Below are 57671 nucleotides of genomic sequence, written 5' to 3'. Positions count from 1 at the left end.
CGGTGAGCGGGTTAACTTACCGGTACCCGGGTTCGGAGAGCGGAATATCGGATATCAGCTTCCGGCTTGAGCGCGGCAAGTTCCTGGTGGTTACAGGGCGGATCGGTGCAGGCAAGTCCACGCTTGTGCGGACCCTGCTTGGTTTGCTGCCGAAGCAGGAAGGTACGATTCGTTGGAACGGCACGGAGGTAGACCCGGCCGCATTCCTGGTTCCGCCAAGAGCCGCCTATACGCCGCAGGTCCCTCGTTTGTTCAGCGACACCTTAAAGGAGAACATTGTCCAGGGCAAAAGAGACCGTGCGGACGAGGCGCTGGATCGCGCCATCCGTCTTGCCGTCATGGAGAAGGATATCCAGGACCTTGACCAGGGCCTGGAGACCTTCGTCGGCCCGCGGGGCGTCATGCTGTCGGGAGGTCAGATCCAGCGTGCGGCTACGGCGCGCATGCTGATGACGGGGGCGGATCTGTATATTTTCGACGACCTGTCCAGCGCGCTGGATGTCGAGACGGAGCAGCAGGTATGGGAGGGGCTCTTCAAGGAGAAAGACGTTACCTGCATCGCGGTATCGCACCGGAGGGCGGCGCTCGCCAAAGCGGATCATATCATCGTCATGAAGGACGGCCGAATTGAGGCAGAAGGCACGTTATCGGAGCTGCTCGCGACGAGCGAAGAAATGAGGCTGCTGTGGGCGGGAGAACAAACGGCCGCGGAGCGTGAAGAGCCGCCGGTCACGGTAAGCGAAAAAGTCGTTCTCAGGTAACGAACGCAACACGTATGGTTTTATTGGAATTGGGGATGAGCAAGGAGAAGATGACGCGTACCCGTATAATACGGGGCGCGTCTTTTTTTATGTTGTCGGGGAAGGGATGAAGCGGAAGCAGGATCGATCAGGTTGGGCTTTATCCATGCGCTCTATCCATGGAATGGCTCCATCCGCTTCTTCTCAAAAGCTATGAATATTCCACCTCCTGTCCCGCATACCTTGATAGTAGAGGAGAGAACGTTAAGTACCTCTAAGTAACCAAGCGAAAGCCTTCATTACACATTGGGTGCTCGGCAGCTATGGACGGTTAACAGAGGCGCCAAGACCGCAAGAAATATCTCAGAAATGCACTCAGAAATGCAAAGAATAAACATTGACGGCCAATTAACGGCTTGGTTATCGGGACTGCACAAGGAAGGGGTCCGCAGGGTATGGGTCCAAGCAAATCGATAGATTCCGAGAATAGAATGTAGTAGAAAGTCATCAGAGGAAAGGTGGGGATATGCCATGGAATGGAGCATTATTGCACAGATGATCGACCCGAGGCTTTACTTGGTAGTTATTGCCTGCTGGGTCATCGGCTACGTGCTCAAGCAAACGCCGAAGGTTCCGAATTGGAGCATCATCTATGTCGTCATCGTCGTATCCATTTTGTTCACGGCAGGCCTTATCGGTTGGAGCGTTGAAAATATAATTCAAGGTATTATCGCGGGCGCATTTGCCGTATTCGGTCACCAGGCCGTAAAGCAGACGGCGGAGGCGATTTCCGGAAAGAAGAAGTAAATGCTCGCCGCATCTTCGAATATTCCAAGCGATTAGAGGCGGATATACGCCTTGGAGGCATAGGGACTAATATATATCAGATGCAGGACTTCTTTCTGAGCAGCATGGTGAGCAGCATGGTGAGCAGCATGGGACAAGCAAACGAGGGAAGAGGTGTGATAGACGGGTCTAACGCGATCCGGGTAATCGCGTGAATCCCGGGAAGCAGCGCTTCGTTCACCAAAGCATCTATCTACGCAAAAAAAGAAGGTGTCTCGTAAGATCACGATCTTAGAGGCACCTTCTTGTCTATTCTCGGAACTTGGAACTGTAATAAACATGAGAATTTCTCGACTGCTCATTAAAAAATCCTTACATGCGCTGAAACATTGCGGTATCCCGGCTGTAGTGGCTGACCAGACCGGTTTCTTCATTCCGGACACGGACGACATCCGGCGTATAGCATTCGATGTATCCACGCTCAACCTCCACATACACGCTGGCGGGATCCTCTTCCCATACGGATACGAGCGTTTCCGACAGCGCAGCTGCAAAGAAATGAACGTCTTGCGACAAGTACCGACTATTTCGTTCTATATTCATTGTTTATCCCCTTGATTGTTATTTTTCGGACAAAATCCGGCCGACCAATTCGTTCATGCCCTTCCAGGAATCCTTCAGGATGAATTCATGCTGAATATGCGCATTCCATGGACGCGGGATGAGGATCGTCTGCTTCCCCGCTTCCCTTGCCGCAATCGCATTATGCGGACCGTCGTCGATCAATAGATCGAATTCTACTAAATATTTGCGCTTGGCCACGAAGAAATTATCGAACGGTATAAACGGCATATGCGTCTGCAGCCATTTCCATTTCTCGGGCACGGAGGACGGGCGGGCAGCCGTAATGATAATGACGTCATAATCGTGCGTCATCCGCTCGACTTCGTCAATGGTATATTCATCAAAAATGTCGAGCTCCTCATATAAACCCGGCTTACCGAAGAAAAAATCCTCCGAGCATTCCGGATGCCAGATTTCGCTCAGGTTGTAGTCGGTAATCTGATCCAGCGTTAGCTGCGGGTCCTTATATTGCAAATTATGATAGTGAATGGCTTTAGGAATGAGGTGGCAGATCGTGTCATCCATATCAATCGCTACAATTTTTTTACTCATATCTCTATTATTCTCCCATAATCCGGAACCGGAATAAATATGATTTTCCCGTAATTGTAACGGACTGGATGAGCAATGGCAAACCATTCATTATTTTTTGGTCTTTTCCTTCAATTAAGACAGTACATGTCATAATTCATTCTTATAATGGAAGCACATTACAGCCATAGGAGGATATTGGGATGTCACATTCGTTTATCGACATTCAGGGAGCAAGGGAGAATAACCTGAAGAACGTGTCACTGCAAATTCCGAAGCGGAAAATTACGGTGTTTACCGGCGTATCCGGTTCCGGCAAATCATCGATCGTATTCGATACAATCAGCGCGGAGGCCCAGCGCCAGCTGAACGAGACCTTTACCGCGTTCGCCCGCAATCGCCTTCCGCGGCATAAGCAGCCGGATGTCGATTCGATTGATCATCTGTCCACGGCCATCGTCATCGATCAAAAGCGGCTGGGCGGCAATTCCCGGTCGACGCTAGGAACGATTACGGATCTCTATTCGATTCTGCGGCTGCTGTTTTCCAGAGTAGGGCAGCCGTTCATCGGCTATTCCAACGCGTTCTCCTTTAATGACCCGCAAGGGATGTGCCCGGAATGCCAGGGGATCGGCAAGAAGGTCGAGCTGGATCTTAAGAAGCTTCTGGATCCGTCGAAATCGCTGAATGAGGGAGCGGTGCTGTTCCCGATCTTTTCGGTAGACAGCTGGTATTTAAAAAACTACACGTTCTCCGGTTTCTTCGATAATGACAAGAAGCTCTCGGACTATACCGACGAGGAGTGGGAGCTGCTGCTGTACGGCAAGGATCGCAAGGTGTCGTTTCCGTCCAAGGGCGGGCCGATCGAAGCCGAATTTGAAGGGCTCGTTCATAAATTTAACCGGCTCTACATTCAGCGGGACAGCAGCGAACTGTCCGAACGGACGATGAACCATGTCAAAAATTTCATCACGCATGCCCCTTGCCCGTTATGCCAAGGAACGCGGCTCAGCCAAGCGGCTCTAAGCTGCCGGATTAACGGCTACAATATTGCCGAGTGCACGGCGATGGAGATCTCGGAATTGAAGAAGGTCATTGAAGGCATTCGGGAGCCGATCGCGCAGACGATGGTGAACAGCTTAACCGAACGGCTGCAGCATTTGATCGATATGGGATTGGATTATCTGACCTTGAACCGGGAGACGACCACCTTGTCCGGCGGCGAGTCCCAGCGGGTAAAGATGGTCCGTCATCTGGGCAGCAGCTTAACCGATATGATGTACGTCTTCGATGAGCCGAGCGTCGGGCTCCATCCGCGGGATGTGCAGCGTCTGAACGGGATGCTGCGCAAGCTGCGCGATAAAGGGAATACGGTGCTGGTCGTGGAGCATGACCGGGATGTGATCGAAATCGCCGATCATGTGGTGGATGTCGGGCCTTACGCCGGAACCCGCGGGGGTGAGATTGTTTTTCAGGGTACGGTAGAGGAGCTGTACAGCCAGGAAAACACATTAACCGGGCGCTTTATGAGGCAGAGCCTGCCGATTAAGCACAGCTTCCGCAAGCCCTCCGGACATATGAGGATCTCCGGTGCAAACGTGCATAATTTAAAAAACGTGACGGTCGACATCCCGGAAGGCGTGCTGACGGTTGTCACAGGCGTGGCAGGGTCGGGCAAAAGCTCGCTCATTCATCATGCCTTTCTGCCGGAGCATCCCGAAGCGATTGTCATTGACCAGTCTGCCGTAAGCACCTCGATCCGCTCCAATCCGGCCACCTACACCGGAATCATGGACGATCTTCGGAAACGGTTTGCCAAGGCGAATGGACAGAGCCCGTCCCTGTTCAGCTTCAATTCGAAGGGAGCTTGCCCGGAGTGTCAGGGATTGGGCTTTATCTATACGGACCTGGCGTTCATGGAAGGCGTTGTGTCGCCATGCGAAACATGCGAGGGACGACGATTCAGAGACGAGGTGCTCCAATACAAGCTGAACGGAAAAAGGATCACCGAGGTGCTGGACATGACGGTGCTGCAGGCGCTGGACTTTTTCGAAAACAAGGAGATCCGCCTTCGCCTTCAGGCGCTGCACGATGTCGGGCTGCATTATTTGACGCTTGGTCAGCCGCTAAGCACCCTCTCCGGAGGAGAGAATCAGCGCATCAAACTGGCGAGCGAGCTGCACAAGCAGGGTAAGGTGTATGTGATGGACGAGCCGACGACCGGGCTGCATATGTCTGATGTCGGGCATTTGATCGAAATCATGAACCGGCTGGTGGATAACGGAAGCTCGGTGATCGTCATCGAGCATAATCTGGACGTCATCCGGCAGGCGGACTGGATTATCGATATGGGACCGGAAGGCGGCAGCCGGGGCGGAACGGTTGTGTTCGAGGGGACGCCTGGGCAGCTGGTGAAGGCGGAGCATTCGCTCACCGCCAAGTATGTGGTGTGATAGATCATCCTCAAGGCGTTTCATGCTGGAGCTGTCCCCATCAGCGGTGTTTACTGCTGCGGGTCAGCTCTTTTTCAGTAAGTCACTCAGCAGCTTTCGATTCAGGAAGCTTCCCCAACGCCTCCGATTCAGGAAGTCCTCTAACAGCTCCAATGAAGAAGTCATTTTAACAGCTCGTTTCAGGAAGCAACTCCGACCAACTCAGGATGTCCTCCCACATGGTGGGCTTATAAGCAGGGCAATCCGGCAATACTGGATGCAGCGGCAGGTACAGGAGAAGCACGGGGACCCATAGCCATCTCGAAACGGCGAGCGGCCGCTCTTACGTCCGCTGCAGTTACGCCAGCCCTCTCCTGCCTGCACCATTCAATCATTGCAGCGTCCTGTCAGCTACCGCACGGGCCGCATACATAACGGGGGACACTAACAATGCGAACAGTATGGTGGAAAGAAGCTGTCGCTTACGAGATATATCCGCGCAGCTTTATGGATACGAACGAGGACGGCATCGGCGATTTGCCTGGCGTCATATCCCGCTTGGATTATTTGAAGGAGCTCGGCATCGACGTCATCTGGATTTGCCCGATCTATAAATCGGCCAATGATGACAACGGCTATGACATCAGCGATTATCATGCCATCATGGAGGAGTTCGGCTCGATGGAGGATTTTGACCGTCTCCTGGCCGAAATTCACGACCGGGGCATGCGGGTCATCATGGACCTGGTTCTGAACCACACGTCCGACGAGCATCCGTGGTTCATTGAATCCCGCTCTTCCCGGGACAACCCCAAACGGGACTATTACATATGGCGCGACTCCAAGGAAGGGGCCGAGCCCAACAATTGGGCCTCGATGTTCAACGGCTCCGCCTGGGAGTACGATGAGCAAACCGGCCAATATTACCTGCATCTCTACTCGAGAAAGCAGCCGGATCTTAATATGGAGAATCCGGAGGTGAGGCAGGAGCTGGTCCGCATGATCCGCTGGTGGCTCGACAAGGGCATTGACGGCTTCCGCGTGGACGCCATAACGCATATCAAAAAAGCGCCGGGTCTCCCGGACATGCCGAATCCGGGCAATTTCCGTTATGTCGATGCGAATCCGGGCCACCGCAATATTGAAGGCATTCATGACTTTTTGCAGCAGTTCAAGCGCGAAGCCTTTGCGGAGTATGACATTATGACGGTGGGCGAGGCCAGCGGAACCGATGTCTCCGAGGCTGATCTGTGGATCGGGGAGGAGAACGGGGCCTTCAATATGATTTTTCAATTCGAGCATGTCAGCATGGATTTCGGAGCGGAGGGCCGCTGGGATTTTGCCCCGTGGGACTTGGCGGAGTTGAAGCGTATTACGCGCAAATGGCAGAAGGGATTGGAGGGCGTCGGCTGGAATGCGCTGTTTATGGAGAATCACGATCAGCCGCGCTCCGTCTCGCGTTTTGGCGATCCCGTGAATTTCCATAAGGAATCGGCCAAGATGCTGGCCACCTTCTTCATGCTCCAGCAAGGGACGCCGTTCATTTATCAAGGACAGGAGATCGGCATGACCAATGCGGATTTCAGCGAGCTGAGCCAATACCGGGATGTGGAGATCTACAACTATTACCGGGAGCGGCTGCTGGACGGGAAGGACGTAGAGGAGACGATGCGGAGAATTGCATATCGGGCCCGCGATAACGCGAGGACTCCAATGCAGTGGGATGACTCGTTGTACGGAGGCTTCTCGACCGTTGTGCCGTGGATCCGCCCGAATCCCAATTACCATGAGATCAATGTACGGCAGCAGGAGAAGGATGAGGACTCGATCCTGAACTATTACAAGGCATTGATTCGCCTGCGCAAGTCCAGTCAAACCCTCATTTACGGCACCTATGACGATTGGCTGGAGGAGCATCCGGAAATTTTCATGTACTCCCGGAGCTTAGGGGATGAAGCCTATTTGATCGTCTTGAACTTTTTCGGAAACACCCCGGAGCTTCGCCTGCCCTCCCCGTGGCGGGAGCGCAAGCTTGAAGTCGTTCTCTCCAATTATACGCCGGCCGAATTTTTACAGGAGCGATTCACGCTGCGCCCTTATGAAGCGGTTGTATATCATGTTACACTACAGGAGAAAGCGATTACTTGAGATTCGAGGTGTTGTCAGTATGTCACAATCGAAAATGATGGCAGCGGCCGTTCTGGACAAGCCGATGTCGATCGGCGTGAAGCAGGTTCCCGTTCCCGAGCCGAAGCCGGATGAAGCGCTCATTCAGGTTTACTGCATCGGCATTTGCGGTTCGGATGTCCATTACTATGAGCATGGACGCATCGGCAGATATGAGGTCAAGGAGCCGCTCATTCTGGGGCACGAGCTAGCAGGCATTGTGGTTCAGACGGGGGATCAAGTGACGAATGTATCGGTAGGAGACCGGGTCGCCGTCGAGCCGGGCGTAACCTGCGGTCGCTGCGCGTATTGCAAGAGCGGCCGGTACAACCTCTGCCCGGATGTCGTATTCATGGCCACCCCTCCGGTGGACGGGGCGTGGGCGGAATACGTGGCGGTTCGCAGCGATTTTCTGTTCAAGCTGCCGGACGAAATGTCCTTTGAGGAAGGCGCGCTGCTGGAGCCGCTGTCCGTTGGCCTCCATGCGGTTCGCCGGGGCGGGATCCGCCCGGAGGACCGGGTGCTGGTGCTCGGCCTCGGACCGATCGGTCTCTTAGCCATCGAAGCGGCCAAGCTGTCCGGGGCATCGCAGGTGTACGGCAGCGATGTAGTGGAATTCCGACGCGATTTGGCCACGCGGATCGGCGCTGCCGGCGTAATCAATCCGCTGTCGGATGACGTGCCTGAGCGGCTCAGGGAGCTGACCGGGGGAGAAGGCGTCGACCTGATCATCGAGACGTCCGGCAATGCGGGAGCGATTGAAGGCTCCATCGACTACGTGAACCGTGGCGGACGGATCGTGTTTGTCGGCCTGCCGACGAAGGACGCCATTCCTGTCGATATCGGCGCACTGGTGGATGCCGAGCTGGACGTGTACGGCGTGTTCCGCTATGCCAATACGTACCCGGCCGCGATTCGGCTGCTGCAGAACAACGGCAGCCGGATCCGGGACATCATTACCCATGAATTCCCGCTGGACCGGATTCAAGAGGCCGTGGAGCTGGCTCGCACGCAGAAGGACACCAGTGTGAAGGTGATGATATATCCGGGTCGGCCGTCATAATTGCGAACCATTCGCCAGTTTCTCGGCATGGCAGGGAAATTTGGATGATTGATAAGGTTATCCTGATCTCATTAACGGCCTTTTCTTAAAAATCACTTCCCAGCAGAAGCAGCCCGGCTCCGATAGATGGAGCCGGGCTGCGGTATATTTAAGGCTCGTTAAATTGCAGGTCTTCCCCTGAGTATTGAACTCCTCGTGCCTCTTAATCCGGACGGGCATTACTCATCCAGCTGTCAATCCGAAGATCACCGCCATAGCCTTCACGGGATGAGATTTCGCCGAGCTTCTTTTCTGCTTCCTCCCGGGTAGTGAACCCCCCGATCACGGCAATGAAATCTCCGCCGGCTGTCTTAATAAACGTTACGTCGTCTTCGTAGTAAATCTCCTCGAGCATTGCAAGGGACTCTCCCTGCGGCATAGCTTCACTACGGATATAAAACACTTCGCGGGGCTTTATCTGTTTGCCGGTGGAGGCAAGTCTCAGCTCGATATAACCCGGGTTCCGGTACTCCGACACGGAATGGGTCACGCCATCCTTCAGCTCCACCACAAAGCGCATCGCGGAATCATCAAGGATAATATTTTCATAGACGTCCTCCACGAGGGGAAGAGCCAGCAGGTCGTTCTTGACGGCATCATAATCGAAATTTCGAACGCCGCTGATCGTAAAGATGAGCCTGTTCGGGGCTTTCCGATGCTCGACGGCAAAGGCTGGCACGCTGGATACCGTTTCGCCTGCCTGGTCGAAGTTGATGCGAAGCACATCCTCTACCGTCTCGGTGTCGACGCTTACGCCATCGGTCCGCTCACCGCCCCCGCCAAATTGAAGCACCTGCACAATGCTGCCTACGACCGGGACTTTGGACAAGGCATTAGCAACGCCCGGGATGTTAACGACAAACAACAGGACGATGCTGGCGGCAACCGCGCTGGCGTATCGCATCAAGCGGAAGGATCGTTTGCGTGCGGCTGCTTTGTGCCGTGCCGACTCCATCACGCTGGCCAGCTGAGCCGGAATTTTGATCTGTTCATAACGTTCCTTACCCGTCATAATCCCTCGACCTCTCCTTCGACCAAATATTGTTTAAGCTTTCCGATGATGCGGTAAAACCGGGTTTTGACCGTGTTCTCCGGCAGCTCCAGGACATCGGCAATGTCTCTGAAGCGCAGGTCTTCGAAAAATTTCAAAATAATATACGCCTTCTCCTCCGGCGCAAGCCGGTCCATCGCCTCATATAAATCCAGCTTCTCTTCCAGCGGAACCGCGAGTTCGGCAGCCGCGTATTCCTGGGTCTGATCCTCCATAAAGGTGATCCGCTTGTTTCGGTTCAGACGATCGAGCGCACAGTGAATCACGATCCGGGTAATCCAGGATTCGAAATACTGCGGCGTCTTCATCCGCTCATAAGAAAGATAAGCCTTGTATGTCGCTTCTGATACGATATCCAGGGCGTCCTGCTCATTTTTGACATAACAATATGCCACCCGGTACAGCTTCCCGCTGCACCTCGTAATATCTTCGCTGAACTGCTGCTGCGAAAGTGCCTTGGCCAGTTCACTCACTCCTTGCTATTTAAACGTCTTGATGATGCTGTACAGAATCGGCTGCTGCTGCAAAGGATCGATGCTGGCGCGCGCATGGAAGATGCAGCGTTCGCTGGCCTGCTCCATTCTTGTCGGCCATACCGACTATTAGACCGGGTAGAAGCCGAAATAGTTTTAGCACACGACTAAAAAAACATGGAAGTATCTGGAGACAAGCCGAAGCTAAGAATCGAAGGATCGAAGGCGAGTGACACTCAAGAAAATTGCAATGCATTGATTTCGTTGCTTTAGGTTAACAAGCGGCAGGGAATTATGTTACCCTGTGAACATAGAAGACAAGGAAGCGAGGCTGGAACATGTAGGTTACTACCCCACCACCCATACAATTGAATACTGAAAGAAACGGGGTAGAACCATGAAGAGCAAATCTTTCCGCTATCTCTGGATCGGCCAGGCCCTTGCCAATTGCGGTGATTTATTTTACGTTGTCGGGCTAATGGCGATCGTCCATGAGATCACGGGATCTGCCATGCATATGGCGATGATTCCTTTTGTTACCACGCTGGCTCGATTTATTAGCGGGGGCTTTGCGCCCGTACTGATGGACAAATACGCCCTTAAGTCGCTGCTTCTCATCTCACAATGGGGAAAGACGGCGGTACTGCTGCTGCTCGTCATGACCCGATATGCACTGGGTAATCAAGAGATGACGGTGTATGTGATTCTTGTAATGGTGCTCCTTATCTCGTTCCTGGACGGCTGGGCCGCTCCGGCGAGCCATGCGATGCTCCCGAGGGTTGTTCCGCGGGATGAATTAACCCGGGCGAACAGCTTCGTTGCCGTCGTCGACCAGATGGTTCAGTTAGGCGGATGGGCTGCCGGGGGAATGCTGGTGGCCATATTCGGAGGCGGTCAGGTTATCTGGTTGACCGTCGTATTGGCAGCCGCTGCCGCTGTATTGACGAAGAGGATGGAGGATCCGTGGGTTTTAGAAAACTCAAGCGAACGGAAGGCTCGAACTCCTTATTGGAGCTCCATGCGTGAAGGCTGGGTACTCATCTGGAAACAGCCCGCTTTGCGGACGATCCACGTTATCTACGTGCTGGAATCCATTGCCGGTGTCGTGTGGATCGCTGCTATCGTATATGTATACGTGTCCGAGGTGCTGCACAAGGAAGAGGCTTGGTGGGGATATATTAACGCCAGCTTTTTTCTGGGATTGATGGCAGGGGGATGGTGCGGCATGAAGGGCTCGAGGTGGATGGATCGCCATATCGTCGGCTTAACCGTATATGCCTCCTTCGGCATCAGCCTGATGACGTTCGGCTTTGGAATGACCTCGATTCCGTGGCTGGCATTAATGTTTTCGTCAGGGTTTGGCCTGTTTGACCAGCTCAAGGCGATTTCATTGCAAACCATGCTTCAGCGCAGCGCGTCCCTGCAGATGATGCCGAAAGTGTATGCAGCGCAAAGCTCGCTGATCTCACTCGTGTTTGGAGCGTCCACGCTGTTGTTCGGGTATGTCATAGACCGATTTGGCGTCAGGACGACCTTTATGGCTGCGGCAGGGATTTTATTCTTATCCGGATGCTATGCGTTCGGGGCACGGGCCCGATGGGCGCCGGGCTCAAACGGTCACGATGTGAGGGAAGCTTCAAGCATGTAACTTAGGCGCAATGAAAATACGTAGGGGCATTTTTTTCGTAATGCAGCACAGGTCCGTCAAATGTACCGAATAGGGACTTGTATCGGCAATAGAAGGTGATTGTCGCGCCACAGGTACTTAAAAGGGACCTCTTTTCAACCGCTGAAAGCAGTGAGCTGCTCGCTCCGCCCAATTCATCATCAAGCGATTTTCATTCATATTAAAGACGAGCACTATGGCTCGTCTTTTTTGGCATAATATAGACCATTTGAAATAGCTGTCCAGGAGCGGAGGGTGTCAGCGGGCTGCCATGCTTTTCATTGATCGGAACTTGCTGCATCGACTTTGCAAACATGCAAATCCCCGGATGGGCACCTCGAGCTGCGGTCGTGTACATAAAGGACTCCCCGGAGACTGAGGTCGGGGGAGTCCTGTAAAGATTCGTGAACGTTCTACAGGGAAGGACCAATCGCAATCCAGGATATGAAGCCATAGGCCAGATTGCAGCCGGGCTGACGTACGACCTCGAGCACGGCACTGTCCTCTTGCTGGGATTTCAGCGAAATCTGGAAGCCGGGATTGTTGCTCATGCCTACGATGACATAGTTGATGCCGCCAAAGGGCTCCTCGAATTGAACCCCCACTTCGGCTTTGGCTTCAGGACCGTTCAACACGAAAGGCGTCATGCCAAATTGTTGGAGCTTCATCTGTCCGGCCGTTCCGCGCACTGGCGTAAATCCGAGATGCTCGCTCTCAATGGCCCCCTCGGCGATATGCGCTCCGCCCAGAGATCCATCAGCGACATGCGAGCCCGTAATAGCGCCTTGGGCGATTTGCTCTCCGGTGACGGAACCATCGGCGAGCGTGAAGCCGCTGAAGGCGTCCGGTCCGAGATGCCTGCTCTCGATGGCTCCGTCGGCGATGTGCGCTCCGCCCAGAGATCCTTCAGCAACATGCGAGCCTGTAATGGTGCCTTGGGCAATTTGTTCTCCGGTGACGGAACCGTCGACTAGCGTGAAGCCGCTGAAGGCGTCCGGTCCGAGATGCCTGCTCTCGATGGCCCCCTCGGCAATGTGTGTCCCGCCCAGAGACCCTTCAGCAATATGCGAGCCCGTAATAGCGCCTTGAGCGATTTGCTCTCCGGTGACGGAGGCATCGGCCAGTGTGAAGCCGCTGAAGGCGTCTGGACTTAGATGCCTGCTCTCAATGGCCCCCTCGGCGATGTGCGCCCCGCTCAGAGACCCTTCAGCAATATGCGAGCCCGTAACAGTACCTTGGGCAATATGCTCCCCGGTGACGGAAGCATCGGTAAGGGTGAATCCGCTGAAGGCGTCTGGACTTAGATGCCTGCTCTCAATGGCCCCCTCGGCGATGTGCGCCCCGCTCAGAGACCCTTCAGCAATATGCGAGCCCGTAACAGTACCTTGGGCAATATGCTCCCCGGTGACGGAAGCATCGGTAAGCGTGAATCCGCTGAAAGCATCCGGCTTGAGATGTCTGCTCTCGATGGAGCCATCGGCCACATGAGTGCTTGTAATGGCGCCCTGCGCAATGTGGAGTCCTGTGACAGCGGCGTCGTTCAAATGAGCGCTGGTCACTGCCTTTATTCCCAGCTTGGCACTGTCAATGGCTCCATCGGCGAGGGTGAAGCCGCTGAAAGCATCCGGTCCCAGATGCCTGCTCTCGATGGCACCGTCGGAGATGTGCGAGCCTGTAATGGCTCCGTCCGCGATCTTATCTCCAGTCATCGTTCCTTCAGCTATGAGTTCCCCCGTAATCGCCCCGGCTTCGATATGCTCTGTACTGATGCAGTGCTTCTGAAGGTGGTGGGGAAGGACCGCACCTTCGGCTAATTGCCGGGATCTTACCGAACCCGGCTGCAGTTGATCCACGCCGACACTGTCCGGCTGCAGATGCACGTGCCCTACGGATAGATTCCCCAGATGGGCGGCATTAACGGAATAAGGGGCAAGATGGTGGCTCTGAATCGCGAACAGCTCAATGTGTTTGGAACCGACAGAGCCTTCTGCGATATGCTGGCTGTTTACAGAGCCCTCTGTAATATGACCTGAAAGAATGCTTCCTTCCGCTAAATGGGAAGATGCAATGCTTATTTCTTGAATATGGTGCGATCCGACTGAACCCGGAGCAAGATGGCGATCCGTCACGGCGTTGTCCCTGATATGCTCGGATTGGACGATGTCCGCCCCCAGATGGTCGGACAGGATGCTCGCCTGCTGCAGGTGCCCGGCGCTGATGGAGAGCGGCTTGATTTTGTCCCCGCTTACGGAGTTTGGTTTCAGCGCCTGCTCGGATACCGACGCAGGCGAGAGATGGGCTTCCGAGACGGACTGGACGCCCAGCTTGGAACCCGGAATGCTGCCGTCATGAAACAACATCTCTGGCGTGCGAGCTTCGTCCGCTAAGTGATTTAATGTGATGGATTTTTTCTTCAGGTGGTAACCGTATATGGCTTCCTGCACAATATGCTTGCCCGAGATGGATTCCAGGCCGAGATGAGCGCCTTCAATTGCCTGCGGTGCGATTTTGTCTGAAGTAACCGCCTGGTCCTGGATCGCCTCTCCCGATACGGAGCCCGGGGACAGATGGGCCGATTGTACAGCCTTCTGCGCAATCTTGTCTGAGGTGACGCTGCCCTCCGCAAGCTTGGAGGAGGTAACGGCAAGGTCGACAAGCTTGTCGGTCGATACGCTTTCCGGCGACAGCTTCAGCGACGTAACGGCGTGGTCGCCCAGATGGCGGGGGACTATGGCGCCGTCCCCGATGGCGGATTCGGTGACGCTGTCCGGTGCAAAATGCTTCGGTATCAGGCAGCCCTCCGCGATATGGTCCGAATTTACCGCTTGTTCAGCCAGGTGCCGGGCCGAAATCGCCTGAACGGCGATATGGTCCGATTCAATGCTTGAGCTCTGAATATGATGCGCTTTGACGGAATCCGGAGCAAGATGGCGATCCGTTACGGCGCTGTCCCCGATATGCTCGGATTTGACGATGTCCGTCCCCAGATGGTTGGACAGGACGCTCGCCTGCTGCAGGTGCCCGGCGCTGATGGAGAGCGGCTTGATTTTGTCTCCGCTCACGGAGTTTGGTTTCAGCGCCTGCTCGGATACCGATGCAGGGGAGAGATGGGCTTCCGAGACGGACTGGACGCCCAGCTTGGAACCTGGAATGCTGCCGTCATTAAACAACATCTCCGGCGTGCGAGCTTCGTCCGCTAAGAGATTTAATGTGACGGATTTTTTCTTGATGTGGTAACCGTGAATCGCTTCCTGCACAATATGCTTGCCCGAGATGGATTCCAGGCCGAGATGAGTGCTTTCTACTGCCAGCGGTGCAATTTTGTCTGAAGTAACCGCCTGATCCTGAATCGCCTCTCCCGATACGGAACCCGGGGACAGGTGGGCCGATTGTACAGCCTTCTGTGCAATCTTGTCTGCGGTGACGCTGCCCTCCGCAAGCTTGGAGGAAGTAACGGCAAGGTCGACAAGCTTGTCGGTCGATACGCTTTCCGGCGACAGCTTCAGCGATGTGACGGCGTGATCGCCCAGATGGCGAGGGGCAATAGCACCATTCCCGATGGCGGATTCAGTGACGCTGCCCTCCGCAATTTTATCCGCCGTGACCGAGCCGCGCGCAAGCGCCTTGCTTTGCACACTTTCGGCCTTGAGGTGCCTTGCTTCGATTGCTTGGTCGGACAGATGGGCCGAGCGCACCGCTCCTTCCTGAAGAGCGTTGGTTCCGACGCTGCCTTGGGCTAGGTGATGCTGTAATATTGACTGTTTGGCGATATTGACGGAAGTCACGCCATCAAGCGCAATGATCGCTCCGCCGACAGAGCCCAGCGCCAGCTTGCTGCTGGTGACGCTGCCAGGAGCCAGCTGCTTGTCGCCGATGGATTCCGGCTGAATATGCTGCCTGGCTACGGCGCCGTCAGCCAGATGCTGCGGTCCGACCGCTTTAGGCTTTATGGCGGATCCGGTTACGCTTTCCGGTGCAAAATGCTTCGGCGTCAGGCTGCCCTCCGCGATATGTGACGCATTCACCGCTTGATCAGCCAGATGTTGGGTCGAAATTGCTTGATCTACAATATGGGCCGATTCTACCGATCCTTTGCTCAAATGCCGGGTTTGTACCGCTTCATTAGCAATTTTGCTCGGCAGAATGCTTTGGTCCGCGATCTTGGAGGCAGTGACGGCCTGCTCCACCAGCTTCGCTGTATGGACAGACTGGTCGGCCAACTTGAAGCTTGTAATGCTGGAATCGGCAAGATGCCGGGAAGCCACGGCGCCTGAAGCGAGCTGCTCATCTCCAATGGAGCCGTGTCTGATCTGTTCGGTGCCGATCGCACCGTCCGCGATATGGCGGGAGAGGATCGTACCAGCCTGAAGATGTGCTGAACCAACGGCGCCTTCGGCGATTTGATTAGAACCGACGCTACCATAAGCTAAATGCTCGGAAGTGACCGCTCCGGGTGCCAAATGCCCGCTTTCTACGGAGCCTTGCTGGATGTGAGAGCCGGTAACGGCACCATATTCAATCTTTTCGCTGCTGATCGCGCCGTCACGGATTTTGGTTGTCGTGACCGCGTAGTCCGCGAGCTTGGAGCTGTGCACGGCCCCATTGGCCAGATGACGGGTTTCGATACCGCTGGAGGCAATTTTGTCGCCTCTGACGGATTGATCGTCAAGCAGCTCCGTCGTCACGATCAGATGCTGCAGGTGGCGGGCCGTCACGGCGCCATCGGCAATTTTATTCCCTTCGACCGCATGATCCGCGAGCTTCTGGGCCGTGATTGCCCCGTCTTTGATTTTGCTTCCGTTTACCGCGCCGTCGCGCAGCTTGCGAGTGGATAATGAGCCGTCCATCAGGTGATCGCTGGTAATGGACAGCGGGGCGATCTTGCTTGAGGTAACGGCCTCGTCCGTGATATGGATGCTGCTCACGCTGTAATCCTGAAGCGCTTCGGATCCAACGGCACCTGGTGCGATTTTGGAGGCGGTCACGGCCCGGGAGGCAATTCGGCTATCGGTAATCGCATATTCGCCGATATCCTCGGTGTATATGAATGCTCCCTTCACTCCAGGCATTTCCTTATCGGCCAGCAGCTGCTCTTGTTCAGCATGGATGGCTGCAAAAGATGTGGTATCGGCAGGTTTCTCTTGGCTCGGAAAAACTTCGCTCGGTGGATTGCACGGGTTTTGTTCCGCCAGAATATCGTGGATGACCTGTATCTGTATCTCATCCGGTTCCTGCCTTATCTCCTGTTCAAACTGTTGTTCGTTCTCTTGCTCCTGCTTCAGTTCAGCTAAGCCTACAAGGTCTTCGTCGGAATCCACTACGGAAGCCGCGGACAGGATGCGGGCTTCCTTTTCTTTTTTGGAGTTGCGTCCCGTACCTCGCTCCAGCAGGTCAAGCTCCCGGGTACTCGGATCGACTCTGAAGGGCTGGGTAGAGGAGGATGAGGTTTTCTTCTTTTTTTTCAAAACGGCACACTCCTTCTGGATACTAAATCGTCTCCGATATCCTATGCAGGCGAGTAGGCGGCTGTCACTGATGTTTCAGGGCTTACCGGACCAACAGCCGCAGTTGTTGTAAGGGACCTGTTCGAAAATAGCCGCCATGGGGAACCATGCCGGTAAAATGGAAAAGGGACCCGGCTATCCAGCCGAGTCCCTTGGTGCGGCGCGAAACGCGCCGCTTATAAAATTTAACCCCTGACAGACGCATGCAGTCTGTACAGTCGGTTCCGTGTGTGAAGTTATTCAAGAATCATTACTTCCAAAACAACAAAAGCCCTGCCTCTCTTTCGTCCTTGCGGCTCCGATGACCGCTCCAGTGTGAATCAGAAAACGTTCCGTAAAACTCTTACTCTTAGGGTCATTAAATAGGAATTTTCTACTTCATCTGAGATGTAATATCAAATTTCGAGGAACTTACGGGGTTAAACTTCATCTAACAAGATATTATTATATCACATCTAGGCCCGATAAGCAAAATTCATCAACAATCTTGCCGATTGCCGCTTAAAGATCTTGATTTTTTTGGCATTTCCAACGATATTCATAGTAACGATAATTTTGGCGGAATTCGATGATAATCCCTATTTTATGCAGGATTATCGAAAGATGCTGCAGACCAATGTTCGGCTTGCAACGGGGTGTTTATTTCTGTTACGAAAGTAGAGGCGGACCATGCAACTGTATAAGTCATTTCTTAAACAGCTTGTTCGGAATTATATGATCGGCTCGATTGCATCTGTTGTTGTTGTCGGCGGCGTATTATTGGTAACGACCCTGGAAATTTCCTTCGAGGAATGCGCACGATTGATGGCCATCCTGGCCATTTCGTTTATGATTATGCTCATTTCGGAGCTCAGCGTCTTCCTGACGCAGCTTAAGCCGATCCGTGCCGTCTTTGAAGAAGAGGACCCGGATCTGGATTTGCTGGAAAAAGCCTATTTACACGTGCATCGTATGCCGCGCCTCGCTGTCTACCGCATCTTCGGTCCCCATCTGCTTGGGCTGTCGTTGCCGGCCATTCTGCTGACCATATGGATGATGGAGCAGGGGAAGCTGAGCTTTCCTGCCTTTTACATATGGCTTGCTTCACTTGGGGCCGTTCTCCTTGCAAGCTGCCATGCCATGATCGAATTCTTCCTGACGATTGCTGCCATTCGCCCGCTGATCAAGGGAATACGGCGGAAGGCGCTGTCGAGGCATGGCGTCGATTTCTCGCTGGAGGGCCATGTATTCCTGGCGATCCGCGTCAAATTTTTGCTCAGCACGATGCTCATCGGCACGTTCCCGCTCTTTCTGTTCTCGCTGGCCGTTCAGATTAGGCTGGAGGGACTTAACAAAATTGCTCCGCAGCAGTATTGGGGCTGGGCAGGGGGTGTCCTGCTGCTTGGCGTCGGATTCGCATATGTCGGTGCATGGCTCCTGACCCAGGATTTACAGCGCCCCATCCGTCAGCTGTACCGGGCGATGAACGAAATTAAAGAAGGACGCCTTATTCAAACCTCGAATCTATATTCCGATGAATTCTCCACACTGATCGCGGGCTTCAATATGATGGTTCGCGGCCTTCAGGTTCGCGAGGAACGGAACCGTAAGCTTCTCGACAGCTACTTCGCGGCCCTCGCGGCAGCGCTCGATGCAAGGGATCCTTACACGGCAGGGCATTCGCTTCGGGTTGCGGAATACTCGGTTCTGATCGGCCGGCTGGCCGGTCTCAGCGAGGAGGAGATCGATCTGCTGCATAAGACGGCACTGCTGCATGATATCGGCAAAATCGGCGTGCGGGATCATATATTGCTGAAGGAAGGCAAGCTGACGGAAGAGGAGTTCGATCAGGTCAAGACGCATCCGCAGCAGGGCGAGAATATTTTGCTGCAGATTGAACCGGCCGACGCCATGGCTCCTTACCTGGAAGGCGTGCGGTCCCATCACGAACGATACGACGGGTGCGGTTATCCGGATGGCCTGAAGGGCAAGGATATCCCGCTGTTCGGGCGGATTATTGCCGTCGCTGATGCGTATGATGCGATGACGTCGGATCGGCCCTACCGCAGCGGCATGCGATCGGCGGATGCGCTGAATATACTGGAGGAGGGGAAGGGGACCCAGTGGGACCCGGACTTTGCAGGCATGTTCGTGAACTATATGAAAAGCGAGACGAAGGTGGTCACGATTCGCTAAGGCTGAGGACTGCCATCGGCCTTCGAACCCCCTCGAAACGTTGGAAGGATAGATGCCCCGCGGATCCTGTGGATTCGCGGGGCCTTTTGCGTCATTCGACTTCCGTCTCTTTGACCTCCAGACTGGATGATTAAACAGCGATCATCACTTTAGAGGGGCGCCAGACGGGCGCCAGGTTGAGGCGAGAGGGAAAGGGCGGTCGGCCCGTACCCGTATCCTCCAAGGATTCAGAGCGGCTGCCTGCGGGTAAACAATATACACACGAAAGATAGAGGATTGCAGGGCTCATTACTTGAGAGGGAGGCTGATGTTTATGGATAACAACGTTTTTAAAGGGAGATGGAACCAGATTAAGGGTGAAGCGAAGAAGCAATGGGGTAAATTGACGGATGACGACCTGGATGTCATCGCCGGGGAGAAGGATAAATTGGTCGGGAAGCTGCAGGAGCGCTACGGACATTCGAAGGATGCCGCAGAGCGCGAATATGCGGATTGGAGCGCGAGATTTCGGGATTAAAGCCTTAGATTAAGGGAGGCGAATGATCGTGTTGGAGAACCGGGTTGTGACCGGCAAGGTGATCGATATTCGTAACGACAAGGTGCTAACGCTTCATGGAGACATGGTCAGTACGTTTGATATGAAGTACTACGTCTTGATGGAGGATGAGCCCTTCCCTATTCACGAAGGCTTGAGCGAGGCATCCTTACCGGCCGGTTTGCCGGAGGGGGACGCGGCGCATGCCGAAGCCCCCGGCTGGTTCCGCAGGGATTGGAAGCCGCTGCTTAACTTGATAACCGCTTGGAGAAAGAGTGCAAATCGTGCCTGATTTGCACTCTTTTTTCTGTGGTTACGCTGCGATTTGCCCCTCTGGAAACGGCTGTATCATCCATGAATTATTTCACCGGATCCAAGCGTGTTGACAGCCGCGTAATGGGGTGTAGAATGATCTCAGCAGCAGGCGTTCGGTCAGCCTAACATTAACGAAGTTTTGTCCGCATCGAAGCTGTTCAGGTTGTCCATGAGCCGAGGTCTTAACCTGATAAATGATTTAGATGATGAATAATTAAGGGGGGCAGTAAGATGGGACAGATATCCCTCGTTATTGGGGCAACGGGGCTTGTCGGAGGAGAGGTTACCGAGGAATTGCTGAGAAGACCGGATATAGATGAGGTCCGGGTGCTGGTGAGGAGGCCGCCCGAAGCTGCCCATCCCGGGCTGCGGATCATTCCCGTGGATTGGGATGAGCTCGAGCGCTTTGAGGAAGCCTTCGCGGATGTTCACAGCGTGTATTGCTGCCTCGGGACAACGATCAGGAAGGCCGGCTCCCGGGAGCAATTCCGGAAGGTCGATGTGGAATATGTGCTGAAGTCGGCAGCGCTTGCCCGAAGGCACGGCGTCCGCCAGTTCCTGGCGGTCAGCTCGATGGGCGCAAGCCCGGACGTGCGGAATTTCTATCTTCGGACCAAGGGCGAGATGGAGGAAGGCCTGGCGGCCATGGACTTTCATGGTCTTCATTTGTTCCGCCCGTCTTTGCTGTTAGGAAATCGGCCGGACCGCCGTTTCGGCGAGCAAGCGGCTGCGGTACTGATGACTTCCCTGGATGCGCTGTTCAGGCGTCCGAAGCTCGCTCCATACCGGGCGATCCCTGCTCAGAAGGTGGCCCGTTCAATGGTGAAGATCGGGCTTGCCGATATGAAGGGGCACCACGTTTATCCGAATGAAGTCATCCACGTGCTGGGAGATACGGCTGATTAAATTTGCCAGTCTGCAGTTGGACGTTTACAATGTGAACATACGGAATTACATAGAAGGGAGCCATATCCATGAACAAACATATTATTTCCACGCCTAAAGCGCCAGGCGCGATCGGTCCTTACAGCCAGGCGGTAGAGATCAACGGCTTCGTGTATACCTCCGGCCAGCTCGGTCTGAATCCGGAAACGGGAGAATTTGGTGAAGGCGTGCAGGAGCAGGCGCGGTTGTCTTTAAGCAACGTGAAGGCCATTCTTGAAGCGGCAGGGACAAGCCTGGACCAGGTCGTCAAAACCACCGTGTTCCTGAAGGACATGAATGATTTTGCGGCGGTAAACGAGGTATACGGCAGCTTCTTTTCCGAGCCTTATCCGGCGCGCAGCGCGGTGGAGGTAGCCCGTCTGCCTAAGGACGGATTGGTGGAAATTGAAGTCATTGCGGTCAAAGGATAACGCTTTTCGAAGGAAACGAAGAGCTCCCGGCATGCCCTAGAGGCAGCCGGGAGCTCTTTTTTTGGTCGGATCAGCATGCTAAGCGGGGCGTTACTTCTAGCGAGATCTCTGAGGCATTGACCAAACGTTGCCGAAGTCGGGGATCCACTGGCTCAAGCCGGCGATCCCGTGGCTCGAGCCGGCGATCCCGTGGCTCGAGCCGGCGATCCCGTGGCTCAAGCCGGCGATCCCGTGGCTAATGCCGTTGCTCCTGGGCCCAAGCCGGCGTTTTCCGGCGGATGTCCCCTATCTCTGATGCACTTTCCGATATTCGTTGGGCGTCGCGCCCTCCATTTTTTTAAACACCTTGCTGAAGTACTTTTCATCCTGGTAACCGACCATCTCTGCAATCTGGGCAATGCGGAGCTGAGGATTGAGCAGCAGGGTTTTGGCTTTGTCGATGCGTATGCGCCCGAGAAAATCGGAGAGAGTCACACCGAATTCCTGTTTGAATTTGCGGGATATGTACTCTCTGCTGAGGAAGAAACGGCCGGCAATCTGCTGCAGCGAAATCTCTTCATGATAGCTGTTCTCCAAATACCGGGCGATATCATGAATAATATGGTTGTCCTTTGAATGAATCTGGGTAAGCACCCTGGAGGCCGCGTTGAGTCGGCCGCAGATCTGTTCCCGCCAGCGTTCCCAGCACAGCATGCCGTCCTCATTCAAGGGAAGAGGGGAGGGCAGGTCTTGAGAGATTTCCGCGTCCTCCACGGGCTCCTGTACGCTCTTCACCTCATTCTCGGTCCAATGCTGCTGCATCCAGTCCCACTCGGAGTTTATGCGCAGCAGCTGCTCCGGAGACACCCGATCCATGTCCCGGACTTCCTTAATCCACTCGTCTGCTGCTGCTTCGATCCGTTCCCTGCTCCCGCTGAGGGCGGCCAATTTGAACGTCTCCTCGTACGAGGCCAATCGAGGGGTACGGGAGCCTTCGCTTTCCGGAACGCGCTCTTTATGAATTCGCGATTTGCCTGTCAGCAGGTTGCGGCTCCACAGGGCCTGGACGGCATTCAGGTATGCTTTCGGCAGGTCCGCCGGGAAAGCTGCTGCCGCGCAGCCGAAATGGGCACGCCGCCGGAGAATGGCGAACAATCCGTCGTTGATCCGTTCGAGCATATCGTTGACGGGCAGACGAGGGTTCCAATACAGCACAATCATTTCCCCGGGCTTGTCGATATGGCGGAAGGCCACCCCTTGATCGCGCAGCAGCTCGTTGCAGATGTTAATCAAGGTGAAGGAGAGCAGGTGCCGCCGGTTCCGAAATTTGGACAGCAGCTCTTTGTCAAACTGGACATCGCTAATAACAACGATATGGCAGGGATCTCCTGCCGACGGCAGAGCCATCCGGTTTTGCAGCTGGGCCACGATGCTCTCCCTGCTCCCGTACCCGTTCACAAGATCCGAGAGAAGCCGGTCCATATAGAGCGGGGTCATCTGGTTCATTTCGATATTCTGGCTCATGATCTGCTTCCGCTTCTCTTCCTCCAACCGCCAGGCATCCGCCGCCTTGCCGAGCGCCTCGTTCAGACTTCCCGCATCGACCGGCTTCAAAATATAATCCGATCCTCCCGAGCGGATCGTATGCCGGACATACTCGAAATCATCGTATCCGCTGATAACGAGCACCTTGATGTCGGGTCTGGACGTGTGCAGCCAGGTCAGCAGCTCGAGGCCGTTTTTATTCGGCATCCGCATATCGGTCATGACGATCTCTTCTCCTCGATTAACCGAACCGCCTCCTCGCCGTCGGCAGCCTGATAAATTTCCGTTATGCCATGACGCTCCCAGTCCGCAAGCATCTCAATCGCTTCTCTTACGTGTTGTTCGTCGTCTACGATCAATACTTTCATCTCTAGTGCTCACTCTCCCCAAGCGTTGATATTGAGCGTGACAATGACGCCATGCGGCACTGCATTCTCGATGGTTAGAACAGCCTTGTTGTCCGTATATAGGTTCAGTCGCATCAGCACATTCATAAGCCCGATGGAGATATCCCCGGTATCGCCGCTTCGCGGCTCCTGTCCCGAAGGATCGGCCAGCATGCGGCGGATCTCGGCCAGCCTGTCCTGCTCGATCGACGTCCCGTTATTCTCGATCACGACGACCAGTCTATGTTCCTCGGTTATCCGCGAAGAGATCGATAGGCGTCCCACGGTCTCCCTGCTGTTCATGCCGTGCTTGAAATAGTTTTCGACGATCGGCTGCAGAATCATCTTGGGAACGGGGGCCTGCAGGCTGTCCGGCTCCAGATCCCATGAGATTTCAAGCTGATCCCGGAAGCGCTGCTTCTGAAGCTCCAGGTAGAGCCGCACATGGTGGACCTCATCCTGCAGCGTTACTTTCGCCTCGCTGTTGCGCATATTGTAGCGCATGATATTCGCCAAGGAGGAAAGAAGAGAGTAGATCCGCGGCACCTTATGCTGAAGGGCCAACGTCCCGATGGATTGGAGCGCATTGTACAGAAAATGCGGGTCGATCTGTGCCTGCAGCGCTTTCAGCTGGTTGGTCTTGTTGGCCAGCTCCAGCCGGTACTCCCGCAGGATCAGGTTATTGATCGTGTCCATCATGTTCCGGAACCGCCGCGACAAAATGCCGATCTCATCCGGGCTCGTTACATCGATATCGACGTCCAGCCGCCCGGTCTGCACCTGATTCATATAACTCGTGAGCTGTTTAATGGGTCTTGTAATCCGAATGGATATCCATAGGGTACCGAAAATGACAACAAGCAGAGCAAAAATAGCGATCGTCGCGTTGATCCCCGTTAATTCCGTCGAATTTTTGTACAGCGTCTTATGTGGTATCTGCTTCACCAAAGTCCAAGGGGCATAGGGCAGATCCAGCTTCTCATAAATAACCATCGCTTCCTTGCCGTCATAATAGCCCTGTTTTTCCTTGGCGATTTCATGCAGCAGCGTCTGATCGGCAAAAGGCTGCCCGATTTGATCGGAATCCGGACTATACATGATGCTGCCTCTATCATCAATCAAGTATAACTGTTCCTCTCCCTTGGCATACAGTTGGTCGCAAATGGCCAAGATACTGTCAAGTTTGACGTCAATCGCCATGAGAGCATACTGCTCGGAAGAGGGAATGTTGTTGATCGACCGGTAGAAGGTGATCACTTTGAAATCGGTAATGTCGGCAGGTCTGCGGGGAAATCCGTAATTATGAACCTCATGAATCGGCTCGATCGCGGCAGGGCCGGGACCGAACTGCTCAATCCGGCGGTAAGGCTCCTTCCGGAACTCGCGCCTTGGAAGATTGCTCGACACTTGGGTCGATTGACCGGTCAAGTAGTTGTGCAGGTAGATCTGATGGATGTCCTCCATCCCTGTCTGAATCGCCTGCAGGGTGGCGTAGAGCTCGGCTACGACGCGGTGGTTGTCCGGATCCAGGGCGAGGTTGCGCAGAAAGTAGGAGTCCGAATAGACGGAAAGCGAAGCCCGATTGATGCTGTTCATATAGTTTCTTAAGTTGGTCGTTCCTTGATAAATGAGCCGAATGTTCTCGTTTACCGTCTGTTCCTTTACGGATTCGCGGGTATGCGAGAATGTGATGATTAAGGAGAGCAGAAGCGGAATCGTTGTAACGGCCAGCATGAACTGAATCAGCCGGGTTTGAATACTGCGGAATTTCATGACAGCTCACCTCGGATAGATCATACATAGGAATCGGTATGGTCAATATTTTACACCTAACGGTTCATGATTCTCCGTGTTCATTGATAACAGGTTACCTCATAATGGCTATACATCATACAACATCTTAACGCAAAGGGGAGATCACAGGGATGAATCGGAAAAAATCATCGGCGCTGCTCCAGCAGTTTCTGTTCGTGGGACCCTCCACTATTTTTTTCATCCTGATCATGATCATTCCATTCCTTCTAGGACTGTATTATTCCTTCACCAACTGGAATGGCGTATCGAATAAAATCGATTGGGTCGGCTTGGATAACTTCGTAACGATATTTACCAATGACGATAAATTCCGCAGTTCATTCTGGTTCACCACAAGGTTTACGGTGCTTGGAGTCATTCTTACGAATCTTCTCGGCTTCGTGCTGGCCTACTTCCTGACCAAGCCTCTCAAAACGCGGAACGTGCTGCGGACGATCTTCTTCATGCCGAACGTGATCGGCGGCCTGCTACTGGGCTTCATCTGGCAATTCATCTTCGTCAAAGGCTTCGCGGCGATCGGCAGCGCAACGAATCTCGGATTCTTCAATCTGCCTTGGCTCGGGACCAAGGGGACGGCGTTCTGGGCCATCGTCATCGTCTTCGTGTGGCAGACGGCCGGCTATCTGATGGTCATCTATATTTCCTCGCTCAACAATGTGCCGAAGGATATTCTGGAGGCGGCCGAAATCGACGGCGCGAGCAGAGGACAAGTTCTACGGTCCATCATTATACCGCTCGTGATGCCTGCCGTCACGGTCTGCCTGTTCCTGGCGATCTCATGGTCTTTCAAGATGTTTGATCTGAACCTGTCGCTCACCAAGGGCGGGCCTTTCGGCTCCACGGAGTCGGTGGCCATGAACATCTACAACGAAGCGTATACAAATAACCGTCTGGGCCTCGGCACAGCGAAGGCGGTCATTTTCTTCATCGTCGTCGCCATCATCACAAGCCTGCAGGTTCGGTTCACGAAGAGCAAGGAGGTCGAGGCATAATGGAGACCGTCAGAAAATACAAGCTGAATACGCTGGCTACCGAGCTCATCATGATCATCGTAGCGCTGCTCTTCCTGGTGCCGTTCTATTTCCTGTTCGTCAACTCGGTCAAGACCTTCGGCGAGCTGCTGACCGATTCGGCCGGGCTGCCGACAACGCTTGAATGGAGCAACTACTCACGGGCATGGGATATCACGAAATTCCCGTCCGCGCTCTGGAACTCCCTTGTCGTCACGGTTGCCAGCAACCTGCTGCTGGCGATGCTGAGCGCCATGACGGCGTATCAGATGGTGCGGCGCAATACGCGCTTTAACCGGATTATGTTCGCCCTGTTCGTGGCGGCCATGGTCATCCCGTTCCAGTCCATCATGATTCCGCTGGTGAAGGTAACCGCAACGATGGGCATCAATAACAGCCTGTACGGCCTGATCATCTGCTATCTCGGGTTTGGTGTTCCGCTCAGCGTATTCCTGTTCCATGGATTTACGAAGTCGATTCCGCTGGAGATCGAGGAGGCCGCAACGGTGGACGGAGCGAGCGGATACGGCGTATTCTTCCGGGTCGTATTTCCGCTCATGAAGCCGATGTTCGTGACGGTGATCATTCTCAACACGCTGTGGATCTGGAATGACTATCTGCTGCCGTCGCTGATCCTGCAATCCGCCGAGCTGCGGACGATACCGATTGCGACATTCGCATTCTTCGGACAATATACCAAGCAGTGGGATCTTGCGCTGCCGGCGCTCGTACTCGGTATTCTGCCGATCATCATCTTCTTCCTCGCAATGCAAAAATACATCATCGAAGGAATTACCCACGGGGCGGTCAAGGGATAAACCGGTAAATCGGTCAATTTCATCCACCCGAGAGATCAATATCGTACCTGATGAATAGAAAAAAGGTTAATTATACTGAAGAAGCAAACGCCATTTATAGCAACTGACACACCTATACAAAAGGGAGGATTCATAACATGAAGAAACAAGGTAAGCTTCTGCTGGTCATGATCCTGGCGTTCTCCACCTTGCTTGCAGCATGCGGCGGCGGCTCGAAAGAGAGCGGCCAGGAAGCCGAGGGCGGCGCTGAAGGCGGAACGAAGACCATTAAGATTTTCCAATTCAAGGTTGAAATTGCGGAGGCGCTGAACCAGCTGAAGGCGGAATATGAGAAGGAGCATCCCGGCATCAAGCTGGACATTCAGACGGTCGGGGGCGGCTCCGACTACGGCGCGGCATTGAAGGCGAAGTTTGCTTCGGGCGATGAGCCGGACATCTTCAACGTAGGCGGCTACCGCGACCTGGATACCTGGTTCGAGAATATCGAGGACCTGTCCGACCAGCCATGGGTGAATGACGTGCTGGACGTGGCGAAGGAGCCTATGACGAAGGACGGCAAGCTGTACGGACAGCCGTTCGGCATTGAGGGCTACGGCTTCATTTACAATAAGGACCTGTTCAAGCAAGCCGGCATCACCGAGCTGCCGAAGACGCTGACCGAGCTGGAGGCAGCGGCACAGAAGCTCCAGGCGGCGGGCATTACACCGTTTGCCAACGGCTATCAAGAAACGTGGATTTTGGCTAACCACCTGCTGAATATCCCGTTTGCGCATCAAGAGGATCCGGATGCTTTTGTCAAAGGCTTAAATGAAGGAACGCAGAAGATTGCAGGCAATGCGAAATTCGACGAGTGGATCCGCCTGCTTGATCTGACCGTGAAGTATGGTCAGAAGAACCCGTTGACGACCGACTACAACACCGAAATTACGTTGTTTGCCAGCGGGGAAGCCGCCATGACGCAGAACGGCAACTGGACCCAGGTGCAGATCGACGGAATCAATCCGGAGCTGAACATCGGCTTCCTGCCGATGCCGATCAACGACAATGCCGAAGAGAACGACAAGCTTCCGGTCGGCGTGCCGAACAACTGGGTAGTCAATAACAAATCCAAGGTAAAGCCTGAAGCGAAGGAATTCCTGAACTGGCTCGTCACTTCGGAGACCGGCAAACGGTACATCACCGACGAATTTAAGTTCATCCCGGCCTTCAAGAGCATCGAAACCAAGAGCGAAACACTGGGCGATCTCGGCAACGATATCGTGAAATACAGCCAGGAGGGCAAGACGCTCAGCTGGGAGTTCAATAAATTCCCGGATGGCGGCATGAACGAATTCGGCAGCCAAATGCAAGGCTATGTTGCCGGCAATGTGAATAAAGATCAATTGTTCGAGGGCATCCAGAAGTCCTGGGAAAGCTTGAAGGCAAAATAACGATATAGAAGCGAGAAGAGGCCGCTCCGATCAGTCGGAGCGGCCTCTTCTTCTGTGGCTACAGGATAGATATGGGGATCGGTTAGCGGAAATGGAATGATCTCTCGCATCCTTGCCTCCCGCATCCTCACGATCACCGGAGGATTCCGGCAGTCCGGGCCATGCGGCAACGGGGTTAACCAGTTAAGCCCTCCGGATCAGCAGATAGAGAATGAGCCCGACAACCGGAAAGAACAGCAGGCCAAGCAGGATAAGCAGCGCAAACTCAGGGCTTCTGCCAAGACGCCGCGCATCGCGGTACCCCCATATACAAATCATGATGTGAATAATAAACAATAAAAAACCTATTAATAAAACGCCCAGCCCAATAATGCTCCCGGCAAACAAGATGTCCAATCGAGCTCCCCCTGACAAATGTAGGTTTATTTATTCAATACGCATCAAGGATCGAATAAGTGGCAACATTTAGGGGAGCGGCATCATTTTATAGCCCGAAAATTCTTTCGGCTGGCGTTTTGAAATTATGCGGTGATCGTATAAGATAGTAATAATATCTATAAAAAGCAGGAAAAGACGGGAGACAACGATGAATCAACCGCTTTATGGCGTATGGTTAGGTGATGCATTCTTTTGTTTTTCCGGAGAGGTATCCGAGCCCAAGGTGGATGCATGGAGCCGCGTTGTCCGTGCCGTGCGGATGCAGGATGGAAGCCGCCCCTTCGCCAATGCGACTCTCCGGCTGGCAGAGCTCAGATATCCGTCCCCGACCTACGGGGAGAGAAGCGCGCGTCGTCCGGAGCGGAAGATGGTCGGCGGCCGGACGATGGAAGGACTGGCACTCACGCCGGGGGATGCGTTCGAAATGCTGCTCGAGCTTACGCCGGCAAACTATGAAGCACAGGGTCTCGAAGCCGGAGAAGAGATGGAATTTTGGATACAAGCAAGCCGCTTTGCGCTTCAGCTGCTGCTACAAGGAAAGCTTGCGCCGGGTACCGCCGAAGTGCCGGTGATCGGAAGACGACGGTCTTCGATGCAGAGCATCCGTGCGGTATGGAAGCCGCAGCTGTCTGGGGAGGACTGGGAGCGGTTCATGCAAATGGCGGCCAATATTCCGCCAGTCTGCATCGGCGTGCCGGCAGCTCTGGCCGGTCATGACCCGTCAACCCGGGAGGAAGCGGGCGCGATCGTGCTGTACTCGTTCTTGTGCGGCATTCTGGACAGCGAGGCCCGCCAGGCGGTACGGGAAACCCAGGATAAGCTGCGGCCCCATCTGGCGAATTACCGCCGAGGGTATTCTCCCTTAGTCGAGCTGTGGTGGAACAGTCTGCTGACGGTTAACCGCGAGCTGCCTGTCCAAGGCACAGCCGAAGAGATCGGGGAGCTGACGTCGGCGGTGGAGGCAGCGGGTGGAACGGCGGTCCCGTACGCTGCAGGCGAGGATGCGCCCCCGGAGAGCGGAACGGTCGGGCTCGGACTCCGGCTCGAGCCTCCGCTTGCGGACAACCGGCAGGATTGGCAAATCTCGTTCTGGGCGCGGGGCTTGGAGGATGAGGGCTTGCTGCTGCCCGCAGGCAGCATCTGGGCAATGGCGGAGACGGATCCGCTGATCCGGGGACGGATTTATTCCTCCGTGAAGCAGCAGCTGCTGCTAAGGCTCGGCGAAGCGGCGGAGCTTGCGCCGGAGCTCGCGGAGGGCTTGCGTGGACCGGCACCCGAAGGGGTGTCGATACCGCTCAGCGCCTTGTCTTCCTTTATGAAGGATTCGGTTCCGAGACTGGCCGGAAAAGGCGTGACGGTCCAAATGCCAACGAGGTGGAGCAAGGAAGGCCGCAGACGGGTCGGACTGTCTCTGAAGATGATGTCCGATGCGAGATCGCCGGGCGGGATGCATCCGCTCCCCGTGATGGGGATGGAGCATCTGGTTCGCTTTGAAATTTCGGCGGCCATGGGGGGCCAGCGACTCACCCGGGAAGAGCTGAAATCGCTGGCGGAGCAGAATTTGCCGTACGTCCAATTCCGCGGTGAGTGGGTTGAAGTCGACTTGAAGGAGATCAACCAGGTGCTTCGTTTCATGAAGCGTCATGAGAAGGGCGAGATGGAGCTGGCGGAATGGATGCATCTGACCGCCGAGATGGATGGGGAACGGCTGTGGAAGGGTCTCTTTATCGAGGAGGTTGAATCCGCGGGACTGCTGTCCTCCTTGCTTGAAGGGGAGGTTATCCGGAAGGTTCCGCCCCGTCCTGTCCCATCGATGCTGCATGGGGAGCTGAGGCCGTATCAGGAACGTGGATATCAATGGCTCAGCATGATGCGCGAAATGGGGTTTGGCGTTTGCCTTGCGGATGACATGGGGCTCGGCAAGACGATTCAGGTGATTACATGCCTGCTGGACCGGAGGGAATCGGACCGGAACACCGGCCCGGTCCTGATCATATGCCCGACGTCTTTGCTGGGCAACTGGCAGCGGGAGCTCCAGCGGTTCGCCCCGGAGCTGTCGCTTCATGTTCATCATGGGGTCCGGCGGCTCCGGGGAGATGAATTCGCGCGGAAGACCAAAGAGTACGATGTTGTGCTGACCACGTACCATTTGGCAGGGCGCGACGGAGGAGACTTGTCCGGCATCAGTTGGTCCAGCGTTGTGCTGGACGAGGCGCAGTATATTAAGAATTACCGCACCAAACAGGCGCAGAGCGTCATGAAGCTGTCGGCTCCCCACCGGATTGCCATGACCGGAACGCCGGTGGAGAATCGCCTGGCGGAGCTGTGGTCCATCTTCCATTTTCTGAATCCGGGGTACTTGGGCTCCTTCAATGCCTTCCGTCAGCGCTATGCCGCCGGCGAAGGGCAGCAGGAAAGATACCGCGAGCTGCACCGGCTCGTATCGCCGTTCATGCTGCGCAGGCTGAAGAGCGACCCGGACATCCGCAAGGATCTGCCGGAGAAGCTGGAGGTGAAGTCCTACTGCACGCTGACGGAGGTGCAGGGGGCTATGTATCAGGCAGTCGTCGATGAGATGATGGGGCAGATCGAAACCCAGACGGGCATGGCCCGCAAGGGGCTGGTGCTGTCCTCGCTGACCAAGCTGAAGCAAATATGCGATCATCCCCAGCTGCTGCGGCAGGAAGAGGGACGAGCGGTGCGCGCGGAAGCCTCCGGGAAGATGGAGCGGATGCTCGAAATTCTGGACCAGATTGAAGATATGGGGGAATCGGCGCTTATCTTCACCCAGTATGTCGGCATGGGCGAGTTGCTCGTGAACGTACTCGGGCGCAAGTACGGGAAGAAGCCGCATTTTCTCCATGGCGGCGTCCCGAAGCGCGAACGGGACGAGATGGTGCGGGCCTTCCAGAACGGCGAAGGCACGGAGTTCTTCGTGCTGTCGCTGAAGGCCGGGGGCGTGGGGCTGAATTTGACCCGCGCGAATCATGTCCTCCACTACGACCGCTGGTGGAATCCGGCCGTGGAGAATCAGGCAACGGACAGGGTGTTCCGGATTGGGCAGCACCGCAATGTCCAGGTGCATAAGCTGATCTGCCAGGGGACGCTGGAGGAACGGATTGACGAGCTGATCGAACAGAAAAAGGCGTTGTCCGAGCAGGTGGTCGGCTCCGGCGAGACATGGCTGACCGAAATGTCCGACGGCGAGCTCCGCCGATTGATCGAGCTTCAAGGACAGGATTGGATGTAAACGGGCATCCCGTTAGCTTATCGATAGAATGCTAAACGGATTTTCTCTTATGATCGAGATGCTATCCAGATTCTCTTTCGATCAGGACGCTAGCCAGATTCTATCGATCAGGATGCTTACCAGATTCTCTTCTGATCAGGTTGCGATATAGAACGAAGCAATTTTGAATGTTTGGATGACATAGAAGGATTTACGGCGAAGAGGAGGGTGCTGTGATGGAACCGACGAAATCCGACGAACTCCGGCTTGATCTGACCGCGGGACGGCTTCAGGGCCGGATCGGTCCGGACGGGGGGCCAGGCGGGGGCTGCGGAATCAGCGTAGCGATCGAGCCGCTTGCGGGCGATGTCCGCAATTCGATCATCGCCTACCTTACGGATCATCCGCTGGAGCTGTACTCGCTCCTTGCAGGCCGCGAAGCCCCGTGGCTGGCCGGCTTTGTTCCTTCGCCCCTGCCGGGCGAAGGGATGGCCGTGCCTTGCACATGCGGGCGCGAAGCCTGCGCGCAAGGGCAGGCCGTGCTGGATGCCGCACGGCAGAGGCTTGCGGCGGAGCCGCTCCAGCTGCTGGCGCTGCTGGGGCTGCCGCGGGAGGCGCTGCTGGCCGGCGTCTTCGACGCCTGGGCCAAGGCCGTACCGCCGCGGCCAGGCGGCGCCGCAGGGGACGCGGCCACCCGCGTGAAGGAGAAGGGGCCGTCCGGCCCTTCTCCCGGCGAATGGGTGGCCGAGGCTGCGGCCGAAGGCCGGCTGCACCGGCCGGGGCCGCAGCTGGGCGAGCTGGCGGTGCCGCTGTCCCCGCCGCCGCCCGGAGAGCTTGGGCCCGCCGGCGATTGGGCGGGCCTGCTGCCGGGCGTCAGCGGCGTTTCCCAGGCGCTCGGCCTCATTGCCCGCGCGGCATCGGAGCGGGCCGAGCAGAAGCGCCGCCGCATAGAGCAGCCATAGCCTTTAGACCTCCCCTTTCGAAGGGGGCGGCCAGGCGTATGGCTGCTTTTTTTTCACGCCTAAAGGCCGTAAAGCGCGGCCATGGCGCCGCAAATTCGGAGAAATGACGGCATGCCGCGTCATTCTTCGACATGACAGCGTTTGTCCTGTACCGTTTGGATAAGGTACAATGAGGACAATAAAGATGGGAAAGGACGAGGCAGTGATGAGTGCATTTTATGGGAAAAATATACGCTGGACGAGCCTGATGCTGTCATCTCTGCTGGTAGCGGGGAGCATTCTGGCAGGGTGCCAATCGAATGATGCCGGTTCAGGCAAAGAGCAGGGACAGGAGCTTCAAGCGCCGGCCGAGGGCCAGGAAGGCACGACGCTTCCGGAAGGAACCGGGGAGGACGCAGAGGCCGGAAACGAGCCGGCGGATCCCGTGATGGCCAAACGGAGCGAAAATGCGCTCCAGGCAACCGTGCAGGAGGAGAACGGCAAGATGGTCGTGACCAACCCGGATGCCGTCACCGTTGTGGTGAACAAGCAGCGCAGCCTCCCGGACGGCTATGAGCCGGATGACCTCGTGGAGCCGAACGTGCCGTTTTCTTTCGACGGTCCCCACGAGAAGCGGATGCTGAGACAAGAGGCTGCCAAGGCGCTTGAAGAATTGTTTGCGGCGGCCGAGGCGGACGGAATGGAGCTTCGCGCCGTTTCGGGGTACCGCTCATACGACCGCCAGAAGGTGATCTATGAAAACAATGTCCGCACCAAGGGAGAGGAAGAAGCAAACCGCGTGAGCGCAGTGCCCGGCACGAGCGAGCACCAGACCGGACTGACGATCGATGTGTCGAGTCCCAGCGCAGGAAACGCGCTCGAGGAAGCCTTCGGCCATACGGAGGAAGGCGAGTGGCTGGCCAGACGCGCACCGGAATTCGGATTCATCATCCGGTACCCGGAAGGGGCGGAGGATATTACGGGATACGTGTATGAGCCTTGGCATATCCGCTATGTCGGGAAGGATCTCGCGCCGGACATTGCGAAGAGCGGCCTGACGCTGGAGGAGTATTTCGACGAAGCCAACATAAAGCTGTAGTTGTCGTGTGAAAGGGCCGAGACGGGGAGGAATGCAGCTCTTGTCGCGAATCGGACGAGCCAAGACTGCTTGGACGAGCTGCTAGGCTCGTTGGATGTCGGGCCTGCTCAAGTAATCGTAAAGAAACCCCGGAGCTGTGCTTCGGGGTTTCTTTGGATCAAATCCCTGAGGTTTCCCAGGCGTGGATGCTGCCTATGCTGCAAGTTCAAGCACATTGTAATCTTGAAACACGTTGTGATCTTATGAGCTTCAAGCATGTCGCGAGCTTCAGGCGATTGCGTTCTTGAAGCACGTTGCAATCTTGAAACACGTTGCGAGCTACAAGCGGTTGCGATCTTAAAGCATGTCACGAGCTTCAGACATGTGACGATCTTCAAGCGGTTGCGCGCTTCGAGCGTGCATACTTTCAAGCATGCCGCAAGCCTCCAGTCTGACGCAAGCAGCGGGAAGCTTGCTTACGGCGTTCGGCTGCTGCAATCGGTGAAAGAGAAGCCCTTCAGGATTTTTTTTCACATTACGGCTGCTTCATGGCTTGCCATTTCGTTTATTTATTGAGCGGAGCATTCTCGTAGCCCGGATCATCATAGCCGGTGTCATCCATTTTGCGGATAATGTTCATATCCTCGATCATGCGGCGCGTACGCTCATCCCCATGCTCATGGAGGAACGCGTACAGGTCGATCGTCCGCTCGTCAAATTGCTCAATGGCTTCGTCGTGATCAGCCGATTTATACGGAACGAAGGTCCGTTGGAACGCGTAGCGGTCGGTGCTGCTGAAATCATTCATCAGATCCTTCAGCCGGGTTAATTCGTCCTTGCTGAGCATGACGGTGAATTCATTGGAATCTCCGGGGACATCCCGGATCAGATTATGGTTGACGGAGACATAATAGGTTTTTTTATCGGTGGTCATGCGTTATCCCTCCAGTAATGGCAGCTGATTTCCTGCACGGTCGGTAAGCTTTCGTTGCTTGCTAACGCTGCCTTGAATGCAAGCGCTGGCTTTTTTCTATTCTTTACACTACCGGAATCGGGTTGAATCACTTGAAATGACAGGAAAACGGCGATTTTCACAAGAAGCAAGGAATTTGGTATGATAGAATCACCGTTACCACCGTATACTGGATTGAGATGTCCGCCCTCCAGCATAGCCCCGATCGACGGCATGCGGGAAACGGAGGACCGGTTAGGGGTGAGCGTGTACTTTTACTAATGATGATAAACTAGACGCTGCTTTTGAAAGCGCGTGATGAACCGGGTATAAGGAAGAGGAGGATATAGGGATGAATATATTGCAGAGGCTTAAGGACGGTGCGAACCGGGCGACGGAAAAAGCCCAGCACGTGGTGGAAGTCAATAAACTGAACAGCCAAATCGCGGAGATCGAGCAGCAGAAAAATTCATATTACCTTCAGATGGGGAAAGTATTCTATGAAGGCTACCGCATGCAGGATATGTCCGTTGCCGAGAAGGAAATGGTAGAGCTGGCCAAGACCTGCGACGGTCTTCAGGAGAAGATCGAAGAGATCCGCAACCGGATTGCGGTGCTGAAAAACGAACGGGTCTGCCAATGCGGACGCGTGGTGGCGCTCGATGCCAATTTCTGTCCGAATTGCGGCCGCAAGCTGGCCAGCATCGTTCCGAAAGAGGAGGAGCCGATTGAGAAAGCGGTGAAAGATCCTGAGCTGAACAAGGTCAGATTTGATTTCGAGGATGAGGATGAGGCCGATGCTTTTGCGGCGGCTGCCGATGAACGGGACCATGAGCCATACACGTATCGTCAAGGTCCTGAGCCGTTCAGCCCTGTCGATGAAGAGCTTCTCGAGCCCGAGGTGGATCCTGAGCAGCTTCGTCTTGAGCAGGAGGAGCAAGAGAAGGAGCGCCGACACTGGGAAGAGCTCGAGCGCGAGCGGGAAAGACAGCTGGAGCTGGACCGGCGCATCCGTTTCTGGCAGGAAAACAATCAGAACCAGGATTATGTATCCGGAGAAGAGCCGGTACGGGATACGGTAAAATGCCAAATTTGCAGCGTCGACCTGCCGAAGGGCTCGAAATGGTGCCCGCGCTGCGGAGCGGAGCAAATCTAATTGAATTGTAAGGGAATCGGACGACCATGGCCTTAAGCGCAAGTTCAACAACAATCGTGTGTATGATAGAGCAAGCGTTCGAGCATCTTTGGGGGGACTAGAAATTATGGAACAATTGCTGCATCATCTGCGCAATTTGGGATTTACCGAGATTGAATCGAAAATTATGGTGGACCTTGCCGAGCATGGACCTGCCGGAGGCTACGAGGTGGCCAAGCGCCTCGGCGCCTCCAGGTCTAATGTGTACGCGGCCATGCAGCGGCTGGAGCGGCAGGGAGCGCTTGAGCGCATGAGCGGAGAACCCGTCCGATACCGATCGCTGAAGCCGGAGGAGCTGACGCGCATGATCTCGGGACGCGTCGAGGCTTCCCTTGCCTATGTGGAGAAAAGCCTGCCGCGCAGCAGCGGTACGGCTGCCCCGTTCCTCAGCATTGAAGGAGATCAGGCCGTGCTCGATGCTCTCGTTCGGGAGCTGGGACGGGCGGAGCGCGAGATCGTGGTCGATGTCTGGCGGGAGGAGGCCGCACTGCTGCGCGAGCCGCTCGCTGAAGCGGAGGCTAGAGGCGTTAAGGTGCTGTGGGCATGCGACGGCCCTGAGCAGAGCTTGTCGCGTACCCTTGCCTGGCCGGGCTGGCGGGGCCTCGAGGAACGAAAGCGGGGCGGCCGCAAATTCTCCTTCGTTGTGGACCGCGAGTGGTGCATGCTCGGAATGCGCGGCGGCGAATTCGAGACCGGGGCCGTGATTACGGAGCACCCTGTGATGGCTGAGCTGCTGCTGCATCATTTTACTCAAGAGATGGTGCTGTTCCAGCTGGAGCAGGATATGGGGGACACACTGGAGTCGCGGTACGGCCGGAATTTCGGGTACATTCAGAGCGAGTACGTGACGCCGGAAGGCTTGGCCGACCCGTACGGGGAAGAGGATGAGCGCGAGAATGATCCTGACTTCTTCAGGAAGTCTGCGCCGGAGACGGGGGCGTTTGAAGAAGCGGCACCCGGTTTGGAAGCGGAAGCCGAATCCGGCGTTAGCGCGGAGGCTGGGCTTGAGCCGGTATCTGAACCCGCATCTGAACCCGCATCTGAACCCGCGTCCAAAGGGACAGACAGCGGATCGTGACAAGCACGATCTATCCGTATTGGATGGTGCGTCAGAAATCGCTAGTTTATCTATATCAAGGCTCGCGTATTCAGCGCAATGGCATTGAATGAATCGGCAATGACAGGAATCACAGCCCGATACGGTATCTTATGATAAACTACAACCAAACTTTAACGAACGCCGGGAACTATCCTGGCGTTTATTTGCATAAGGGATTATACACCCGCGATGCAGGATATCATGAGTAAAGGGCAGGATATTCAGACAACGAAGCGAGAGGAGTGGCATGCATGGAATGCATCGTTCATTTTACAGTCGGGCACAAGGAGGGACCCAAGAAATTGAGGGGCCTGATCTTTGTGGATAAGGGCAAGCAGCCTACCGGACAACAGCTTCTGGATATGTTTCACGATATGGAATATAACGTCGTTCCGGATGAGCGCGATGAGCTGCTGTTCAAGCCGGCGGCTCCGGATGCAACCTACACCTATATCCGGGTCAATGAGCTGGACATGGGGCAGGAGCGTTACACAGAGGATCGCAACCTGAAGTCGATCTTGAACGAGCTCATTCCGCGAAAGCACACGGGGTTATAACCTGAATAGGAACAAGCGCCGACACGGTATACGATCTCAAGCATGGATTTATCCTTATGGATGCTGTCTTCCCTACCGGCGAATGCTGGGATTTGCTCATTAGCCTTGCTATAATGAGTGTATGAAAAGGAGATGGCGATGTATATTTTCATAGGTATCATAGCGTTGATCATTTACGGTTTGCTTGTCTATTATATCGGGCGAAGTGTATGGAGCTGGATGGGCCCGGGGAAATCCGCCTTGTTCAAGACCCTGTACATTATCGTCCTGACGGTTGTATCGACCTCTTTTATATCAGGGCGCTTTCTCGGCAATCTTACGGTGCTGAACGTAATCGGAGCCTATTGGATGGCGGTCTTTTACGTACTGATTCTCGTTCTCCCGCTGCTGCATTTAACGATGTGGGTGCTGCGTCTAACGAAGCTGCGACGGGACGGGGCGGGGAAGAGAGCGGGCCTGCTCGTGCTGGTACTCTTGCTGCTGTTGATCGGGCTTGGCACGTTTAATGCCTATAGTCCGACAGTGCGGGCATACAGCGTGAATATTGCCAAGGATGCGGGAGCGATGGATGAGCTTAACATTGTCATGGCCTCCGACATGCATTTCGGACTGCTGTCGGGAAAAGGCCATGCAAAGCGGATGGTTGAGGAGATTAATGCGTTAAAGCCGGATCTGGTGCTGTTTCCGGGCGATATCATCGATGATGATCTGGACGCTTATCTTAACCAAGGCATTGACGAAATCTTGTCAGGCATCCGCTCTACATATGGGGTATATGCTTCGCTTGGCAACCATGACCGCTTCGAGGGTGACATCCGGGAGTTGATTGAAGCACTGGAGCGCAGCGGGATGACCGTGCTGTACGATGAGGCGGCAGCCGTCGAGGACCTGATGATTGTCGGGCGGCGGGATAAGCAGGATACGGGGCGTGCAGCATTATCCGAGATCATGAAGGAGGTCGACAAGACGCGGCCGACATTTCTTCTGGATCATCAGCCGAATGCGCTGGATGAGGCCGAGGAGCAGGGCGTGGACCTGGTCGTCTCGGGGCATACCCACCGCGGGCAAGTGTTTCCGGCACACCTGATTACCGGGGCGTTGTTTGAAAATGATTGGGGTTACTTGAAAAAAGGACAAATGCACTCCATCGTTTCCTCGGGCTATGGGTTTTGGGGACCGCCGATTCGGCTGGGCTCGCGTTCCGAGATCGTGCAAATTCATGTTTCGTTTCAGCCATAAGACATACGGGCCACCGGTTAACGGTGGTCTTTTTGTGTTCGAATGTCCATGGTACAGGCTCTTGGCTCTTCTGAATTCGATTTCCGTAAATTTTCACTTTATTTTTTCATGCCAGTTGCGTTATACTTCATTCATTCGGAATAATCATATTTACACGTAAGCATGAGATTGATTTTATCTTACCATGCAGATTTTGCAGACATTCAGAGGGCGGCTCTCAATGGGCGATCAATAGGGCGGAATGGTTAAATTCCCCTATGAGATTGAATCCGGGAGCGGCTGGAATCGAATGCTGCATCTTGCTGAACATACGTGTTCTCGTATATGTGCAGGGATTGGCCTGCATGTTTCTACCCGATCACCGGAAATGATTGGACTACGGGATACAGCGGCAGCGACGGACAAGCTGTAAGGGTCACGCCCTTATGCAGCTCTCGGCGTATTATTGCTGCTTATGCCCATTTGTTTCTTTTCCCGGCGATAACGGCGAAAGAAGGAGATGGGCTTTTCGTGCTTGGAATGTGTACAACAATGAAGGGGGAGCATCATGCAATTACTGCAGAACAAAGTGAAAGAGGAAGGCATTGTCCTTAGCGGACAGGTGCTGAAAGTGGATTCGTTCCTGAACCACCAGATGGATCCGGTACTCATGAAAGAGGTAGGCAAGGAATTTACGCGTCGGTTTAAGGATGAAAACGTCACCCGTGTATTGACCATCGAATCCTCGGGCATCGCGCCGGGCATCATGACCGCGCTCGAGATGGACGTGCCGATGATCTTTGCGCGAAAGCAGAAGTCGCTGACGCTCCGTGAGGATATCTTCGTGGAGAAAGTCTATTCCTTCACCAAGCAAGAGACGAACGAAATTACCGTTTCCAAGAAATTCATCAAGCCGGGAGACCGCGTTCTGATCGTCGATGACTTTCTGGCCAACGGCGAGGCTGCATTCGGCCTGGCCCGAATCGTCGAGCAGGCCGGCGCCGAGGTTGTCGGCATCGGCATCGTGATCGAAAAAGCGTTCCAGCCGGGCGGACGACTGCTCGCAGAGGCAGGCTACCGTGTGGAATCGCTGGTGCGCATTGCGTCGCTTGATGACGGTACAGTAACTTTTGCATAGATAACAAGCCATATAACAATCCACTGGGAGGAATTCAAGAGCCATGGGAGAACAGAAACAAGCGGCGTTGGAGCCGATCTTTGATAAACGGAGGAATCCAGGCAAGACCTTTTCACTTGGTCTGCAGCATGTGCTTGCCATGTACGCGGGAGCTATTATTGTACCGCTGATCGTAGGGAACGCACTTGGGTTAACGACGGAGCAGCTGACCTACCTCATCGCGATCGATTTGCTTGCATGCGGTGTGGCGACATTGCTTCAGGTATTTGGTAATAAATATTTCGGCATCGGGCTTCCGGTTATGCTCGGATGCGCGTTTCAAGCCGTTGGTCCCATGATCATCATCGGCCAGCAGCATGGCTTGTCCGCAATATATGGCGCGATCATCGCCTCCGGCTTGTTCGTCATTCTCTTCTCGGGTCTGTTCGGCAAGCTGATCAAGGTGTTCCCGCCGGTCGTAACGGGCTCTGTCGTTACGATTATCGGGCTGACGCTCATTCCGGTAGCTCTTAATGACCTGGGCGGCGGTCAGGGCAGCGAGGATTTCGGCAGCGCCTTGAATATCTCGCTCGGCTTTGGCGTCCTTGCCTTCATCATCATTATGAATCGCTTTGCCAAAGGCTTCTTGCGTTCGATCTCCGTTCTGCTTGGCCTGATCCTCGGAACGATCGCCGCTGCGCTGTTCGGGGGGCTCGATCTGACTCCGCTGCGTGAAGCGGGCTGGTTCCGTGCTCCGCAGCCGTTCTATTTCGGCACTCCGGAATTTAAGCTGATGCCGGTTCTGACGATGATTCTGGTTGCCATTGTCAGCGTGGCGGAATCCACGGGCGTATTTATGGCTCTCGGCAAAATCGTGGACCGTGATATCAAATCGAAGGACCTGGCCCGCGGCTACCGCGCGGAAGGACTTGCGATCGTAGTCGGCGGGATCTTCAACTCCTTCCCGTACACGACGTATTCCCAGAACGTCGGCCTTATTCAAATGAGCCGCGTAAAGACACGCGACGTCATTGTCGTTGCCGGCGGCCTGCTCGTGCTGATCGGTTTCGTGCCGAAGATTGCGGCATTAACGCAGCTTGTGCCGACATCCGTTCTCGGCGGAGCGATGGTTGCCTTGTTCGGGATGGTCGTTTCCTCCGGCATCCGTATGCTGGGCGACCAGGTGGATTTGAACCGTCATGAGAACCTGTTCATTATCGCCTGCTCTGTCGGAATGGGCCTGGGGGTAACGACGGTACCGGGACTGTTCGAGAGCCTGCCTGAAAACTTCCGCATTCTTGCCGATAACGGCATCGTTGTCGGCAGCGTGACGGCGATCGTGCTCAATCTGATCTTTAACGGGTTGAAATATACGAAGCCTGCTATGAAGCAGGGCGATGCAGCCGAAGGACATGCCGCATAAAGAAGGCTAACTCCTAGGCTAAGGCCGGCTTCGCCGGTTTCGCCCGATCCATGGAATTCTCCCTCATATAAATGCTACGCAAAAAAAAACGGCCTCAAGCCCTGTTCACAGGACTTGAGGCCGTTTTAACATCGGGCGGGTTTTCTTCAAATTCGCTGCATCTGTTTCTCCGCGATGGCTCCAATCCACGGAAGCTTGAACCATTTTCCCTGAATGGCGTTGGCCATCAGCACGAGCCACAGCACCACGCCGACCAGCGCAAGCAGCGCCGAAGCAAGCAGCCCGATAATCGGAACCGCGCCTGACAGCAGATGCGCAATCGCCAGAACGGCGAAGGTCAGCAAGGACTGCAGCGCATGAAAGATCACGTAGCGGCTTCTTTTCTCTAACGACAGAAACAGAATTCCTCCGACCATGGGGAAGAAGTAGCAGAGCGTTGCAGCCAGATTCTCGGGAAGTCCTGTGGATGATTTGAAAGGGGACAATGTCATCAACTCCTTGTCTTGGGCACCGTTCATTTCGGCAGGTCAAGCTGTATACCTTACCTTATGAACGGTTTGGACAAAGTATGATGCTTATTGTCTCCGAGCTTACTTCATTTTCAGGCTGAGCAAATATTGCACCAGCGCATCCTGCTGCTCCTTCGTAAAGCCTGTGCCGTCATCCACCCAAAATTCATGGCCTTGTCCCGTGATGTGGGTGTCCCTGAGCCGGGAATCCTTCCGATTGGCATCGATCACCTGCTGCCTGAGCCGCCGGTCAACCATCGCCTTCAGGCTGTTGTAGGGGTCTGGCTTAATTCCTTTCATAAGGGTCTCGGAAAGCCCAACCTGCGACAGCTCGGGACCGACGGCCACTCCGCCGTCATGGAGATACGGAGCCGACCATCGCAGCCCGATCAGCCCTTTCACTTTATAGCCGCCGCCGCTTTGGTTATGCCCGAACCCGAGCTCGATCTGCTTGGGATCGATATGCCCCATCGGCACTTTGACCACCCTAGCGTCAGGGGGAATGGGCACGGGCGTGTCCGGCGAGTAGAACAGCGCCTCCCCGAAGTCCTTCTCCGTCCGGTGGAAGGCATTCGCTCTGGCCGGCTCGGTGCCGACCTTGTCAACCGGCAGGATGCGATTGTTCGTAAAATAATCGCCTGCATGGCATGTAATGCACTGCGCTTTTTTGAATACTTCGGCCCCCAGGCGTATCGTCTTGGCATCCGCGTTCTTCGCAGGCGCTTCCGGCGGCCGGATCGTATTCTGATAAGCGGACATGGCATTGACCTGCTCGCCGGCTTTGAAGCCCGGCGAGCTGATATACAGCCCGTTCGGCGCGATCGGCGATACCTTCGGAAAATTCGGTGTTTTGATGACTTCATTAACGCCGGGCGTACCGGGATTCGGGTCCAGCTTGTTGAAAAATTGCGTCGGCTTAAGCCCGCTGCTGGGGCTGTAGCGAAACTTTGGGCTTGAGGCATTTTGCAGAATGGTGCCGGCATAGACTTCCTTATCGATACCGAGAAGAACCTCACTCACCTCGGTCTGGCTCAGCGTATCCGTGTTCTGGGCATGGACGTTGTTGCCGAAGGTGCTTAACCCGTTGAACCCGCCGGCCAGACCGAAGCCGCTCCAGCTGTACGGGTGGCCGCCTTTGGTGAACATGTCGGGGATTTGGGTAACGTCGCTGATCATATCCACCGTTGTGTCAAAGCTCCCCGGCACCCATTTGACCAGGTTATCGTCAACGGCCTTCTCCAGCATGTCCGGGTCAGGCAAAGGCTCTGCCTTGCCTTTGGAGTTGATCACCGTCCGGTTCTGGTCTTTCACATAATCCACAAGCTTGGATACGTCGGTATGCGTGAAATAGGCTGCGCTGTTAGGTGCGAGCGCGAGCAGGAGTCCCAGGTTCAGATCCGAATTCGGAGCACCCTCCACAATGTTGCCGGTATCCCGGTTGACCGTAGCATGGCATGCCATGCAGCTGACGCCAAGCTTGGTCCTGCCCTCGACGTAACGGAAGGTGACTCCGACCGGAGTATGGGCTCCTTTGGCGACGTCGAACCCGGTGGCGATTTTGTCTCCCTTGCGAAACGTTTTTCCCCCGACCGTAATGTCCTTATCCAGTTCGACCTGAAGATTGTCCGTTCCTTGTCCCTTCAAGTCGGCGATGGCCTTGAGGATGCCCTTCAGCTTCAACGGACCGTCAATAATGCCCACGATATCCGTTAAGAACACCTCATTGCCGAACGACTCCTTGTACAGCGTGCGTCTGCCGAGCGCAAGCAGATCCTCCGTGATCTCGACGGCCCCATTGTGTGGCGTAAGACGGGGATCGGCATCCTGCAGAGCTTTTCCCGGAACGGTGAGCATCTTGCCCCAAACATCATACTGGCGTACGGCGTTACGCTGAAGTGCTTGAAGAGCCTGTGTGTTTTCCAGCCTGCTTTTGGGCGGAATATAGGCATATTCAAGCCCTCTGATATCTACGGCAAGCCATATTCCGCACATAACAGCCAGTGGGACAAGAAGCCTGAGCCATCTGGTTGTAGTCATAGTCTTAATCACCCTTTGCATGAGAGCAGAACGAATGCTTCTGCTCACGAAAAGAACAGCTGCCCTAGATTACGGATGCCTGTTCATTGAAATAGATCGCGGTTTCGTCGGTTGCCGCTAAACGGCTCATCGTGTTGTTTCATTTAAAGTAAAACGTGTCAGTCGATTTCCACGTGGCGGAACGGGGAATCGATATTAACCTGCTTGTCGGGCCCTTTCTTTTTCGGAACAAGCCGTTCATCGGTTCGTCCCTGATGATGGTTCTCGAAATCGTATTCGGACAGCTTCCATTCCGTAGAGCCGTTTTGCGGGTCGAAAGGGAAGGTCTCTCCGCGCTTTAAATATTCCTCCCGGCCCCATTCGTTGGTATAGATCCCGTCTACTTCAACTTCATCCCTCGAAATTGGTGGCAGATCCTTGTCCTTACCGGCCATGTTGCATGCTCCTCTCAGCTTGAAATTTAGTAATGATTCATATCGCATAAAGTAACCAGAACCGGGAAGGTCTATCCGTATCCATACGAGATTTCAGGTTAACGTGTCGAATTTGACTGCAGAAGCCCGACAAGATGCCGTTCCAGCAGCATCCGCGGATTTCTCCAACGGCTTACCTTGCTGTCGGCCGTAAATACGATGACGGCGTCGAGCTTCGGCAGCAAGTAGATCTGCTGACCGCCATGGCCGTGGGCAAGCGCGAAGGGAGTTCCGCTGATCGTGCCGGTCCACCACTGGTAACCATAATCACCGAAGGCGGGGTAGCCCGCAGCCTGAGAGGTCAGAGCCTCATTCAGCCAGCCTTCCGGGATCAGCTCATAACCTTCCCAGCGTCCGCCGTTCAGGCAGCATAGCCCGAATTTGGCCATGTCCCTCGATGTCAGGTACAATCCGATGTGCCCCATGCTGTGCCTTTCCGGGCTCGGGGTCCAGGCCGCATGATCGATGCCAAGCGGCTCGAAGAGGTGGGCCTTGCCATAGGCAAACGCATCCATGCCGGTGGCCTCGCTTAGTGCGACGGAGAGCAGATGCGAGTCCGTGCTGCGGTATTGAAACACGCCCATTTGCTCCTCCATGACCGGGAGCGCCAGCGCAAAGGAGGTCCAGCTGCGGCTGCGATGGAAGCGGTGGATGAGCGGCTCCCCGAGCTTTTTGCCTGTCTGCCAGGCGAAGCCGGAGGTCATCGTCAGCAGATGCCGAAGCGTCACTTTACCTAAGAGGGGATGCGCCCTCCGCGGGATATACCGTTGGAGCACGTCCGTTACCGGCGTGTCCAGATCGGGAAGCTCGGCCCGGGCATTCGCAATGCCAATCAGAATGGACGTGAAGCTCTTGGTTGCAGACCTGAGATCGTTGAATGAATGGGCCGTATGCCCGCCGTAGTACCGCTCGTACAACAGTTTGCCGGCATGTACGAACAGGAAGCTTCGCATTTTCGGATATTGCTTGCGGATCACGCTGTCAACCATGTCCAGCGGATCGCGGGGAAGCCCGAGCTCCTCCGGTTCGGCAGCAGGAAACGGCGAGCCGGTCATGAGAGGAGCGCGCATCATCGGTTGGGTCTTCGTCATTTTCTTTCAGACCTCCTACGGATAAGGGATAGTTGTATGTATCTTAACCAGATTTACGCTTTCGGGGGCTGTGTATAAAATATGGCCAAAAAAACAATTTTTTGGGAAAGATGAAACAAACCGAAGAATATGATACAATATATTAATGATTCAGATGCATGCTGCTAGGGTATGTATAGTGTCAGGTGTACTTGGTTAGTTGCTGAATATCAACCTATGGTCACCGTAAGAACTGCAATATGGCTTCATCTTTAATTAATGGGGTAGATCTTTTCGGCATTCTCTTTAAACGGAGTATTTCATTCCACACGTTTTAGGAGGGATCCATCATGGCAACGAAAGGTCACAATGAGGTTAAGGAAAGTCTGCGGGAAATGACACGAATTTTCCGGCCTAAAGATCCGAAAAAATTTGTAAAGGAGTATGTCCGGAAGTACCATATTATGGGAGGTTATGAAGAAGAGCTCACGCTTGTCGTTGAACATGAGCTTGGGAAGATGAATTCCTCCGTATCCTGACCGTTAGCGCACCTGAACGATTAGAAATATCGCTATTAGCATGTTTCACCTTGTTATTACGTATATGGTTAAACCGTTTTCGGGCTTGGTCCCGAGGGCGGTTTTTTTGCATATCGGGGAACTCCTCGACCATAAAGGAAGGGCAGTGGTTGTTGAAAGACGTTTCAGTGCATCGCATGCGCCCCTAGGTCCAGCATATGAGCTAGGCATTCGAGGCTTTTCATCTGTGCGGTTAATTTTCGCGTTGTCCCGGACATATATTGTTAGCAGCTGGCGAAGCGAAACAAGGGAGTGGGCGGATGTGAGGATACAGCTGAAGAGCGCCGAAGAGATCGGATATATGCGGGAAGCCGGCCGCATACTTGCGGCATGCCACCGGGAGATTGCCAAGCATATCAAGCCGGGGGTAAGCACGATGGAGATCGATGAGCGGGTAGAGGAATTTTTAAAGAGAAAGGGGGCGACTCCCGAACAGAAGGGATATAAGGGGTTTCCTTACGCTACTTGTGCTTCGGTTAACGAGGTGGTATGTCACGGGTTTCCGGATGACCGGCCGCTGCGGGAGGGAGACGTCGTAACGATCGATATGGTCGTGAACAAGAATGGCTGGCTGGCCGATTCGGGCTGGACTTATGCGGTCGGCCAAGTCAATGCTGCTGTCATGAAGCTGATGAATCGGACGCATGAAGCTCTATTCAAGGGAATTGAGCAGGCAAGACCCGGGGCGGCTATGGGGAACATCGGGCATGCCATTCAGGAGGTTGCGGAAGAAGAGGGCTACGGGATCGTCATGTCCTTGGTCGGGCATGGAATCGGAAGGCAGCTTCATGAGCCGCCTGACGTCCCCAGCTACGGAACGCAGGGAAGAGGGCTGAAGCTGAAGGCGGGGATGGTCATTACGATCGAACCGGTGTTTACGTTGGGACCCTCCGGCGCCGTATTCTGGGGGGACGACGGCTGGACCATATCGAGCGCGGACGGGTCGGTCGGCGTACAATACGAGCATACGGTTGCCATTACGAAGGAAGGTCCGCTCATTCTGACGGATTAAGATCCGGAAAAATATCGCATAATGATAGGAGGAACCTTGCAGTCGGGGATGACTGCTTAAGGGACCTCCTTTTGTCATGATCGATTCAAAACGGGGAATTGACTGTATATAATGCATAGAACGTTGCCGTACAAGCTCCTGTGAAGATTGTCGAACCATAGGGCACGGGATGGGAGGTAGGTCATGAAAGCGATTGCAAATTCAGTAACGGCGCGACTTTGACGACTTTTCGAACAATTTGTGAACTCCCTGTGAATGATTGACAAAAGCAACCCGTGAACTTATATTTAATAAGTGATTGCTTTAATTGACAGGATTACTTCATCCGTGATTGTGCAGGTAGATTACCGCTGTTTGCGCCGGATGGTAGTCTACGAAAATCGGAAAAGTGGGGTAGATCAATGATGAAACGGTGGCAGGCTGTAAAGCGTCTTCTTCCTTTGATGGCCATGTTTGCTTTGGTGTTATCCGGCTGCGGACGTGAGGATTTGTCGGTCCTTAGGCCTCAAGGTCCGGTAGCACAAGGTCAACTGGATTTAATTAAGCTCTCCATTTCGATTATGATCGTCGTAATGGTTGTGGTATTTGGAATCGCCGCATACGTGCTTGTTAAATTCCGTAAGAAAAAGGGACAGGATAAGATTCCAGAGCAAGTCGAAGGAAACCACAAGCTTGAGATTATTTGGACGGCTATTCCGCTGCTCCTCGTACTCGTGCTTGCAATTCCTACTATTCAAAAGGTGTTCGCTTACGGCGAAAACGACTGGAACGATCCGGATGCAGTGAAGGTAGAGGTTACTTCTCACCAATTCTGGTGGGAGTTTAATTATCCAGACTACGGTGTTAAGACGGCTCAAGAGCTTGTCATCCCAGTAGGCAAGAAAATTGCTTTCCAATTGAAAACGAATGATGTGCTTCACTCCTTCTGGGTGCCATCGCTCGGCGGCAAGATGGATACGAACACAGAAGGCAGCGTCAACTACATGACCCTGATTGCCGACAAGGCGGATACATACATTGGCAAATGCGCAGAGTTGTGCGGACCTTCCCATGGATTCATGGAATTCCGGGTGAAAGCGGTTGATGACGCTACATTCGAGAATTGGGTAGCGGCATTCAAAGCGCCTGCTGTGCTTCCTGAGGATCCGGCACTTGCCGAGAAGTTCAAGACCAACTGCCTTTCTTGCCACGCTGTGGGCGACCAGGGCGGAGCGATGGGTCCTAACTTGACCGGTATGGGATCACGTGAGACCGTAGCGAGTATCTTGCTGAACGATATAAGCGGCGAACCAGGCTCGAAGCCGACGAAGGACAACCTGGTGGAATGGCTGTCGGAGCCACAGGCTGTTAAACCTGGCAACACGATGCCTAATCCGAAGGACCTCGGCTTTACCGATCAAGAGATCGAGCAAATTGCCGATTACCTGGCCAATTATAAGTTGGATTATTAATACAGCAAGAACTTTAAAAGGGGGTACAAACCTTGGCTCATGCTCATGCTCATAGCCATAGCGTCAAGCGCTACTCGGGGTTAATGGATTGGCTTACGACCGTTGACCACAAGAAAATCGGAATATTATACCTGATAGCGGGCGGCTTGTTCTTTGGTATCGGCGGTATTGAAGCGATTCTGATCCGTCTGCAGCTGATCAAACCGATGAACGATTTGGTATCGGCTCAGGTATTTAACGAATTGATTACGATGCACGGAACGACGATGATCTTCCTCGGCGTCATGCCGGTCATCTTCGCTTTGATGAACGCGGTGGTTCCGCTTCAGATCGGCGCGCGGGACGTCGCGTTTCCGTTTTTGAACTCGCTTGGCTTTTGGACGTTTTTGTTCGGTGGACTGCTGCTTAACCTTAGCTGGATTATGGGCGGCGCTCCGGATGCGGGCTGGACTTCCTATACGCCATTGTCTACAACAGAGTATTCCTCTACGCACGGCGTAGACTTCTATACCATCGGCTTGCAGATTGCGGGTCTTGGTACATTGATCGGCGGTATCAACTTCCTGGCTACCATCATCACGATGCGTGCTCCGGGAATGTCCTTCATGAGAATGCCTATGTTTACTTGGACTTCTTTCATTACATCGGCAATGATCCTGTTTGCATTCCCTGCGATTACCGTAGGTCTCGTATTGCTCAGCTTTGACCGGTTGCTTGGCGCGAACTTCTTTGATGTTGCGGCAGGCGGAAGCCCCGTATTGTGGCAGCATATTTTCTGGATTTTCGGTCACCCTGAAGTATATATTCTGATTTTGCCGGCTTTCGGTATCATTTCCGAAGTCATTCCGACCTTCTCGCGTAAACGGTTGTTCGGATACAGCTCGATGGTGTTCGCGACCATCCTGATCGCCTTCCTGGGCTTCATGGTTTGGGCTCACCATATGTTTACAACAGGTCTTGGACCGGTAGCGAACGCATTGTTCGCCATTGCAACGATGCTGATTGCGGTACCTACGGGTATTAAGATCTTTAACTGGCTCTTCACCATGTGGGGCGGACAAATCCGCTTTACCAGCGCGAACTTGTTCGCGATCGGTTTCGTGCCGACGTTCGTTATGGGCGGTGTAACCGGGGTTATGCTGGCATCGGCTCCGGCCGACTTCCAGTTCCACGACACGTATTTCGTAGTCGCTCACTTCCACTATGTAATCGTAGGCGGCTTGGTATTCGGTCTGTTCTCTGGTCTCCATTACTGGTGGCCTAAGATGTTCGGACGGATGCTGAACGAAACGCTTGGCAAATGGACGTTCTGGACATTCGCCATCGGCTTCCATCTGACGTTCTTTGTACAGCACTTCCTGGGCTTGCTCGGTATGCAGCGCCGGATCGTGTCGTACCTGCCGAACCAAAACTTTGACACTTTGAACTTTATTAGTACAATCGGTGCGATATTGATGGGTGTCGGTGTACTGCTCTTCCTGGCCAACGTTGTCATGACAGCGAGAAAACCTTCCGGTGTTGCGAACGATCCATGGGAAGACGGCCGTACCCTCGAGTGGAGTATTCCTTCTCCGCCGCCTGAGTACAACTTTAAGCAAATCCCGCTTGTTCGCGGTCTTGACGCTTTCTGGAAAGAGAAAATGGCCGGCAACAAGGAGATGACTCCGTCGGAGCCGCTCGGTCCGATCCACATGCCGTCGCCAAGCATTCTTCCATTCGTCATGTCGCTTGGTTTGTTCATCGCGGGTCTTGGCTTCATGTTCAGCACCGAGGAATTCTCGAATTCGTTCATGAGCCTAATCTTTAACAAATACATCGTTATGATCGTCGGTCTGGTCATCACGTTCGCTGCAATGATTGCACGTTCCGTATTCGATGATCATGGTTATCACATCGAGACTGAAGAACTCGAAGGGGAGGGGAAAGCATGAGCGCACACGCTGAACATGTAAATGGAGAGCTTCCTCACGAGCCGGAGAAGGCAACGCTTGAGGGCCGCAATAAGGTCTTGGGCTTCTGGCTCTTCCTTGGCGGTGAAGCCGTGCTCTTCGGTACGCTGTTTGCAACATTCCTGGCCCTGCGCCATCAGAACAATGAGGGCCCGACAGCAGCCGAACTGTTCTCGCTGCCGATTACGGCAGCAGCGACTCTGATCTTGCTTGTCAGCTCCCTGACCAGTGTGTTTGCCATCCAGGCTATGCACCGGCATAATCTCGAGAAGCTGAAGCTTTGGCTGATCGTTACCGTAGTTCTTGGTCTCGGCTTCCTTGGGCTTGAGATTTATGAATTCTATGAGTATGTCGCCCATGAATCGTTCGACATGAAGACGAGCGCATTCTCGTCCTCGTTCTACACACTGGTCGGCTTCCACGGCGCCCACGTTGCATTCGGGGTTGTCTGGATCAGCCTGCTGATCGCTCAGCTGTTCAAAAAAGGGTTAACCGTAGTTACTGCACCTAAGGTTTACGTGTCTGCGATGTACTGGCACTTTATCGACGTTGTATGGGTGTTCATCTTCTCGGTCGTATACCTTCTTGGAAAGGTGGGCTAAGATATGACAGCGAATCAACAATCCAATGAGGGTCATACGGTGAAGCACCGCCACCGTGTGGAGGGCCCTGAGAAACATATTATTGTCTTTATCTTCTCCATCATCCTGACTGCCATCGCGTTTGCCGCGGTTGCGGCGGGGGGCGTGAACCCTGCATTTACCATCATCCTTTTGCTGGTGATGGCGATCCTGCAAGTGTTCGTGCAGATGGGGTACTGGATGCACCTTAAGGACAAAGGTCATCTGATGCCGATCGTGTTCATGATCGGGGGCTTCTTCGTAGCAAGCACCTGTATCATCATGGCATTGTTCTGGGTTTGGTGGTAAAATGAAAAAGAGGAGGGCTAATAGCCCCCTCTTTTTTTAAGTCGTAGGAAGGTGTCACAATTTCGACTAGAATTTAACCCGTTAAGGGGAGGTTTTTGCATGCTGGGCTTAGAATATTTTAGTTTTGCGGATAAATGGAGTCCTTTGTTTCTGGCGTTCATGCTGCTTGTGACCGCTGCCTATTTCTTGTTCACGGGACCGCTGAGCAGCCGGTTTAAAGACCATGCTCCGGTGTCGGCCGGTCGGAAAACGTTATTCGTTGCAGGTATGTTCACGCTCTACCTTGCCCAGGGCGGACCGATCAGCTTGCTCGGCCATACGATGTTCTCATTTCATATGGTCAGCATGGCGATGTCTTACCTGATGGCTACACCGCTCTTGATATTGGGTATCCCGGTATGGATGTGGCGCGCCTTTGACAGAGTGAATCCGTTTAAAAAGCTCGGTTTCCTCACTCGTCCGGTTGTGGCTGCGGTTTTATTCAACGGCTTGTTCTCGTTCTACCACTTCCCGGTGATTCATGACTTTGTCATGCTCAATTTCTGGGTGCACCGTCTGTACTATCTGATCTTGTTCATTGCTTCACTTATTATGTGGTGGGCGATTCTGAATCCGATCCCTGAAAAGGACAAGACGACAGGGCTGGCGAAGATGGGATACATCTTCCTCAATATGGTGCTGCTTACCCCGGCTTGTGCGCTCATCATCTTCTCGAGCGAGCCGATGTATGCCACCTACAGCGATCCTGCCATTTGGGCGAAAGCGATGGGATACTGCGTATCTGGCGATACGTCTGTATTGCTGACTAAATTCGGAGGTCCCGAGTATTTCGGATATTTGGAGCCTGCGGTTGACCAGCGGGTCGGCGGAATCATCATGAAGTTCTTCCAGGAGATTATCTTCGCTTCCATGCTCGCGTACGTTTTCTTCCATTGGTACAAGCGTGAAAACAAGGAGGACGATCCCTTGCCTACCGAAGTTCCGCCGGGCAAGCTGAATCAGGCATAATGAGGATTATTTTTGAAGGGGGATCTACATGGATTTGTTCTTTCTCTTTCCCACGATTAGTACAACCTTTATCGTAATCAGCGCCGTGCTGGTTGCCATCGGTTGGGGACTGATTATCAAGGGAAAACGGGAGGCTCACAAAAAAACGATGATTTGGGCTGCCATTGCGGCTATCATCTTCTTTGTTATTTATTCTTCCCGAACGGTATTCATCGGGAACACCTCATGGGGCGGTCCGGATAGTCTGAAGCCGTATTATCAGACCTTCCTGATCTTCCATATCGTGCTGGCCACGGTGGCGGCCGTCTTCGGGATCACGACGCTGGTGCTCGGATTCAAAGAAAAGTATGCGAAGCACCGCAAATGGGGCCGAGTGACCTCGATCATCTGGTTTATTACAGCGATCACAGGCGTTGCGGTATACACGCTGCTCTACCTGATGTATCCGGGGGGACACACCCAGCCGGTGTGGAAAGTGATATTTGGCTTATAAATGGAGGAACACCCGTCAGAGCGATCTGGCGGGTGTTTTTACATTTATAGGGGCTGGATTGCAGGCAGCTGGGGCCGGGAAGTGCAGTCGCTCCGGTCGCTGTTGAAATCGGGAAACCTGGACGTAATGAGGCTAATGAAATTTCCCGATTTCAAAGGCGAACGCCAGGTCTCCTCCGCGCCTGAACTCCCCTTGGGCAGGGAAGCCTTGCTCCAGCCGGATTCAATGGAGAACACCGGCAAGGAATTCCTGACGGGTGTTTGGTGTAGGAGGGGGGCAGGCAGCTGGGCCGGGGAGTGCAGTCGCTCCGGTCGCTGTTGCAATCGGGAAACCTGAACGTTAATGAGGCTAATGAAGTTTCCCGATTTCAAAGGCGAACGCCAGGTCTCCTCCGCGCCTGAACTCCCCTTGAGCAGGGAAGCTTTGATCCAGCCGAATACAATGGAGAACACCCGCAAGGAGCTCCCTGCGGGTGTTTTGTTGCGGGAGGAAGCAGGCAGCTGGGGCCGGGGAGTGCAGTCGCTCCGGTCGCTGTTGCAATCGGGAAACCTGAACGTTAGTGAGGCTAATGAAGTTTCCCGATTTCAAAGGCGAACGCCAGGTCTCCTCCGCGCCTGAACTCCCCTTGAGCAGGGAAGCCTTGGTCCAGCCGAATACAATGGAGAACACCGGCAAGGAGCTCCCTGCGGGTGTTTTGTTGCGGGAGGAAGCAGGCAGCTGGGGCCGGGGAGTGCAGTCGCTCCGGTCCCCTCACATTATTTTACAAACGTTATTGACACTGTTCATATACACACTGTATACTGTGTATAAAGATATACACAGTGAGCACAGTAAACATTACATAATCACAGTATCGGTTCAGCCAAACCAATTCATAACGCGAAATATTAACAAGGTTAATGTGGGGAAAGGATGAGGCCAGTTGCAGCACATGCTTCATAACGCGATGAAAATCGTCAGGAAAGATTTTACCAGCGATAAGCTTCAAATACTATGGACCCTGATCTTTATGATATACATGGGATTTGCGACAAGCGTAGTCATGAACGAGCAATTCGAGCATTTGAATGAATATGTGAACCCGCTGGTAGATTTTCTGCTAGTCCTCTATGCGCCGCTGATGGGACTCACGTTTAATCGCAGGTCGTTCCGGTATATCAATGAGGATTCTTACACACAGATGCTGTACTATTACCGGAGCCTCCCGGTTCCGGCCTATGCGATCTTTATCAGCCGGATCATTAACGCGATCATCGCCTATGTGATTAACGGCATCGTATTTTTCGGAGTTGCCTACGCGATCGCCAATCATATGCGAGAGGCGGTGGATATCGCCAGCTACGTCGCATTTATCATAAGCTGGATCGGCATTGGATTTTTATTGACTGGATTTTATATTTATTGGGAGAACATGGGGAGCGGCAAAGCTTACCTTGGCAAAACCCTCATACTCATGATCGTCACGGTCGTTGCAGCGGGTACGCTCAGCTTGCTTGGATACAGCATGTTCAAATTCGTTATGGATTCGGCCATGAGATGGAAGCTGCTGTCCCCGGTTATGTGGGGATCACTGATCATTGGACTAGGCGGGATGCTGCTGATGAGCAGACTGACCTATATCCGGCAGCAAACCCGGGATTTATCGTAATCAATTGGATTTATAAGCAGAAGAAATAGGGGGACCCCATAAGGATATGGAAAAAGCGAGGTGGTAGAAGGTGCGAATTCCGATTCAGATTAACGAAAATAGCGCAGAGCCTTTATATCACCAAATTGAGACACAGCTGCGCTCGCTCATAATCAGCGGTCAGATCGAGGAGGGGACATTATTGCCGTCCATACGGGAATTTGCCGGAAATCTGAATTGTAGTGTGATCACGGTACGCAGGGTGTACCAGGATTTGGAGAGTGAGGGCCTTCTTCGCACCAGACAGGGTACGGGAACCTTCGTTGCCGGTGTCGGCGACCAGGCAAGGGAGCAATTTAAACGCGATGCCGTAATCGAAGCCTTGAACCTGGCCGTAGATCGAGGGCTTGCCGTCCAGATGAAACAAGAGGAGTTAATCGAGCTGTTCATGGAAGTTGTCCGCGAACGATATCAATCACGGGGAGGTCATTAACAAATGGAACCACATGTCATTGAGTTTCGTAACGTCTTGAAACGGCGTCGAACGAAAACCATCGGACCCATCCAGTTATCGATTCCTCAAGGGTATATCGTTGCGCTGGTGGGACCGAACGGATCGGGGAAAAGCACCTTGCTGAACATGATGGTCCAGACGGTGTTCCCGGATGAAGGGGAGGTCACCTGGTTCGGTGAATCGTATTCGAAGGAGCTGCCGATCGAGGTTCGAAAGCAGATGGCTTTTGTGCCTGAGCAGCTGAGCGTGGAAGAACAGCATATGACGGCAGATCAGGCGGCTACCTTTCGCGCATCCTGGTATGACAGCTGGGACGGGTACTTTTTTGACGAGCTGATGTCACGGTTCGATGTGCCTCGCGGCGTCAAGCTCCGCAAAATGTCGAAGGGCGAACGGCGAAAATTCGAGATTGCCGCTGCATTGGCCCCAAGGCCGAAGCTGCTGCTGCTGGATGAGCCGTCATCAGGACTTGACCCGTTTGCCTGGAAGCAGATGATTGACCAGCTGCACAAGCTGATGAAGTCCATCGACACGACGATTATCCTTTCCACTCATGTGGTGGATGAAATCCGCCGTCTTGCGGACTACGTGATTTTGATTCATCACGGCAAGCTGCTCGGCATGGTCGAGAAGGATTCGCTGCTCGATAATTGGAAGGAATGCTGGATTCAAGGCGATGCCTCCATCGTGCGTGAACTGCCGGGGATCATCAGCAGCAGGCAGGAGAATGCGACAACGATATCTTTTGTGACGACGGAATGCTTGGAAGTTGAGAATATTCTACGGTCAGCAGGAATGACCTTTATCCAGACCCGCTCGCTGGAGCTGGACGAAGTTCTTCGTTTATGGATCGATGGCCATCAACCTGCCGACATGCAGAAATAGGAGAGGGGAATAAAGAAATGCAACGATTACTATTGGATAATGTCGTTAAAATTTATGCGGACAAAACCGCGGTGAACCGGATTTCGCTACAAGTGGAGGAAGGCGAAATTTACGGACTCCTGGGCGCCAACGGTGCAGGGAAGACAACGACCATGCGGATGGTGCTCGGCCTGATCTACCCGGATGACGGGACGATTCTATACAACGGCAAGCCTTACAGTAAGGAACTTAGGCATATTATGGGTTATCTGCCGGAAGAGCGCGGATTGTATCCGAAGGTGAAGGTCAGCGAGCAGATTACGTATCTCGGGCAGCTTCGCGGCATGTCCGCCAAGGACGCCGACAAGAGCCTCAAATACTGGCTTGAGCGGTTCGAAGTACCGGAATATTACGATAAGAAGATTGAAGAGCTGTCGAAGGGGAACCAACAGAAAATGGGCTTTATCGCAGCTGTCATCCATAACCCGCAAATCTTGATTCTGGACGAGGCGTTCAGCGGGCTTGATCCGGTTAACGTAGAGCTGCTGAAATCCACCGTGAAAGAGCTTCGCGATCAAGGCACCAGCATTCTATTTTCAACCCACCGTATGGAGCATGTCGAGGAGCTGTGTAAAAACATTACGATCCTGCATCGATCCAACACGGTCGTGAAAGGCAATCTGAAGGAAATCAAGGCCAAGTACCCGCGCGAGGAAGTCATTCTTGGCACATCGGGCGAGGTTCAAGGGCTGGAGTCGGTACCGGGTGTCACGGCGGTGAACCGTACCGAGGACGGATATTCCATCCGAATCTCTGACGTAAGCGCCGCGCAGCAAATTTTGAATAAGGCAATATCGCAGAGCGTCGTGCATCGGTTTGAAGTGAAGGAGCCGACACTCAACCAAATCTTCATAAAGGCGGTAGGTGAATCCAATGAATAATATGTGGACGGTTATTCGATTTACATTCATGAATAAGGCAAGAACGAAATCGTTTCTAGTTTCGACCCTGATTTTTGCACTTATCATTACCATCGGTATCAATTTGCCGTTCCTGATCCAATGGTTTACCGGCGACAAGGACGACTCCGGCGAAGCGGTACGCATCGGCCTTGTTTACGGACAAGAGCAAACCCTTGCTGAACAATTGCAGACCGCATGGGGCAACCTGCCGACTACGTATGAACTGGTGAAATACGAGGCAAATGATGAGGCTGCGCTGAAGCAAGATATTAAAGACGGGGTAATCGAGGGGTACCTGACATTCGAAGCCCAAGAAGGCAGTACGTTCCCGACGGTTGTCTATAGCTCGGAGGATGAGGGCATCAACATGGAGCTTCAATCCAACCTGCAGGCGGCGCTTCAAGTTGCAAAGACCCGGACGATCGTTGCGGGACTGAATCTGACGGATGATCAGATCAATGCGCTGAATACGCCGGTTCAGATCGATACTCGCAGCATTGACGCTAACGA

General features: G+C 54.0%; 49 protein-coding genes, 1 pseudogene and 1 riboswitch (2 of these 51 cut by a window edge). Of the genes and pseudogenes, 36 read left to right on the top strand and 14 right to left on the bottom strand.

The genetic code is table 11. The features are described 5' to 3' along the window. Positions 1–761, top strand: partial view of an ABC transporter ATP-binding protein gene (locus tag BBD41_RS11470; RefSeq protein ID WP_099477666.1) — the 3' end only. 1054 nt of this gene lie to the left of the window's left edge; the window shows 761 of its 1815 coding nt (coding positions 1055–1815); its start codon lies off the left edge, out of view; its stop codon occupies positions 759–761. A 510-nt stretch (positions 762–1271) separates the two neighbouring features. Further along, entirely contained in the window at positions 1272–1547 is a 276-nt protein-coding gene (locus tag BBD41_RS11465; RefSeq protein WP_099477665.1) for a phage holin family protein, read from the top strand. A 351-nt stretch (positions 1548–1898) separates the two neighbouring features. On the opposite strand, the gene BBD41_RS11460 is transcribed toward BBD41_RS11465, so the two are convergent. After that, positions 1899–2129, bottom strand: coding sequence for a hypothetical protein (locus BBD41_RS11460; RefSeq protein ID WP_007130452.1), 231 nt, complete (start codon positions 2127–2129; stop codon positions 1899–1901). Positions 2130–2147: 18 nt separating this feature from the next. Continuing rightward, positions 2148–2702 (bottom strand): 5' nucleotidase, NT5C type, encoded by a 555-nt coding sequence (locus tag BBD41_RS11455; protein WP_007130451.1) that lies wholly within the window; start codon positions 2700–2702, stop codon positions 2148–2150. A gap of 182 nt (positions 2703–2884) precedes the next feature. Between BBD41_RS11455 and BBD41_RS11450 the strand changes: the two genes are divergently transcribed. The 3 genes from BBD41_RS11450 (at position 2885) to BBD41_RS11440 (ending at position 8342) form a co-directional block, all read left to right on the top strand. Next, a complete protein-coding gene (locus BBD41_RS11450) occupies positions 2885–5134 on the top strand; it encodes an ATP-binding cassette domain-containing protein (RefSeq protein WP_099477664.1) in 2250 nt (749 codons plus the stop codon). A gap of 429 nt (positions 5135–5563) precedes the next feature. Continuing rightward, complete coding sequence (locus tag BBD41_RS11445; RefSeq protein WP_099477663.1) at positions 5564–7261, top strand: glycoside hydrolase family 13 protein; 1698 nt, start codon at positions 5564–5566, stop codon at positions 7259–7261. A 19-nt stretch (positions 7262–7280) separates the two neighbouring features. Next, entirely contained in the window at positions 7281–8342 is a 1062-nt protein-coding gene (locus tag BBD41_RS11440) for an NAD(P)-dependent alcohol dehydrogenase (RefSeq protein ID WP_099477662.1), read from the top strand. A 202-nt stretch (positions 8343–8544) separates the two neighbouring features. Here the strand turns inward: BBD41_RS11440 and BBD41_RS11435 are convergent, their stop codons facing one another. Both BBD41_RS11435 and BBD41_RS11430 read right to left on the bottom strand, forming a co-directional pair. Further along, the gene (locus BBD41_RS11435) at positions 8545–9393 is read right to left on the bottom strand and encodes a DUF4179 domain-containing protein (RefSeq protein ID WP_099477661.1); all 849 of its coding nucleotides are present in this window, start codon (positions 9391–9393) and stop codon (positions 8545–8547) included. Further along, positions 9390–9905 (bottom strand): sigma-70 family RNA polymerase sigma factor, encoded by a 516-nt coding sequence (locus BBD41_RS11430; protein WP_099477660.1) that lies wholly within the window; start codon positions 9903–9905, stop codon positions 9390–9392. Before BBD41_RS11430 ends, BBD41_RS11435 begins: the two co-directional genes overlap by 4 nt. A 397-nt stretch (positions 9906–10302) precedes the next feature. Here BBD41_RS11430 and BBD41_RS11425 point away from each other — a divergent pair, with 397 nt between their 5' ends. Then, entirely contained in the window at positions 10303–11553 is a 1251-nt protein-coding gene (locus BBD41_RS11425) for an MFS transporter (protein WP_099477659.1), read from the top strand. A 431-nt stretch (positions 11554–11984) separates the two neighbouring features. On the opposite strand, the gene BBD41_RS11420 is transcribed toward BBD41_RS11425, so the two are convergent. Then, positions 11985–17036 carry a WIAG-tail domain gene (locus BBD41_RS11420; RefSeq protein WP_099477658.1) on the bottom strand — a complete coding sequence of 1684 codons (5052 nt, stop codon included), beginning with the start codon at positions 17034–17036 and terminating at the stop codon, positions 11985–11987. A gap of 708 nt (positions 17037–17744) precedes the next feature. On the opposite strand from BBD41_RS11420, the gene BBD41_RS11415 reads away from it, so the two are divergent. The 5 genes from BBD41_RS11415 to BBD41_RS11395 all read left to right on the top strand — a co-directional run bounded on the left by BBD41_RS11415 (position 17745) and on the right by BBD41_RS11395 (position 21455). After that, positions 17745–19250 (top strand): HD-GYP domain-containing protein, encoded by a 1506-nt coding sequence (locus BBD41_RS11415; RefSeq protein WP_099477657.1) that lies wholly within the window; start codon positions 17745–17747, stop codon positions 19248–19250. A 313-nt stretch (positions 19251–19563) separates the two neighbouring features. Beyond that, entirely contained in the window at positions 19564–19767 is a 204-nt protein-coding gene (locus tag BBD41_RS11410; protein WP_099477656.1) for a CsbD family protein, read from the top strand. Positions 19768–19795: 28 nt separating this feature from the next. Further along, positions 19796–20077: a hypothetical protein gene (locus tag BBD41_RS11405; protein WP_099480571.1), complete on the top strand. Its 282-nt coding sequence runs from the start codon at positions 19796–19798 to the stop codon at positions 20075–20077. Between the two features lie 254 nt (positions 20078–20331). Continuing rightward, positions 20332–21006 (top strand): NAD(P)H-binding protein, encoded by a 675-nt coding sequence (locus BBD41_RS11400; protein WP_099477655.1) that lies wholly within the window; start codon positions 20332–20334, stop codon positions 21004–21006. A 68-nt stretch (positions 21007–21074) separates the two neighbouring features. Continuing rightward, the gene (locus tag BBD41_RS11395) at positions 21075–21455 is read left to right on the top strand and encodes a RidA family protein (protein ID WP_007130436.1); all 381 of its coding nucleotides are present in this window, start codon (positions 21075–21077) and stop codon (positions 21453–21455) included. A gap of 285 nt (positions 21456–21740) precedes the next feature. On the opposite strand, the gene BBD41_RS11390 is transcribed toward BBD41_RS11395, so the two are convergent. From BBD41_RS11390 to BBD41_RS11385, 3 genes are read right to left on the bottom strand one after another with little or no spacing between them, the layout of a single operon-like run. Then, on the bottom strand, positions 21741–23201 hold the full coding sequence (locus BBD41_RS11390) for a helix-turn-helix domain-containing protein (protein WP_237087060.1): 1461 nt from the start codon (positions 23199–23201) through the stop codon (positions 21741–21743). Next, on the bottom strand, positions 23198–23347 hold the full coding sequence (locus BBD41_RS30265; RefSeq protein ID WP_237087059.1) for a response regulator: 150 nt from the start codon (positions 23345–23347) through the stop codon (positions 23198–23200). The genes BBD41_RS11390 and BBD41_RS30265 overlap by 4 nt, the downstream gene beginning before the upstream one ends. Before the next feature lie 9 nt (positions 23348–23356). Then, complete coding sequence (locus BBD41_RS11385) at positions 23357–25138, bottom strand: cache domain-containing sensor histidine kinase (protein ID WP_099477654.1); 1782 nt, start codon at positions 25136–25138, stop codon at positions 23357–23359. A gap of 152 nt (positions 25139–25290) precedes the next feature. Between BBD41_RS11385 and BBD41_RS11380 the strand changes: the two genes are divergently transcribed. The 3 genes from BBD41_RS11380 to BBD41_RS11370 all read left to right on the top strand — a co-directional run bounded on the left by BBD41_RS11380 (position 25291) and on the right by BBD41_RS11370 (position 28438). After that, positions 25291–26172 (top strand): carbohydrate ABC transporter permease, encoded by an 882-nt coding sequence (locus tag BBD41_RS11380; RefSeq protein WP_099477653.1) that lies wholly within the window; start codon positions 25291–25293, stop codon positions 26170–26172. Beyond that, positions 26172–27008, top strand: coding sequence for a carbohydrate ABC transporter permease (locus BBD41_RS11375; protein WP_077569931.1), 837 nt, complete (start codon positions 26172–26174; stop codon positions 27006–27008). The genes BBD41_RS11380 and BBD41_RS11375 overlap by 1 nt, the downstream gene beginning before the upstream one ends. Before the next feature lie 137 nt (positions 27009–27145). Further along, positions 27146–28438, top strand: coding sequence for an ABC transporter substrate-binding protein (locus tag BBD41_RS11370; protein WP_099477652.1), 1293 nt, complete (start codon positions 27146–27148; stop codon positions 28436–28438). A gap of 183 nt (positions 28439–28621) precedes the next feature. Here BBD41_RS11370 and BBD41_RS11365 read toward each other — a convergent pair whose 3' ends face one another. Further along, complete coding sequence (locus tag BBD41_RS11365) at positions 28622–28834, bottom strand: hypothetical protein (RefSeq protein WP_077569929.1); 213 nt, start codon at positions 28832–28834, stop codon at positions 28622–28624. Between the two features lie 190 nt (positions 28835–29024). On the opposite strand from BBD41_RS11365, the gene BBD41_RS11360 reads away from it, so the two are divergent. The 3 genes from BBD41_RS11360 to BBD41_RS11350 all read left to right on the top strand — a co-directional run bounded on the left by BBD41_RS11360 (position 29025) and on the right by BBD41_RS11350 (position 34145). Then, positions 29025–32126, top strand: coding sequence for a DEAD/DEAH box helicase (locus BBD41_RS11360; protein ID WP_099477651.1), 3102 nt, complete (start codon positions 29025–29027; stop codon positions 32124–32126). Between the two features lie 215 nt (positions 32127–32341). After that, complete coding sequence (locus BBD41_RS11355) at positions 32342–33067, top strand: hypothetical protein (protein WP_099477650.1); 726 nt, start codon at positions 32342–32344, stop codon at positions 33065–33067. 205 nt (positions 33068–33272) lie between these two features. Further along, positions 33273–34145 (top strand): M15 family metallopeptidase, encoded by an 873-nt coding sequence (locus tag BBD41_RS11350; protein WP_167392970.1) that lies wholly within the window; start codon positions 33273–33275, stop codon positions 34143–34145. A gap of 544 nt (positions 34146–34689) precedes the next feature. Here the strand turns inward: BBD41_RS11350 and BBD41_RS11340 are convergent. Beyond that, positions 34690–35058 carry a hypothetical protein gene (locus BBD41_RS11340; RefSeq protein ID WP_077569924.1) on the bottom strand — a complete coding sequence of 123 codons (369 nt, stop codon included), beginning with the start codon at positions 35056–35058 and terminating at the stop codon, positions 34690–34692. 370 nt (positions 35059–35428) lie between these two features. Here BBD41_RS11340 and BBD41_RS11335 point away from each other — a divergent pair, with 370 nt between their 5' ends. The 6 genes and pseudogenes from BBD41_RS11335 to BBD41_RS11310 all read left to right on the top strand — a co-directional run bounded on the left by BBD41_RS11335 (position 35429) and on the right by BBD41_RS11310 (position 41685). Further along, a complete protein-coding gene (locus tag BBD41_RS11335) occupies positions 35429–36232 on the top strand; it encodes a zinc ribbon domain-containing protein (RefSeq protein WP_077569923.1) in 804 nt (267 codons plus the stop codon). Positions 36233–36338: 106 nt separating this feature from the next. Continuing rightward, positions 36339–37121, top strand: a pseudogene (locus BBD41_RS11330) (TrmB family transcriptional regulator); the annotation flags it as partial. A gap of 500 nt (positions 37122–37621) precedes the next feature. After that, positions 37622–37927, top strand: coding sequence for a hypothetical protein (locus tag BBD41_RS11325; RefSeq protein ID WP_077569921.1), 306 nt, complete (start codon positions 37622–37624; stop codon positions 37925–37927). A gap of 138 nt (positions 37928–38065) precedes the next feature. After that, complete coding sequence (locus tag BBD41_RS11320; RefSeq protein WP_206098298.1) at positions 38066–39166, top strand: metallophosphoesterase; 1101 nt, start codon at positions 38066–38068, stop codon at positions 39164–39166. A 298-nt stretch (positions 39167–39464) separates the two neighbouring features. Then, positions 39465–39565, top strand: a riboswitch (purine riboswitch). Between the two features lie 148 nt (positions 39566–39713). Then, positions 39714–40283 (top strand): xanthine phosphoribosyltransferase, encoded by a 570-nt coding sequence (locus tag BBD41_RS11315; protein WP_077569919.1) that lies wholly within the window; start codon positions 39714–39716, stop codon positions 40281–40283. Between the two features lie 43 nt (positions 40284–40326). After that, the gene (locus BBD41_RS11310) at positions 40327–41685 is read left to right on the top strand and encodes a nucleobase:cation symporter-2 family protein (RefSeq protein WP_077569918.1); all 1359 of its coding nucleotides are present in this window, start codon (positions 40327–40329) and stop codon (positions 41683–41685) included. A 146-nt stretch (positions 41686–41831) separates the two neighbouring features. Here the strand turns inward: BBD41_RS11310 and BBD41_RS11305 are convergent, their stop codons facing one another. The 4 genes from BBD41_RS11305 to BBD41_RS11290 all read right to left on the bottom strand — a co-directional run bounded on the left by BBD41_RS11305 (position 41832) and on the right by BBD41_RS11290 (position 45795). Then, positions 41832–42170: a DUF4870 domain-containing protein gene (locus tag BBD41_RS11305; protein WP_099477646.1), complete on the bottom strand. Its 339-nt coding sequence runs from the start codon at positions 42168–42170 to the stop codon at positions 41832–41834. 105 nt (positions 42171–42275) lie between these two features. Beyond that, complete coding sequence (locus BBD41_RS11300; protein WP_099477645.1) at positions 42276–44231, bottom strand: electron transport protein; 1956 nt, start codon at positions 44229–44231, stop codon at positions 42276–42278. Positions 44232–44389: 158 nt separating this feature from the next. After that, positions 44390–44665 (bottom strand): transposase, encoded by a 276-nt coding sequence (locus tag BBD41_RS11295; protein ID WP_077569915.1) that lies wholly within the window; start codon positions 44663–44665, stop codon positions 44390–44392. A gap of 98 nt (positions 44666–44763) precedes the next feature. Then, complete coding sequence (locus BBD41_RS11290) at positions 44764–45795, bottom strand: serine hydrolase domain-containing protein (RefSeq protein ID WP_099477644.1); 1032 nt, start codon at positions 45793–45795, stop codon at positions 44764–44766. Positions 45796–46124: 329 nt separating this feature from the next. On the opposite strand from BBD41_RS11290, the gene BBD41_RS11285 reads away from it, so the two are divergent. The 13 genes from BBD41_RS11285 to BBD41_RS11215 form a co-directional block, all read left to right on the top strand. Beyond that, positions 46125–46313 carry a hypothetical protein gene (locus tag BBD41_RS11285; RefSeq protein WP_007130415.1) on the top strand — a complete coding sequence of 63 codons (189 nt, stop codon included), beginning with the start codon at positions 46125–46127 and terminating at the stop codon, positions 46311–46313. A 301-nt stretch (positions 46314–46614) separates the two neighbouring features. Next, on the top strand, positions 46615–47364 hold the full coding sequence (map, locus tag BBD41_RS11280) for a type I methionyl aminopeptidase (protein ID WP_099477643.1): 750 nt from the start codon (positions 46615–46617) through the stop codon (positions 47362–47364). A 401-nt stretch (positions 47365–47765) separates the two neighbouring features. Beyond that, positions 47766–48815, top strand: coding sequence for a cytochrome c oxidase subunit II (gene coxB, locus BBD41_RS11275; protein WP_077569912.1), 1050 nt, complete (start codon positions 47766–47768; stop codon positions 48813–48815). Positions 48816–48898: 83 nt separating this feature from the next. Continuing rightward, on the top strand, positions 48899–50746 hold the full coding sequence (gene ctaD / locus BBD41_RS11270; protein WP_167393015.1) for a cytochrome c oxidase subunit I: 1848 nt from the start codon (positions 48899–48901) through the stop codon (positions 50744–50746). Beyond that, complete coding sequence (locus tag BBD41_RS11265; RefSeq protein ID WP_028407358.1) at positions 50743–51366, top strand: cytochrome (ubi)quinol oxidase subunit III; 624 nt, start codon at positions 50743–50745, stop codon at positions 51364–51366. The genes ctaD and BBD41_RS11265 overlap by 4 nt, the downstream gene beginning before the upstream one ends. Before the next feature lie 3 nt (positions 51367–51369). After that, positions 51370–51693, top strand: a complete 324-nt coding sequence (locus tag BBD41_RS11260) for a cytochrome C oxidase subunit IV family protein (protein WP_077569910.1) — start codon at positions 51370–51372, stop codon at positions 51691–51693. A gap of 99 nt (positions 51694–51792) precedes the next feature. Beyond that, entirely contained in the window at positions 51793–52701 is a 909-nt protein-coding gene (ctaG, locus tag BBD41_RS11255) for a cytochrome c oxidase assembly factor CtaG (protein ID WP_077569909.1), read from the top strand. 28 nt (positions 52702–52729) lie between these two features. Further along, on the top strand, positions 52730–53194 hold the full coding sequence (locus tag BBD41_RS11250) for a DUF420 domain-containing protein (RefSeq protein ID WP_099477642.1): 465 nt from the start codon (positions 52730–52732) through the stop codon (positions 53192–53194). Between the two features lie 931 nt (positions 53195–54125). Next, positions 54126–54842: a hypothetical protein gene (locus BBD41_RS11235; protein WP_189636192.1), complete on the top strand. Its 717-nt coding sequence runs from the start codon at positions 54126–54128 to the stop codon at positions 54840–54842. Positions 54843–54912: 70 nt separating this feature from the next. Then, positions 54913–55314 (top strand): GntR family transcriptional regulator, encoded by a 402-nt coding sequence (locus BBD41_RS11230; protein WP_007132527.1) that lies wholly within the window; start codon positions 54913–54915, stop codon positions 55312–55314. A 3-nt stretch (positions 55315–55317) separates the two neighbouring features. Continuing rightward, positions 55318–56220: an ABC transporter ATP-binding protein gene (locus BBD41_RS11225; protein ID WP_077569904.1), complete on the top strand. Its 903-nt coding sequence runs from the start codon at positions 55318–55320 to the stop codon at positions 56218–56220. Positions 56221–56237: 17 nt separating this feature from the next. After that, positions 56238–57140 (top strand): ABC transporter ATP-binding protein, encoded by a 903-nt coding sequence (locus BBD41_RS11220; protein ID WP_077569903.1) that lies wholly within the window; start codon positions 56238–56240, stop codon positions 57138–57140. After that, positions 57133–57671: the start of an ABC transporter permease gene (locus BBD41_RS11215; protein ID WP_099477639.1), read on the top strand. It continues 760 nt past the right edge of the window; only the first 539 of its 1299 coding nucleotides appear in the window; the start codon lies at positions 57133–57135; its stop codon lies beyond the right edge, outside the window. Before BBD41_RS11220 ends, BBD41_RS11215 begins: the two co-directional genes overlap by 8 nt.

The sequence above is a fragment of the Paenibacillus ihbetae genome (genome assembly GCF_002741055.1).
GTDB lineage: Bacteria > Bacillota > Bacilli > Paenibacillales > Paenibacillaceae > Paenibacillus_AQ > Paenibacillus_AQ ihbetae.
Note: the sequence above shows the minus strand (reverse complement) of the source record. Positions and strands in the feature narration are given on the sequence as shown.

Bases quoted from the DNA above. Each gene is read 5' to 3' on its own strand.
- BBD41_RS11360 (WP_099477651.1), top strand. From the start codon at position 29,025: ATGAATCAACCGCTTTATGGCGTATGGTTAGGTGATGCATTCTTTTGT.
- BBD41_RS11425 (WP_099477659.1), top strand. From the start codon at position 10,303: ATGAAGAGCAAATCTTTCCGCTATCTCTGGATCGGCCAGGCCCTTGCC.
- BBD41_RS11265 (WP_028407358.1), top strand. From the start codon at position 50,743: ATGAGCGCACACGCTGAACATGTAAATGGAGAGCTTCCTCACGAGCCG.
- ctaG (WP_077569909.1), top strand. From the start codon at position 51,793: ATGCTGGGCTTAGAATATTTTAGTTTTGCGGATAAATGGAGTCCTTTG.
- BBD41_RS11375 (WP_077569931.1), top strand. From the start codon at position 26,172: ATGGAGACCGTCAGAAAATACAAGCTGAATACGCTGGCTACCGAGCTC.
- BBD41_RS11235 (WP_189636192.1), top strand. From the start codon at position 54,126: ATGCTTCATAACGCGATGAAAATCGTCAGGAAAGATTTTACCAGCGAT.
- ctaD (WP_167393015.1), top strand. From the start codon at position 48,899: ATGGATTGGCTTACGACCGTTGACCACAAGAAAATCGGAATATTATAC.
- BBD41_RS11355 (WP_099477650.1), top strand. From the start codon at position 32,342: ATGGAACCGACGAAATCCGACGAACTCCGGCTTGATCTGACCGCGGGA.
- BBD41_RS11340 (WP_077569924.1), bottom strand. From the start codon at position 35,058: ATGACCACCGATAAAAAAACCTATTATGTCTCCGTCAACCATAATCTG.
- BBD41_RS11370 (WP_099477652.1), top strand. From the start codon at position 27,146: ATGAAGAAACAAGGTAAGCTTCTGCTGGTCATGATCCTGGCGTTCTCC.
- BBD41_RS11300 (WP_099477645.1), bottom strand. From the start codon at position 44,231: ATGACTACAACCAGATGGCTCAGGCTTCTTGTCCCACTGGCTGTTATG.
- BBD41_RS11390 (WP_237087060.1), bottom strand. From the start codon at position 23,201: ATGACCGATATGCGGATGCCGAATAAAAACGGCCTCGAGCTGCTGACC.
- BBD41_RS11465 (WP_099477665.1), top strand. From the start codon at position 1,272: ATGGAATGGAGCATTATTGCACAGATGATCGACCCGAGGCTTTACTTG.
- BBD41_RS11440 (WP_099477662.1), top strand. From the start codon at position 7,281: ATGTCACAATCGAAAATGATGGCAGCGGCCGTTCTGGACAAGCCGATG.
- BBD41_RS11435 (WP_099477661.1), bottom strand. From the start codon at position 9,393: ATGACGGGTAAGGAACGTTATGAACAGATCAAAATTCCGGCTCAGCTG.
- BBD41_RS11260 (WP_077569910.1), top strand. From the start codon at position 51,370: ATGACAGCGAATCAACAATCCAATGAGGGTCATACGGTGAAGCACCGC.
- BBD41_RS11225 (WP_077569904.1), top strand. From the start codon at position 55,318: ATGGAACCACATGTCATTGAGTTTCGTAACGTCTTGAAACGGCGTCGA.
- BBD41_RS11220 (WP_077569903.1), top strand. From the start codon at position 56,238: ATGCAACGATTACTATTGGATAATGTCGTTAAAATTTATGCGGACAAA.
- BBD41_RS11310 (WP_077569918.1), top strand. From the start codon at position 40,327: ATGGGAGAACAGAAACAAGCGGCGTTGGAGCCGATCTTTGATAAACGG.
- BBD41_RS11315 (WP_077569919.1), top strand. From the start codon at position 39,714: ATGCAATTACTGCAGAACAAAGTGAAAGAGGAAGGCATTGTCCTTAGC.
- BBD41_RS11460 (WP_007130452.1), bottom strand. From the start codon at position 2,129: ATGAATATAGAACGAAATAGTCGGTACTTGTCGCAAGACGTTCATTTC.
- BBD41_RS11325 (WP_077569921.1), top strand. From the start codon at position 37,622: ATGGAATGCATCGTTCATTTTACAGTCGGGCACAAGGAGGGACCCAAG.
- BBD41_RS11295 (WP_077569915.1), bottom strand. From the start codon at position 44,665: ATGGCCGGTAAGGACAAGGATCTGCCACCAATTTCGAGGGATGAAGTT.
- BBD41_RS11290 (WP_099477644.1), bottom strand. From the start codon at position 45,795: ATGACGAAGACCCAACCGATGATGCGCGCTCCTCTCATGACCGGCTCG.
- BBD41_RS11450 (WP_099477664.1), top strand. From the start codon at position 2,885: ATGTCACATTCGTTTATCGACATTCAGGGAGCAAGGGAGAATAACCTG.
- BBD41_RS11285 (WP_007130415.1), top strand. From the start codon at position 46,125: ATGGCAACGAAAGGTCACAATGAGGTTAAGGAAAGTCTGCGGGAAATG.
- BBD41_RS11400 (WP_099477655.1), top strand. From the start codon at position 20,332: ATGGGACAGATATCCCTCGTTATTGGGGCAACGGGGCTTGTCGGAGGA.
- BBD41_RS11415 (WP_099477657.1), top strand. From the start codon at position 17,745: ATGCAACTGTATAAGTCATTTCTTAAACAGCTTGTTCGGAATTATATG.
- BBD41_RS11395 (WP_007130436.1), top strand. From the start codon at position 21,075: ATGAACAAACATATTATTTCCACGCCTAAAGCGCCAGGCGCGATCGGT.
- BBD41_RS11250 (WP_099477642.1), top strand. From the start codon at position 52,730: ATGGATTTGTTCTTTCTCTTTCCCACGATTAGTACAACCTTTATCGTA.
- BBD41_RS11350 (WP_167392970.1), top strand. From the start codon at position 33,273: ATGAGTGCATTTTATGGGAAAAATATACGCTGGACGAGCCTGATGCTG.
- BBD41_RS11455 (WP_007130451.1), bottom strand. From the start codon at position 2,702: ATGAGTAAAAAAATTGTAGCGATTGATATGGATGACACGATCTGCCAC.
- BBD41_RS11445 (WP_099477663.1), top strand. From the start codon at position 5,564: ATGCGAACAGTATGGTGGAAAGAAGCTGTCGCTTACGAGATATATCCG.
- BBD41_RS11320 (WP_206098298.1), top strand. From the start codon at position 38,066: ATGTATATTTTCATAGGTATCATAGCGTTGATCATTTACGGTTTGCTT.
- BBD41_RS11410 (WP_099477656.1), top strand. From the start codon at position 19,564: ATGGATAACAACGTTTTTAAAGGGAGATGGAACCAGATTAAGGGTGAA.
- BBD41_RS11380 (WP_099477653.1), top strand. From the start codon at position 25,291: ATGAATCGGAAAAAATCATCGGCGCTGCTCCAGCAGTTTCTGTTCGTG.
- BBD41_RS30265 (WP_237087059.1), bottom strand. From the start codon at position 23,347: ATGAAAGTATTGATCGTAGACGACGAACAACACGTAAGAGAAGCGATT.
- BBD41_RS11335 (WP_077569923.1), top strand. From the start codon at position 35,429: ATGAATATATTGCAGAGGCTTAAGGACGGTGCGAACCGGGCGACGGAA.
- coxB (WP_077569912.1), top strand. From the start codon at position 47,766: ATGATGAAACGGTGGCAGGCTGTAAAGCGTCTTCTTCCTTTGATGGCC.
- BBD41_RS11385 (WP_099477654.1), bottom strand. From the start codon at position 25,138: ATGAAATTCCGCAGTATTCAAACCCGGCTGATTCAGTTCATGCTGGCC.